We start from the raw sequence: 55,615 nt of genomic DNA, 5'->3' as shown, positions 1-55,615 counted from the left end.
CGCCTGCCGGTCGTCTCGTGGCGGGTGGTCCGGTTGCCGGCGCTGCGCGCGAAGGTGCCGATGTGGTTCAAGGGCCGGCGCCGCCCGATCATGGTCAGCGACGAGCCGCGGGTGGCGGTCGCCGCGGTGATCGAGGGCCCCGGCGGGCAGCTCACGGTGACCAACACGCACCTGTCGTTCATGCCGGGCTGGAACGCGCTGCAGCTGCGCCGGCTGGTCCGGTCGCTCACCGGCACCGTCGAACCGCTCGTCCTCATGGGCGACCTGAACATGGAGCAGCGCCAGGCCGCCTCGGTCAGCGGGCTGCGGCTGGTCGCCACCGCCGACACCTTCCCCGTCGACTCGCCACGCCGGCAGCTGGACCACGTGCTGGTCCGCGGCCCGCTGCGCGCGACAGGGCCGGCGACCGCGCTGCGGCTGCCGCTGTCGGACCACCGCGCGCTGGTGGTGAGCGTCGACGTCGGGTAACAGGCACCGCGTGCGAGCGTCGGGGACCCGGGGCATCATTCCGGCATGGCCCGATGGTTCAGCCTGGCAGCCGCGGCGGTCCGCCTCATCGGCGGCGTGATCGGGGCGGTGATCCTGATCCACGCAGCCTTCGTGCTCTTCGGCGCGAACCCGGCCAACACGCTGGTCCAGTTCACCACCAGCTGGCGGGACAACTTCGGCTGGTTCACCAAGGACCTGTTCTCGACCACGAACCCGAAGTTCGGCGAGGCGATCAACGACGCCCTGGCCGCGGTGATCTACATCGTGGTGGCCAGCCTGATCTCCAAGCTGATCGTCCGCCTCGCCCCCGCCGAGAAGGCCAAGGCCAAGTCCTGAGCGTGCTTTCGCGCGCTTAACCGCGCGCGGTTAAGCGCGCGAAACCGCGGGGCTCAGGCGTTCGGCCGCGGTTTTGCGGTGTTGTGGCAGCTTTCGCGGTCCTGCAGGACCGCAAGAGCTTGCAGAACACCGCAAGAGCCGGGCGATGAGCCGTCTGCGGCGCCGAAGCGGGTCAGGCGTTCTTGACGGCGGCGGCGGACTGGAGGCCGAGCTCCTCGACGGAGACCTCGCGCATCTCGACCTTGCGGATCTTGCCGGTGACCGTCATCGGGAACTCCTCGACGACCTTGACGTAGCGCGGCACCTTGTAGTGCGCCAGCCGGCCGCTGCAGAACTCGCGCAGCGCCTCGGCGGTCAGCGGCTCGGCCTCCGGGCGCAGCCGCACCCACGCCATGAGCTCCTCGCCGTAGCGCTCGTCGGGCACGCCGATCACCTGCGCGTCGACGACGTCGGGGTGGGTGTAGAGGAACTCCTCGATCTCCCGCGGGTACACGTTCTCCCCGCCGCGGATGACCATGTCCTTGATCCGGCCGACGATGTTCAGATAGCCCTCGGCGTCCATCGTCGCGAGGTCGCCGGTGTGCATCCAGCGGGCGCGGTCGATGACCTCGGCGGTCTTCTCCGGCTCGTTCCAGTAGCCGAGCATCACCGAGTAGCCGCGGGTGCAGAACTCGCCGGTCTCCCCGCGCGGGACGGTCAGCCCGGTCTCCGGGTCGACGATCTTCACCTCGAGGTGCGGGTGCACCCGGCCCACGGTGGAGGTGCGCCGGTCGAGGTCGTCGTCGGCACCGGTCTGGGTGGAGACCGGTGAGGTCTCGGTCATCCCGTAGCAGATGGTCACCTCGGTCATGCCCATCTCGTCGACGACCCGCTTCATCACCTCGACCGGGCACGGCGAGCCGGCCATGATCCCGGTCCGCAGCGAGGAGAGGTCGTAGTCGGCGAAGTCGGGCAGGCCCAGTTCGGCGATGAACATGGTGGGGACGCCGTACAGCGAGGTGCAGCGCTCGTCCTGCACGGCCTGCAGGGTGGCCGCCGGGTCGAAGCCGGGCGCCGGGATGACCATCGTCGAGCCGTGCGAGGTGCTGCCCAGGTTGCCCATGCCCATGCCGAAGCAGTGGTAGTAGGGCACCGGGATGCACACCCGGTCGGCCTCGGTGTAGCCGCAGCCCTCGCCCACGAAGAACCCGTTGTTGAGCAGGTTGTGGTGGGTGAGCGTGGCGCCCTTCGGGAAGCCCGTCGTCCCCGAGGTGTACTGGATGTTGATCGGGTCGTCGGCCGACAGCTCGGCCTCCCGGCGCTCCAGCAGCGAGCGGTCGCCGGCGCGGCCGGTCTCCATCAGCCGCTCCCACTCCGGGTCGCCGATGAACAGCACCTCGCGCAGCTCGGGGCAGTCGCCGCGGACCTCGGCCACCATCGCGCGGTAGTCGCTGGTCTTGAACGACGGCGCGGCGACCAGCACCGAGATGCCTGCCTGCTTGAGCACGTACGCCAGCTCGTGGGTGCGGTAGGCCGGGTTGATGTTGACCAGGATCGTGCCGAGCTTCGCCGTCCCGAACTGGACGAACACCCACTCGGCGCAGTTGGGCGCCCAGATGCCGACCCGGTCGCCCTTGGCCACGCCGAGCGCGTCCAGGCCGAGCGCGCAGGCGTCGACGTCGGCCACCAGCTGCGGATAGCTCCAGCGGCGGCCGGTCGCGCACTCGACGAGCGCCTCGTGCTCGCCGACCCGCGCCGCCGTCCGATCGAGGTTGGCCCCGATCGTGTCCCCGAGCAGCGGCACCGTGGAGGTTCCGCTCGAGTAGGACGGCAACGCGGGCGCGGTCATGTCGGTTACTCCCCTGCCATCAGTCCGGCGCGGTTCGGCTTGTCGGTCGGGTGGGCGTAGCGGAGGGCGCTGACCGGCAGCGGGAAGCTGTGGTCCTCACCGAACGGCGACAGCGGGCCGGCAGGCTCCGCGGTGAACTCGCTGACCGGCGGGCCCCCCTCGGTGTTGCGCCCCCAGGTGGGCTCGACCAGGTGCTGGTTCTTGGCCTTCTTGGCCATGTCGCCTCCGTGTGTCCGGCGCGCCGGGCGGCACGCACTCCGGGCACATCATCCCGCGCAGCGCACCACAGACGCAGGAGGACCGGTAGACCCCTGCAACCTTCGTGTTGCGTTTCAGTGGGGGACGGTGCGCGCGCCGACCAGCGTGCCGAGCCCCTCGGCGGTCAGCACCCACTGCCGATCCCCCACCGGAGCGGCGAGGATCTCGGCGCCGTCGAGCTTCTGCACGGCCCGCGTCCGCCAGATCGCCGTGCTCAGCAGCCGCAGGTGCACGCGGGTGTCGTCGGGGTCGAGCTCGTCGTAGCCCTCCGGCTCGAACGCGACGATCGCCGGCCCGGCGATCCGCAGCCGCCCGGTCCGCCAGACGGTCGCGGCCAGGGCGTGCCGCCAGCGGGTGGTGCGCACGAGCGCCCCGATGCCGGCGATCGCGCCCGAGATGCCGAACAGCACCAGGGCCAGGACGGCGAAGCCCAGCAGCGAGTAGTGCCGGCCGGTGTCGCCGACGAGGGCGACGGTGGCCGCGCCCAGCAGGATGCCGAGGACGACGGCCATGACGCCGCCGCCGAGCCAGCGCAGGGCACCGGCCTGGTGGGCGGCCAGCGCCGTCGCCGTCTGGGGGTCCTCCGCGGCCGGTCGCACCCCTCCATGGTCCCGCACGTGCGCGGAGCCGCCGTCGTAACGTGGACCGGATGTCCGCCGACGGCCCCCTCACGCTCGCTGCCTGGCTGCGCACCCGCAGCGACGAGCAGCTCATGGCGCTGCTGGCGGCCCGGCCCGACGTCGCCCGCCCCGCGCCGAGCGACGTCGTGGCGCTGGCCAGCCGGCTCGCCGTCCCGGTGTCGGTGGACCGCGCGCTCGACGAGCTGGACGCCGCCACCCTCCAGGTGCTCGACGTCGTCCTGCTCGCGCCGACCGACGGCGTGCCCGCCGACGAGCTCCCCGCGCGCCTGCCGGAGCTGCCCGACGAGGTGCTCGACGCGGCGCTCACCACGCTCACCGACCGCGCCCTGCTCTGGGGGGACGACGTCCTGCGCGCCCCCGAACCGGTGCGCCGCGCCGTCCGCTACCCGGCGGGGCTGGGCCGGCCGGCCACCGAGATCCGGCTGGTGCTGCCCGCCGACCTGCCGAAGGCGCTCGGCGAGCTGCCCGCCGACGAGCGCGCGGTCCTCGATCGGCTGGCCGGCGACCGGCCGGTGGGTCACCTGCCCGACACGTCCGGAACCGGCCCCGCGACGCCGGCCCGCCGGCTGCTGACCACGGGCCTGCTCGCGCGGATCGACGCGCTCAACGTCGAGCTGCCCCGGGAGATCGGCCTGGCGCTGCGCGGGTCGCAGCCGTTCGGCGCGCCCCGGCTGCGGCCGGAGCCGGCCGTGGTGCACCGGGACCAGGCGATCGTCGACCGGCAGGCGGCAGGAGCGGCGCTGGAGTCGATCGGCCGGATCGGCGAGCTGCTCACGGCACTCGAGGAGGAGCCGGCCGGGCTGCTGCGCAGCGGCGGCGTGGGAGTGCGCGACCAGAAGCGGCTGGCCCGGGTGCTCAAGGTGAACGAGCCGGACGCCGGCTGGTACCTGGAGCTGGCGCACGCCGCCGGCCTGCTCGACGTCGGCGGGCCGCACCGCGACGAGTGGCTGCCCACCCGTGCCTACGACCTGTGGCGCGACCTCGACCTGCCCTCGCGCTGGGCGGCGCTGGCCTCCGGGTGGTTGACCAGCACCCGGCTGCACTCGCTGGTCGGGCAGCGCGACGTCGCCGGCAAGGCCGTCAACGCCCTCTCCCCCGATCTCGTCCGGCACACCGCGCCGACGATCCGGCGGCCGACGCTGGAGACGCTCGCCGAGTACCCGACCGGCACCGGGCTCGCCGACGACGACCTCGTGGCCCTGCTGCGCTGGCGGACACCCCGGCGCGGCGACCGGCTCGCGCCGGTACCGGACATGCTCGCCGAGGCGGCCCGGCTGGGGGTGGTGGTCGGCGGGGTGCTGTCCACGGCCGGCCGGGGGTTGCTCGCCGGCGGTGAGGACGGCGCGGCCGACGGCATGCGCGGGCTGCTGCCCGACCCGGTCGACCACGTGCTCGCCCAGCCGGACCTCTCGCTCGTGGCGCCGGGACCGCTCGTGGCCGACCTGGCCGACACCCTCGCCGTCGTCGCCGACGTGGAGTCCTCCGGCGGCGCGACCGTCTACCGGGTCTCGGAGTCCAGCGTGCGGCGGGCGCTGGACGCCGGCTGGGCCGCGAACGACCTGCACGAGTTCTTCGCCCGGGCCTCGCGCACCCCGGTGCCGCAGGCGCTGGACTACCTCGTGGACGACGTCGCCCGGCAGCACGGGCGGCTGCGGGTGGGCTCGATCGAGTCCTACGTCCGCTCCGACGACACCGGGCTGCTCTCGCAGGTGCTCAACGACCGGCGCACGGCCGGGGCGGAGCTGCGCCGGCTGGCCCCGGGGGTGCTGGTCAGCGCGCTCGGCGCCGACGAGGTGCTCACCGTGCTGCGCGAGGCCGGCTACGCGCCTGCGGGCGAGTCGCCGGGCGGCGCCGTCCTCACCCGCCCGCCGGGCCGACCCCGCGCGCTGGGCCGGCGGCACGCCTCGGAGGCGGTCGCCGTGGGACGCCCGCTCAACCTCGGCGAGCTGGCGACCACGGTGCGCGAGATCCGGGCCGGCGACGCGGCGCTCTCCGCGCGGCGGACCGAGGCCGTGCGCCAGGTGCCCGGCGTGACCACCGCCGGAACCCTGGAGCTGCTCTCCCGCGCGGTGCGGGAGGGCATCCCGGTCTGGCTCGGCTACGTCGACGCGCAGGGCAGCGGCAGCCAGCGCGTCGTCCGACCGGTGTCCCTGGCCGGGGGGTTCCTGCAGGGCTACGACGAGCGGCGCGGCGAGGCCCGCACGTTCGCCGTCCACCGGATCACGTCGGTCGCGCTGGTCGACGAGGACGACGAGGAGCTGTCGGCCGGCAACCGATGAGAAGCTCGTCCGGCCGTCGTCTGCACCACGACACCGACCGCACCGAGCAACCGAGGAGCACGCGATGGGCGCCATCAAGGTCCACGAGTTCACCACCGTCGACGGCGTGGTCGACGTCCCGATGTGGACGGCCGACTACGGCTTCCCCGACGACCTGTCCGCCACCATCGGTGCGCTGACCGGCTCGGCGAAGGGCATCCTGCTCGGCCGCCGCACCTTCGAGATGTTCGCGCCGGCCTGGTCCACGCGGACCGTCGAGCAGGACCCGGGCGCGCCGTTCTTCAACGACACGACCAAGTACGTCGTCTCCGCAACCCTCGACGACGCCGAGTCCGTGTGGCGGAACTCGACCACGGTGGGCTACGACGTCGACCGGCTGCGCGCCCTCAAGGACGACGTCGGCGACCTCTACGTGAGCGGCAGCGCCACCCTGGTGCGCGCGCTGCTGGCCGACGGGCTGGTCGACGAGCTGCACCTGTTCGTCTACCCCGTCGCGCTCGGGACCGGCATCCGGCTCTTCCCGGACGGCGCACCGCGCACTCCGCTGGCGCTGCTCGGCGCCGACCGGCTGAGCAACGGCGTGGCGCACCTCGTCTACGGTCCGGCGGCGTGAGCGATCCCTTCACCGCCTTCCGGGCAGCCGTCGAGCGCGACGACATCGACACGGCCGTCGCGCTGTTCGCCGAGGACGTCGTCTTCCACTCGCCGGTGGTGCACAAGCCCTACGTGGGGCGCGAGGCGCTGGGCGCGATCCTGCGTGCGGTGACCACCGTCTTCGAGGACTTCCGCTACACCGGGTCGTACGGCGCGGACGACGGGCACGTGCTGCGGTTCGAGGCCCGGGTGGGCGACCGCGAGCTGGAGGGCGTCGACATCCTCCGGGCCGCCGACGGCGTCCTCACCGAGCTCACTGTGATGGTGCGGCCGTACTCCGCCGCAACCGCCCTGCGGGAGCGGATGGCGGCCCTGCTGCAGTAGGCGACCCCGCGGACGGGACGAACCCGTCGGCAGGCGGCGTTACCTTGGGGAGTCCGGCGCGAACGTGCGCCTCCCCCGCCCTGCAGAGAAGGTTTCCGCGTGACCGACGGTCCCCTCATCGTCCAGTCGGACAAGACCCTGCTGCTCGAGGTCGACCACCCGCTGGCCCGCGAGTGCCGCGCGGCGATCGCGCCGTTCGCCGAGCTGGAGCGCTCCCCCGAGCACGTGCACACCTACCGGGTGACGCCGCTCGCGCTGTGGAACGCGCGGGCCGCCGGGCACGACGCCGAGCAGGTCGTCGACGCCCTGGTGCGCTACTCGCGCTACCCGGTGCCGCACGCGCTGCTGGTCGACGTCGCCGACACGATGGACCGCTTCGGGCGGCTGTCGCTGGTCAACAACCCGGTGCACGGGCTGGTCCTCACCACCTCCGACCGCGCGGTGCTCGAGGAGGTCATCCGCTCCAAGCGGGTCGCCCCGATGCTCGGCGTCCGCATCGACGACGACACCGTCGTCGTCCACCCGTCCGAGCGCGGGCGGCTGAAGCAGGCGCTGCTCAAGATCGGCTGGCCGGCCGAGGACCTCGCCGGCTACGTCGACGGGCAGGCGCACCCGATCGAGCTGGACCAGAGCGGCTGGCACCTGCGCGACTACCAGAAAGAGGCCGTGGAGGGCTTCTGGGCCGGCGGGTCGGGGGTCGTCGTCCTGCCCTGCGGTGCGGGCAAGACGCTGGTCGGCGCCGCGGCGATGGCCGAGGCCAAGGCGACCACGCTGATCCTGGTGACCAACACCGTCGCCGGGCGGCAGTGGAAGCGGGAGCTGATCGCGCGGACGTCGCTGACCGAGGAGGAGATCGGCGAGTACTCCGGCGAGCGCAAGGAGATCCGGCCGGTCACCATCGCGACCTACCAGGTGATGACCACCCGCCGGAAGGGCGAGTACCGGCACCTGGACCTGTTCGACGCGCAGGACTGGGGCCTGATCGTCTACGACGAGGTGCACCTGCTGCCGGCCCCGATCTTCCGGCTGACCGCCGACCTGCAGTCGCGCCGCCGGCTGGGCCTGACCGCCACCCTGGTGCGCGAGGACGGCCGGGAGGACGACGTCTTCTCCCTCATCGGGCCGAAGCGGTACGACGCCCCGTGGAAGGACATCGAGTCGCAGGGCTACATCGCCCCGGCCGAGTGCATCGAGGTCCGGGTCGCCCTGGACGACGACGAGCGGATGACCTACGCCGTCGCCGAGCCGGAGGAGCGCTACCGGATCGCGGCGACCGCGACCTCGAAGATGCCGGTGATCCGCCGGATCCTGGAGCGCCACCCGCACGAGCAGAAGCTGGTGATCGGCGCCTACCTCGACCAGCTCGAGGAGCTCGGCACCGCGCTCGACGCCCCGGTGATCCAGGGCTCGACCACCAACCGGGAACGGGAGAAGCTGTTCGACCAGTTCCGCTCCGGTGAGCTGCGCACCCTCGTGGTGTCCAAGGTGGCCAACTTCTCGATCGACCTGCCCGAGGCCGCGGTCGCGGTGCAGGTGTCGGGCACGTTCGGCTCGCGGCAGGAGGAGGCGCAGCGGCTCGGCCGGGTGCTGCGGCCCAAGGCCGACGGCCGGCAGGCGCACTTCTACACCGTGGTCAGCCGCGACACCCTCGACAGCGAGTACGCCGCCCACCGGCAGCGCTTCCTCGCCGAGCAGGGCTACGCGTACACGATCGTGGACGCCGCCGACCTGGCCGGCCTCGGCGAGGTCGGCGGTCCGGACTGGACGGACGAGCCGGCCGACTGAGGCTCACGCACCGAGCTCGTCGGAGTAGAACCGCAGGTAGTCCGGCAGGTGGCCGCGCCAGTAGGCCGGCTCGTGCGCTCCCTCGGCCGGGTTCCAGCGCACGTCGGCGCCTTCCCGGCGCAGTGCGTGGGCGAACGCCTCGTCGCTGTCGAAGAGGCCGTCGCCGCGGCCGACGTCGAGGTAGACCGAGGTGCCGGCGGCGGCCAGCCGCTGCGCCGTCCTGTCGGGCAGGTTCGCGACGGTGGTGCTGTGGCCGCCGACCGCGACGGCGAGATCGGGGTGCGTCGCGGCGATCGCGAGCGCGTGCCGGCCGCCCAGCGAGATCCCCGCGACGGCGCGGCCGGCTCGCTCCGGGCGGGTGAGCCACGTCCGGTCGACGCTGGGGACCAGGTCGGACACGAAGAAGTCGTCGAAGTTCTCCGCCACGCTCCCGTCGCCGGCGAACTTCGGTCCCCCGTCGACCATGACCAGGATCATCGGCCGCACCGACCCGGCGGCGAGGGCGGTCTCCATGGCCTCGGCGACTCCGAGGTCGGGGTAGAAGTCGGCGTCGCCACCCCCGGCGTGCAGCAGGTAGACGACCGGATAGCGCCGCTGCGGGTCCTGCCCGTACCCCGGCGGCAGGTAGACCGCGTAGTCCCCGTAGCCACCGAAACCGTTCCCGACGGGTGGCACGTGCTCGACCCGCCCCTGCGACCCCAGGACGACGTGGGAGGTCGTCGCCGGGGACGGGTCCTGCGGGGTCCCGGCGCCACAGCCCCCGAGGAGGACGGCGACGGCCACTCCCCCGGCCACCGCGCGCCAGCGCTTCACGCAGAGAGCATGCTCGCTCAGCGGCGGAGGGCGCGGCCGAGGCGGGTGATGCCCTCGGTGATCACCTCAGGGGTGTTCGTGGTGAACGACAGCCGCAGCGTGGCGCGGTCCGGGGTGCCCGCGTAGAACGGCGCACCGGGCACGAAGGCGACGTCATGCTCCAGCGCCGTCCGCAGCAGCTCGGCGGTGTCGACCTCGCCGGGCAGCCGCGCCCAGACGAACATGCCGCCGTCCGGGTCGCTCCACGTGGACCCGGCCGGCAGCGCGGCGGGCAGCGCGCCCACCATCGCGTCGCGCCGCTCGCGGTAGGCGGCGCACAGCCGCCGGACGTGCGCGTCGAGGTCGACGGTCGCCAGCCACTCCGCCGCGGCCGCCTGGTCGATCGTCGAGGTGTGCAGATCGGCGGCCTGCTTGGCGACGCCCAGCGGTCCCCTCAGCGGTGCCGGCGCCCGCAGCCAGCCCAGCCGCAGTCCGGGCGAGGCGATCTTGGAGAAGCTGCCGAGGTGCAGCACGCGGTCCTCGGCCCCAGGAAAGCCCGCCAGGGGCGGCTCCGGCGTCCCGCGGTAGCGCAGCTCGCCGTACGGGTCGTCCTCGACCACCCACACGCCGTACCGCGCCGCGAGGGCGACGACGGCCGCGCGCCGCTCGGCGGGCAGCGTCCGGCCGGTCGGGTTGGCGAAGGTGGGGACCAGGTACAGCAACGCCGGCCGCTCGCGGGCGAACACGGCCTCCAGGGCCTCGGGATCCAGTCCGTCGTCGTCCGAGGCGACCGGGACGACGCGGGCCCCGGCCAGCGCGAAGCACTGCAGCGCCGCCAGGTAGGTGGGCTCCTCGACCGCGACGACGGCACCGGGGTCGAGCAGCGCCGTCGTCACCAGCGTGAGCGCCTGCTGCGAACCGGTGGTGACCAGCAGGTCGTCGGCCGCCGTCGGCAGGCCGCGGGCGGTCATCCGCGCCGCCACGAGCGCCCGCAGAGCGGGGTCGCCCTCCGTCGGCGCGTACTGGAGCGCCCGGCGGGCGCCCGGCGAGCCCAGGACCCGGTCGAACGCGGCCCGCAGGCCGTCGACGTCGAACAGCTCGGGAGCCGGCAGCCCGCCGGCGAAGGAGATCACCTCGGGGCGCTCGAGCAGCGCGAGCAGGTCGCGGACGGGCGAGCTGGCCACGCCCTGCAGCCGGCGGGCGAGCGCGGGTGCGGCGGGTTCGGCGAGGGACGTCACGGGAGGCTCCTGGGGTCTCGACGAGGAAGACGGCGCGACGTCTGCGGCGGGGTGTGCCGCGGGAGTCCGTGCCGGTGGGGCGCCTGGTCGAGGAGCCGTCGCAAGGGTACGTCGGGACCGCTGCGACGCCGAGCGAGTTCCCCGGGACGGATGGGACCGACGGGGGTGACGGGACGGTCCGGTCCGAGCGTGGCGCTCCCCACAGCCGCGGCTCGACTCCGGAGAAAAGTCCAGCTCAGCGGCCGGTTCGCGCGCCGCTATACGTCGCGGCGACACGAGAACGCAAGCCGGATCCGGTTGGGCGTGTCTCTCCGCTGCCCCGCAGAATGGCTCCCGAGATGGGGAGCGCAGCACGAGCGGAGGCCTTCGGCCCGCAGACCACGAGCCGACCGCTCCGGGCCTGGCAGCAGGCCGCGCTCGAGCAGTACGAGCAGTCCTCGCCGAAGGACTTCCTCGTCACCGCGACCCCCGGCGCCGGCAAGACGACCTTCGCCCTGACGCTGGCCGCGCGGCTGCTGCAGCGGCGCGAGGTCGCCCGGATCGTGGTGGTCTGCCCGACCGACCACCTGCGGCTGCAGTGGGCCGAGGCGGCCGACCGGGTGGGCATCGTCCTCGACCCCAACCTGACCAACGCGGTCGGCCCGGTCCGTGCCGGCACCCAGGGCTACGTGACCACGTACGCGCAGGTCGCGGGCAAGCCGATGCTGCACGCCGCCCGCGCCACCGCCGTGAAGACCCTCGTGATCCTCGACGAGGTGCACCACGCCGGCGACGGCCTCTCCTGGGGCGAGGCGGTCGAGGAGGCCTTCGGGTTCACCGCCCGGCGGCTGTGCCTGACCGGGACGCCGTTCCGCACCAAGCCCGACGAGCGCATCCCCTTCGTCCGCTACGAGGAGGACACGTTCGAGGGCGACGACGGCGAGGGCGGCGTCGGCCTGGTCAGCCGCGCCGACTACACCTACGGCTACAAGGAGGCCCTGGCCGACAACGTCGTCCGCCCGGTCGTCTTCGCCGCCTACACCGGGACGTCGCGCTGGCGGAACTCCGCCGGCGAGGTCGTGGCCGCGTCGCTGTCGGAGGCCGGCACCCGCTCGGTCGAGATGGCCGCCTGGCGCACCGCGCTGGACCCCAAGGGCCAGTGGGTGGCGCACGTGATCGCGGCGATGGACGACCGGATCACCCACCTGCGCGAGCACGGCGGCATGGCCGACGCCGCCGGGCTGATCCTCGCCAGCGACCAGGACGACGCCCGCGCGTACGCGAAGATCGTCCGCCGGGTGACCGGCAAGGCCCCGGAGCTGATCCTCTCCGACGACCCGAAGGCGTCGAAGAAGATCGAGCGCTTCGCCACCGGCTCGGCGCGCATCGCGGTCTGCGTGCGGATGATCTCCGAGGGCGTCGACGTCCCGCGGGCCGCCGTCCTGGCCTGGATGACCTCCTACCGCACCCCGCTGTTCTTCGCGCAGGCCGTCGGCCGTGTCGTCCGCGCCCGGGCCGCGCACGAGGCGGCCACGGTGTTCCTGCCCGCCGTCCGCCCGCTGCTGTCGCTGGCTGCCTCCATGGAGAAGGAGCGCAACCACGTCATGCCGCCGCCGCGGAGCCAGCCCGACGAGGAGCTGGAGGGGCTCGACCTGCCGCCGCGGGAGCCCACGGAGGGCGGCGCCAAGGAGTGGGAGGCCCTGGAGGCCGACGCCCGGTTCGCGCACGTGCTGCACGGCGGGACGGCGCACACCGGTGAGGGCAGCGGCCCGCTCGGGGCCGAGGAGGAGGAGTTCCTCGGCATCCCCGGCCTGCTCACCCCGGAGCAGACGGCGGAGCTGCTGGCCAAGCGGGACGACGAGCTGCGGTTGCGCGTCGAGGCCGCTCGCCGGATCGCCGACGACGACGAGCACTTCCTGCTCGTCGAGGACCACCCGGACGCCGACGACGCCGGCCGGTCGTGGCGCGACGCCGCCGAGCTGCGCCGCGAGATCAACCAGCTGGTCAGCCGCGTCTCGGCGAGGACGTCGACCCCGCACGCCGTGGTCCACACCCAGCTGCGCAAGTCGGTGCCCGGGCCGCCGTCGGCCTCGGCCTCGGTCGACGTGCTGCGCGCCCGCCGCGAGCGCCTGCGCACCATGCTCTGACCCGTACAGGGAACTCACCGGTTACGTGCGGGCTCGTGGGTTAGAACGGGGTCGTGACCTCCTCGGACCTGCCGCCCACGATCTTCGTGCTGTTCGGCGCCACCGGTGACCTCGCCCGGCGCATGGTGCTGCCGGCGTTCTACGACCTCGCCCGGCGCGATCTGCTGCCCAAGCAGTGGCGGCTCATCGGCAACGGCCGCGGGGACGTCTCGCACGAGGACTTCGCCGGCCGGGTGCACGACGCGCTCGAGGAGTTCGGACCGAAGCCGGACGACGGACCGTGGGACGACGTCCGCGGCAAGCTGCGGTTCGCCGGCGGCGGCTTCGCCGCCGACGACCCGGGCAGCCTGCTCGACGTGATCGCGGAGGCCAAGGGCGACCTCGGGGACGACGTGCAGTTCGTGCACTACCTCGCCGTCCCGCCCGAGGCGTTCGAGGGGCTGACCCGCGGGCTGCACGAGCACGGGCTGACCGACCGGGCGCGGGTGGTCTACGAGAAGCCGTACGGCACCTCGCCGGAGTCGTTCCGGGAGCTCGACGACCTGGTGCTGGGCGTGCTCGACGAGGAGCAGGTCTTCCGGATCGACCACTTCCTGGGCAAGGAGGGCACGCAGGACCTGCACGTGCTGCGGTTCGCCAACGGGCTGTTCGAGCACGTCTGGAACCGCGAGCACGTGCAGCAGGTGCAGATCGACGTCCCGGAGACGCTGGACGTCGCGCAGCGCGCGAGCTTCTACGACGCCACCGGCGCGACCCTGGACATGCTGGTGACCCACCTGTTCCAAGTGGCCGCGGAGGTGGCCATGGAGCCACCGGTCAGCCTCAGGCCGGAGGACCTGCAGGAGGCCCGCGAGGCGGTGCTGGCCGCGTTCCGCCCGCTGGCCAAGGAGGACGTCGTCCTCGGCCAGTTCGAGGGCTACACCGACATCGAGGGCATCGCCGACGACTCGCAGACCGACACCTTCGTCGCCGCCCGGCTCTGGGTGGACACCGATCGCTGGCACGGCGTCCCCTTCCTGCTGCGCACGGGCAAGCGCATGGCGGACTCGGCGCAGCGGGTGAGCCTGCTGCTGCGCAAGCCCGACGGGCCGGTGACGCAGCTGCCCGGCCACGGCAACGTGCTGAGCCTGTCGGTCGAGGGCCCGGGCGCGGTCGACGTGCGCATGGTGACCAAGGAGCCCGGCCCGGACCTCGCGCTGGCCGAGGCGACGTCGTCGCTGTCGCTGGGCGACGTGCCCGGCGGCGACCCGCTGCCGCCCTACGTCTCGCTCATCCACGACGTGGTGGTCGGCGACCGGTCGCTGTTCACCACCAGCGAGGGGCTGGCCGCGGCCTGGCGGGCGGTCGCCCCGCTGCTCGAGGACCGGCCCGCCGTGCAGCCCTACGCCCCTGGCTCGTGGGGTCCGGTCGCGGCCAACGAGCTCGCCGACCCCGGCGGTTGGCTGCTGGGCCAGACGGAGGACTGAACGCGTTCAGGACGTCGGCAGCAGGCCGCGCTGGGCGGCGATCGCCACGGCCTCCGTGCGGCCACCGGCCTCGAGCTTGGCCAGGATGTTGCTGACGTGCACGCTCGCGGTCTTCTCGCTGATGTAGAGCTCCGCGCCGATCTGCTTGTTGGTCCGGCCCTGCGCCAGCAGCGCGAGCACCTCGGCCTCCCGCGGGGTGAACACCGCGGCGGTCTCGACGATCCGGCCGGCGCCCTCGAGCTCGATGCGGCCGCGGCGGGCCAGCGCCTCGACCGCCTCGCGCAGCGGTCGCGCGCCCAGCTGCACCGCGACGGCGTGCGCCGCGCGCAGCTCCTCGGCCGCGGCCGCGCGCTCGTCGGCGGCCAGCAGCGCCTGGGCCAGCCGCCAGCGCGACCGGGCCTCCTCGTACACGTGCCCCAGCTCGGCGAAGGCGGCGGCGTCGGCGCGCCGGTGCTCGACGGTCGGCTCGGCGCGCAGCCGCGCCCACTCGGCGTCGAGCCGTCGCTGCCAGGCCCGGCCCTCGGCGCCGATCAGCCCCCCACCGGCGACGTAGGCCTCGACCGCCTCGGCGGCCAGCCGCACCAGCCGCTCGCCGTCGGCCACCCACCGGTCGGCGGTGGCCGTGTCGCGGAGCAACCGGGCGGCGTCGGCCGCGTCGGCCGCCGCGGACAGGGCCATCGCGACGAGCCGGACGGCGGCCATCCGGTCGACCTTCCAGATCTCGGCGACCTTGTGCACCGACTCCTCGGCGCGCCGGACCGCGGTCGCGGCGTCCCCGGCCCACCCGGCGAGGTCGATGTCGGCCGCCGCCGCGGTGATCATCAGCATGACCTGGGTGCCGAACCGCGAGGACAGCGAGCGCGCCCAGGCGACCCGGTCGGCCGCGGCGGGGTCGCCGCGACCGACCTGCACCAGGAGGCCTGCGGCCCGGACGTGAGCGGCCATCTCGGGCACGCGGGCCAGCTGGTCGGCGGCGGCCAGGCTGACGTCCCAGTCGCCGGTCATGTAGCCCGCGACGACCTGCAGGTGGCGCAGCTCGGCGGCGTAGAACGACCACTCGATGCCGATCGCGCAGGCCCGGTCGACGGCCGCGGTGCTCCGGGCGAGCGTGTCGGCCAGGTCGCCGGCCTCGTAGGCGACGATCGCCTGGTTGAACAGCACCCGCATCTCGACGTCGAGGTCGCCGGAGCGGCGGGCACGGGTCAGCGCCTCGGCGAGGCGCTTCTGCACCGCGTCGTAGTCGGCCTCCTCGTGCATCCGCGCCACCGACACGGCGGTGTCGGCCCACGCGCTGTCCAGGCCGAGCGCGTCGGCGGCCGTGAGCGCCTCCTCGGCGGCGGCGTCGGCGTCCTGCGCGCACTCCACGTAGTAGGCGGCGCGCGCGTGGGTGGCCGCCGCCCAGGTGCGCTCGGGGCTCGGCGGGTCGGCGGGGACGAGAGCCATCGCCGCGCTGGTCTCGCGGTGCGCGCCGACCAGGTCGTCGATCCAGATCAGCGCCTGGGCGAGCGTGTAGTGCACACGGGCGCGCAGCAACGGGTCGCCGTCCTGGCCGAGGGTGTCGCGCGCCGACCGCAGCAGCGCGATGCCGCGGTGCACGTCGCCGCCGGAGCGGGCCGCGCCCGCGGTCTCCACCAGCAGCTCGATCTGGCTGCGGCCGGCGCGCTCGGCGGCGTCGGGCACGGCCGGCCACAGGGCCAGCGCGGCCTCCAGCTGCTGCAGCTGCTCGGCGGGCGCGCCGGCCCGCTTCGCCTCGGCCGCGGCCTCCAGCGAGGCGCCCAGCGCGGCGGGCAGGTCGTTGCTCTCGCGGGCGTGGTGAGCGCGTTCTGCGGCGGTGCCGGCGGAGGGGTTCGCGGTCAGGTAGGCGGCGACGGCGGCGTGCAGCCGCACCCGCTCCCCCGGCAGCAGGTCGGCCAGCACGGCCTCGCGCAGCAGCGCGTGCCGGAAGCGGTAGCGCCCGTCGTCGGAGACCACGAGCAGGTGGTGGTGCACGGCCTCGGCGAGGGCGGCCTCCAGCTCACCGGTGCCCAGGCCGCTGACGGCGGCGACCAGCTCGTGCCGCACGCGCCGGCCGGCGACCGCGGCGACCCGCAGCACCTGCTGCGCGGCCTCCGAGAGCAGCTCCACCCGGGCCAGGAGGACGTCGGTGAGCGCCATCGGCAGGGTCTCGCCCTCCAGGCCGGCGGCGAGCAGCTCCTCGGCGTAGAAGGCGTTCCCCTCGGCGCGGGCGACGACGTCGTCGACGGAGCTGCGGTCGAGGCAGCCGGCCTGCTCGGCCAGCCGGCGCACGAGCTGCTCGACCGCGGCGTCGGGCAGGGGCGCCAGCTCCAGCCGCTCGACCGCCGGCAGCCGGACGAGCTCGGCCAGCAGCGGGCGCAGGGGGTGCCGCCGGTGCAGGTCGTCGGAGCGGTAGGAGGCGACGATGGTGACCCGCTCGTCGACCAGGCGGGCCAGCAGGTAGCGCAGCAGGTCGCGGCTGGACCGGTCGGCCCAGTGCAGGTCCTCGAGCATGATCAGCAGCGGCGCCGCCGCGGTCAGCTCACCGAGCAGCGCGGCCACGGACTCGAACAGCTGCAGCCGCCCGTCGTCGACCGCGGGGCGCAGGCTGCGGTGGGGCACGGCGCGGCCGAAGTCGCCGGCGTCAGGCCCCTCGGCGCCGGTGACCCCGGGACGCCCGGCCAGCAGGTCGGTCAGCGCGGGGAGGCCGGCCGCCGCCGGGGCCAGCTCGGGATCGGCGGCGACCGGCCGCAGCAGGTCGACGAAGGGCAGGTACGGCAGGCCGACGTCGCCGAGGTCGACGCAGTGGCCGACCAGGACGCGCACGCCCTCGGTGGTGGCGCGCTCGGCCAGCTCGTCGAGCAGCCGGGTCTTGCCGACCCCGGCGTCGCCGGCGAGCAGCACCGCCGACGGTCGGCCGTCGGCGGCACGCCGGACGTGCGCCATCAGGTGGTCGAGCTCCTCGGCTCGGCCCACCATCGGTCCGTCGTCCCATCGCGGCACGTCGAAGATCGTGGCACGACCCCCCGACAGGACGGGCGCGGCGACCACCGGAGTGGCGCTCAGAGCGAGTGCCGGCGGCGGGCGAACGACCAGCGGCGGCTGCGGGAGCGCTCGGCCGAGGTGCGCAGCTGCTCGCGACGGTAGGCGAGTTCCGCCTCGAGGGCCGGGTTGGTGTAGGTCGACATCGTCTTCTCCTTCTTCTTCTGCGTCAGTGAGGAGAAGGTTCGTGCTGAGGGGTGGGCCCCGGCATCGGTCGACCACGCAGTCCTGGGCCGATAGGGGCAGCTGAGGGGTCTAAGGGGACCTCAGGACACCCGTAAGGGGGAAACAGGCGTGCTCAGGGGCCGGATCGGGTATCCCAGCGCGCGCCCAACCCGCGGGGGACCCTTCGAGAAGAGGAGCGCAGATGCGTCTCGGAACCGGAATCGTGCTGATCGCTCTCGGGGCGATCCTCGCCTTCGCGGTGAACGTGCAACTCAGCGGCATCGATCTGCGGGTCGTCGGCTGGATCCTGATGGTGGTCGGGGCGATCGGCGTGATCGTGGAGCTCGCCGTCTGGGCGCCGCGTCGCCGGCGCATGGTGCAGACCGACGCGTACGGCAGGACGGCGGACGGCATGCCCGCCCGGCGGACCACCACCGACGAGACCTACTGATCGACGCGCGACGGCCCCCGTCCCGGCGAAGGGACGGGGGCCGTCGCGCGTTCGGGTCCGGACCGAGTGCTGGCCGCCTCGCGGCGAGATGCACAACGCGGCTCCAGGCCCCCGACCGAGGTCGGGGCGGTAGTCCGTGAAGGCGGTAACCAATTGGCACCCGGGGGCACAGATCACCCGGCCCGGACGTCTTCGACCATACCCGCGGAACTCGGAATGCAACGGCGGCCTAGTTGAAGCCGCGGTCGTCCTGCTTGAGCGCGGTGTCCACGGTCAGCGCCGCGGCGAGGACCATGCTGGCCAGCGGCTCGGGCAGCCGGAAGTGGATGTGGACGACGTAGTTGTCGGCCGTGGTGAACAGCGTCTTGGCCAGTCCTTCCCACGTCTTCGTGATCCTCGCGACCTCGGTGCCCGCGGCGTCGCTGATCGCGAAGTTCCAGGCGCGCCAGTTCTCCGCCTGGATGGCCCCGACCAGCTGACCGTTCGCCACCAGGTCGAAGCGGATCTTGCCGAACACGTTGGCCTGCACGATCTCGCCGATCGGGGCGCCGTCGCCACGGGTGACGACCACCCGTGACTTGACCAGCTTGGCCGGCCGGGTGAGCGCCAGCCGCACGCCGTGCGCGTCGCGGACCTCGAGCCGGTGGGTCAGGAACTGGTCGAAGTTCGACACGAACCGCAGCGCCTTCTTCGCCGCGTTCTGCCCGATCTCGACGACCGCGCCGATCTGCTGCCCCTGGCCGTCGTAGACCGCGTACTCGTTGGTCAGCTCGATCAGCTTCGTCCGCTGGCTGACCACGATGACCGACTGGTCGTACAGCGAGGCCCCGGGCGGTGCGGCGACCGCCTGCGGCGCCTGCTGCCCGTCGGACGGCGAGGGCGGGGGCGGCGGGGTGTGCTGCTGCGGCGGAGGAGGCGGCGGTGGGGTGTGCTGCTGCTGGACCGGCGGCGGGGGCGGGGGCGTCGGCGGGGCCTGGACGTGCTCGGTCCAGCCCTGCCCGTTCCACCACCGGGTTCCGCCGCTGCCGGCGGGGTCCGGGTACCAGCCAGGAGGAGGCGGCGGTTGCGTCACGCGCGCCAAGCTAACTCCCCCGGCCCGCTCCGGGACACGGCTCGCCGCACGACGGGTGCCAGACTCGCCTGCGTGGCGGACCTGACGACGGCGGAGCAGCGCGCCCTGGACGCGGTCGACGAGACCTGGCTGGTCGACCGGCTGCGCGGCCTGGTCTCCGTCCCCTCGGTCGGCGGGACCGCCGCCGAGAGCGAGGCGCAGCACCTCGTCGGCGACGAGCTGGCGGCGCTGGGCTGCGACGTCGACCGGTGGGCGATCGATCTCGCCGAGGCCGCGACGGCGCCCGACGCGCCGGGTCAGGAGGTCGAGCGCGCCGAGGCGTGGGGCGTCGTCGGCACGCTGCCCGGGGACGGCGTCCCGGCGCTGGTGTTCTGCGGGCACACCGACGTCGTCCCGGCCGGCGACCGCGCGCTGTGGCCGGCCGACCCCTTCACCCCCCGCGTCGAGGGCGGCGCGCTGCACGGCCGCGGGGCGTGCGACATGAAGGCCGGCCTGGTCGCCGCGCTGGGCGCGCTGGCCGCGCTGCGGACCGCCGGCGTGCGGTTGGCCCGCCCGGTCGCGGTGCACAGCGTGGTCGGCGAGGAGGACGGCGGACTCGGTGCCTGGGCGACGCTGCGGCGCGGGCACCGCGGGGAGGTCTGCGTGATCCCCGAGCCGACGGCGGGCGCCGCCGTCACCGCGAACGCCGGCGCGCTGACCTTCCGGCTGGAGGTCTCCGGGCACGCCGCGCACGCGGCCTACCGCGACGAGGGCGTGAGCGCGCTCGAGCTGTTCGAGGAGCTGCACGCCGACCTCCGGGACCTGGAGGCCGAGCGGCAGAAGGACGCCGACCCCCGCTTCGGGGAGAGCCGCTTCCCCTACGGCCTGTCCGTCGGCCGGCTGAGCACCGGCGACTGGGCCAGCTCCGTGCCCGACCGGCTGGTCGCCGAGGGCCGCTACGGCGTGATCGTGGGCGAGCCGGTCGAGGCCGCCCGGCGGGTGTTCGAGGAGCGGGTCGCCGCCTTCTGCGCGGCGCACCCCTGGCTCGCCGAGCACCCGGTGCGCGTCGCCTGGACCGGCGGGAGCTTCGCCAGCGGCCAGCTGCCGCCGGGGCATCCCCTGCTGGGCGCGACCCGGGTGGCCGTCGCCGACGCCGGCGGCGGTGAGCTCGAGGAGCGCGCCATCGCGGCGGGCAGCGACCTGCGGCAGTACGCGGCGGCCGGCATCCCGACGCTGCACTACGGCCCCGGAGACCTCCGGCTGGCGCACGGCCCGCGGGAGCAGGTGCCGATCGCCGACGTCGTCCTGGCCGCCCGCGCGTTCACCCTGCTCGCGATGCGGACGGCGGGCGTGCGGTGAGCGAGCTCGTGGGCTTCGAGTCGTGGGCCGCGCTGGCCGGCGACTCCCCCACCTCGCGCACCGAGTGGGCAGCCGTCGTCGAGGCGTGGAGCGAGCCGCACCGCCGCTATCACGACCTGGCGCACCTGGCCGCGGTGCTCGGCATCGTCGGCGAGCTGGCGTCGGCGGCGGCCGATCCGGACGCCGTCCGGCTGGCCGCCTGGTACCACGACGTCGTCTACGACCCGCAGCGCGCCGACAACGAGCTGGTCAGCGCCGCGCGGGCCCGGGCGGGGCTGCGCGGGCTGGTCGACGAGGCGCGGCTGGCCGAGGTGGAGCGGCTGGTGCTGCTCACCGCCGGGCACGACCCCGGTCCGGACGACGCCGACGGTGCGGTGCTCTGCGACGCCGACCTCGCCGTCCTGGCCAGCCCACCGGAGGCCTACGCGACGTACGCCTCGGCGATCCGCGAGGAGTACGGCCACCTCCCCGACGCGGTGTTCGCCGCCGGCCGGGCGGCGGTGCTCGAGCAGCTGCTCGCGCTGCCGGCGCTCTACCGGCTGCCCGCCCTCGCCGAGCAGTGGACCGAGCGCGCCCGGGCCAACCTGACCGCCGAGCTCATCCTGCTGAGGGCTCGTGCGGCTTCTTCCGCCGCAGACCGGCCGCCCGCAGGCGGCTGAGCAGCTCGCGCGCGCCGACCGGCTCGGCGCCGGACTCGACCGCCACGTCGTAGAGGTCCTCGGGGATGTCGTAGTGGTCCCCCTGGAAGGCCCGGCGCGGGATGCCCAGCTCCGCGGCCACGAACGCGTGCAGCTCGTCGTAGGACACGTCGCTGACCAGGTGCGACCACCTGCGCCCCCGCCAGTGCCACACGGGGCTGTCGATCAGCACGGCCACGGGTGCAGTCTGCCCTGGTGAGCGATGTGCGCGCCTCGCCGATCCTGCCCGTGTCCGACCTCGACCGGGCGCTGGAGCACTACGCGGCGCTCGGCTTCCTCACCAGCCGCTGGTCGGAGGACTACGGCTTCGCGGCCTGGCGGGGCCTGGAGCTGCACCTGTCGGTGCACGAAGGGCACGACCCCCTGCGCACGGCGTCGGCGGTGTTCCTGCACGTCCCCGACCCCGACGCGGTGCACGCGCAGTGGTCGGCCGCCGGGATCGGGCGCGACCTCGCGCCGGAGGACAAGCCGTGGCACGTGCGCGAGGGCGCGCACATCGACGACGACGGCAACCTGCTGCGTTACGGGGGCCCGATAGCGTCGCCGTCGTGAACGACGAGATCCGCTGGGGCGTGGTGGGACCGGGCCGCATCGCCGAGAACCTGGTCCGCGACTTCGCCGTCGTCGACGGCGCCCGCTGCGTCGCGGTCGCCTCGCGGGCGCAGTCGCGCGCCCAGGACTTCGCGGAACGGCACGGCATCGACCGGGCGTACGGCTCGTACGCGGCGCTGCTCGCCGATCCCGACGTCGACGCGCTCTACATCGCCACGCCGCACCCCCAGCACCACGCGATCGCGCTGGGGGCGATCGAGGCCGGCAAGGCGCTGCTGGTGGAGAAGGCGTTCACCGCCACGCTCGCCGGCGCCCAAGAGGTCGTCGACGCCGCCCGCGCGGCCGGGGTCTTCGTCATGGAGGCGATGTGGACCCGGTTCCAGCCGGCCGTCGTGCGCCTGCGGGAGCTGGTCGCCGACGGCGCGATCGGCGAGGTCCGCTCGGTTCAGGCAGACCTCGGGGTGCTGAAGAGCTACGAGCCGACCGACCGGCTGTTCGACCTGGCGCTCGGCGGCGGCGCGCTGCTCGACCTGGGCGTCTACGTCGTCAGCTTCGCCCAGATGCTCATGGGCAGCCCCGACACGGTCACCGCGGCCGGGTCGCTGTTCGACTCGGGCGCCGACGCCGAGGCCGCGCTGCTGCTCGCCTGGGACGACGGCCGCACCGCCACCCTGACGACGTCGCTGCGCTGCGGGCTGCCCGGCCAGGCCCGGGTGTTCGGGACGGCGGGCTGGATCGACGTCCTCCCCCGCTTCCACCACCCGGACACGATCGTGCTGCACCGCAACGGGTCCGAACCGGAGACGATCGCCCGGCCCCACCTCGGCGGCGGCTACGCGCACGAGCTGATCGAGGTCGACGACTGCCTGCGCGCGGGCGCGACCGAGAGCGGGACGATGCCGCTGTCGGACACCCTCGCCGTCCAGGCCGTGCTGCAGCAGGCGGCCGAGCAGCTGGGCGTGCGGCACGCCGAGGATCCCGACGCGCTGCCCCGTTCCCGCGAGTCCGCCTGAGGAGAAGACTCCGCGCATGGCGGACGAGGCGGCCCTCCGGGACCTGGTGGAGGCGTTCAACGCGCACGATCTCGACCGGATCATGGAGTTCTTCACCGACGACTGCGTGCTCGACACCCCCCGGGGCAGCGACCCCGGTGGCACCCGCTACAGCGGGGCGGCGGCCGTGCGGGAGGGGCTCGCCGCGCGGTTCACGGGGATCCCCGACGTCCACTACGGCGAGGACGAGCACTGGATCTGCGGCGACCACGCGGTGTCGCGCTGGCTGCTGACCGGGACGACGACCGGCGGGGACAAGGTGCGGGTGCGCGGCTGCGACCTGTTCGACCTGGCGGCCGACGGCCGGATCCGCCGCAAGGACTCCTACTGGAAGATCACCGGTTAGAGGGACCGACCGGGACCAAGGTCCATCAAGGTTCAAGTTTTCGTCGGTGTGGCCGATGTCTCAGTCATGCTGCATGCCATCGCCGCCGTCGCCGCCAAGATCGCGTCGGCCTCCACCGTCGCCCAGGTCGCCGCGGGGGTCGGGGTCACCGTCGCCGGGGTCACCGGCGCCGCCGCCGCCGGGGTGCTGCCCGGACCGGTCCAGGACGGCGTCGCGAGCACCATCGAGGCGGTCACGCCGTTCGACGTCCCGCACTCGGCCGACGACCGGGTCACGGGCGTCGACGATCCCGCCAGGTCCACCGTCCCGACCCCCGAGCCGGCGCACGACTCTCCCGGCGCCTCGCCGACCGACATCCCGGTCGTGCCACCGGCGGCCACGCCGTCGACCACCCACGAGGTCGAGGCCGAGCACGAGGCCGGGGACGACGACGGCGTCCACCAGCACCGCGGCGGTCGCACCCCCATGGTGGCCCCGGCACCCGCACCGGCTCCGGTCGTCGTCGACGACGACGGTCCCGAGGTCGAGGACAACCACGGCGGGGACGACGACTCCGGCTCGCACAGCGGGTCTTCGGGCGACGACTCCTCGGGCGGGGACTCCTCCGGCCACGGCGGCGACGACGGTTCGTCCCGCCACGGCGGCGACGACGGCTGACCTGTCTCAGGCCGCCGTCCAGGCCAGGCCGGTCGCCTGCTCGGGCGTGGGGACGCGGGTCGTCGTCCGCCCGGTGTCCCGCACGGCCTGCGCGAAGACGACGGCGTCGATCACCGCCGCGCAGCCGGGGTCGTTGTTGAAGTAGACGTAGGCGTCCTCGTCGTCGGTCCACGTGGCGGCGAGGCGCTCGGCCCACAGGCGCAGGGTCTCGGGGCGGTAGCCCCACCCCTCGGCGCCGTGGTGCAGCCGCAGGTAGGTCCAGTCCGCGGTGCGCCAGAGCGGGGCGATCGGCTGCTCGTCCCGGTCGGCCCAGCACAGCGCCGCGCCGTAGCGCTCGAGCAGGGCGCGGATCTCGTCGGTCCACCACGAGTCGTGCCGCGGCTCGACCGCGACCCGGACGGTGGACGGGAAGCGGGACAGGCACTCGCGCAGCAGGTCGGCGTCGGCCCGCAGCGTCGGCGGCAGCTGCAGCAGGATCACGTCGAGCTTCGGGCCGAGCCCGGCCGCCCGCTCCATCAGCCGGCCCACCGGCTCCTCCGGTTCGCGCAGCCGCTTGATGTGGGTCAGGTAGCGGCTGGCCTTCACCGCCCAGCGGACGTCGGGCGGCGTGCGCTCGCGCCACTTCTCGAAAGTGGCGAGCTCGGGCAGCCGGTAGAAGGCGTTGTTGCTCTCGACGGTGGCGAAGTGCTCGACGTAGTGCTCCAGCCACAGCCGCTGGGCGAGCTTCTGCGGGTAGAAGCGGCCGCGCCAGTCGCGGTACTGCCACCCCGACGTCCCGATGATCACCGTCACGGACGCACCGCCTACCCTCCGCGGACGTGACTGACGCACCGGCCCGCTTCAAGGACCTGTGTCTCGACGCCCGGGACCACCAGGCGCTGGCCGACTGGTGGTGCGCGGCGCTGGGCTACGTGCGCCGGGATGCCGACCGGCCGTCGTCCGACCCGATCGCGATCGTCGACCCGACCGGCGCCGGCCCGGCCATGTGGTTCAACCAGGTGCCCGAACCGAAGACGGTCAAGAACCGGCTGCACTTCGACGTCGACGGCGACCGCGACGCCCTGCTGGCCGCCGGTGCCACCCTGCTGCGCGCCCAGGACGACGAGATCCGCTGGGACGTGCTCGCCGATCCCGAGGGCAACGAGTTCTGCTGCTTCGCGCCGTCCTGACCCCGGAACGCCGACAGGGGCGGCCCGCCGAAGCGGACCGCCCCTGCCGGGCAGTGCTGTGGTGCAGGTGACGTTCTGGACGGCCCCCTCGCAGGGACCCGGGACGCGCGAAGCGTGTTCCGGGGAGCGAGGGGGTCCTTTCTCAGAAGTCCATGCCGCCCATGCCACCGTCGCCACCGGGCATGGCCGGGGCGGCCTTCTCCGGCTTGTCGGCGACGACCGCCTCGGTGGTGAGGAACAGACCCGCGATGGAAGCGGCGTTCTGCAGCGCCGACCGGGTCACCTTGGCCGGGTCGATGATGCCGCTGCTGACCATGTCCACGTACTCACCGTTGGCGGCGTTGAGGCCCCAGCCGGTCTCCGAGTTGCGGACCTTCTCCACCACGACGCCGCCCTCGAGGCCGGCGTTGACGGCGATCTGCTTCAGCGGGGCCTCGAGCGCGACGCGCACGATGTTGGCACCGGTCGCCTCGTCGCCGGCCAGCTCGAGCTTGTCGAACGCGACGGCCGTGGCCTGCGCGAGAGCGACGCCACCACCGGCGACGATGCCCTCCTCGACGGCGGCCTTGGCGTTGCGCACCGCGTCCTCGATGCGGTGCTTGCGCTCCTTGAGCTCGACCTCGGTGGCCGCGCCGGCCTTGATGACGGCGACGCCGCCGGCCAGCTTGGCGAGGCGCTCCTGGAGCTTCTCGCGGTCGTAGTCGGAGTCCGACTTCTCGATCTCGGCGCGGATCTGGTTGACGCGACCCTGGATCTGGTCGGCGTCACCCGCACCCTCGATGATCGTCGTCTCGTCCTTGGTGGTGACGAACTTGCGCGCGCGGCCCAGCAGCGACAGGTCGGCGTTCTCGAGCTTGAGACCGACCTCCTCGCTGACGACCTGGCCACCGGTCAGGATCGCGATGTCCTGCAGCATGGCCTTGCGGCGGTCGCCGAAGCCCGGGGCCTTGACGGCGACGGACTTGAACGTGCCGCGGATCTTGTTCACGACCAGGGTCGCGAGGGCCTCGCCCTCGACGTCCTCGGCGATGATGGCCAGCGGCTTGCCCGACTGCATGACCTTCTCCAGCAGCGGGAGCAGGTCCTTGACCGAGCTGATCTTGCTGTTGACGACCAGGATGTACGGGTCGTCGAGCGTGGTCTCCATGCGCTCGGGGTCGGTGACGAAGTACGCCGACAGGTGCCCCTTGTCGAAGCGCATGCCCTCGGTGAGCTCGAGCTCGAGGCCGAAGGTGTTGCTCTCCTCGACGGTGATGACACCTTCCTTGCCGACCTTGTCCATCGCCTCGGCGATGAGCTCACCGATGGCGGTGTCGGCGGCGGAGATCGACGCGGTGGCGGCGATCTGCTCCTTGGTCTCGACGTCCTTGGCGGTCGAGAGGAGGTACTCGGTGACCGACTCGACGGCCTTCTCGATGCCCTTCTTCAGGGACATCGGGTTGGCGCCGGCGGCGACGTTGCGCAGACCCTCGCGCACGAGCGCCTGGGCGAGCACGGTGGCGGTGGTGGTGCCGTCACCCGCGACGTCGTCGGTCTTCTTGGCGACCTCCTTGACCAGCTCGGCGCCGATCTTCTCCCAGGGATCCTCGAGCTCGATCTCCTTGGCGATGCTCACACCATCGTTGGTGATGGTCGGCGCGCCCCACTTCTTCTCGAGGACGACGTTGCGGCCCTTCGGACCGAGGGTCACCTTGACGGCGTCGGCGAGGGTGTTCATGCCCCGCTCGAGGCCGCGGCGCGCCTCTTCCTCGAAGGCGATCATCTTGGCCATGTGGGTGGTGTCCTCCATGCATGGATCGCTGCACGGTCGGGCGGCGCCCGCGACGGACGACACCAGGCGTCGTGGGCGCTCCGTCGGCCCACGGACCGGTGCCTCACCGTTCCGACCATGATTGGCACTCGGGGACCCCGAGTGCCAGAAACGAGTTTGGCACTCGACCCTGCCGAGTGCAAGGAGAGGGTCCGCGAGACGCCCGTAAGAGGCGCTCCCGCGAGGGTCGGCTCGGCGAGCGGGGCCCGCAGGGTCCCCGAGTCGAGGCGTGGCCGGGCTCAGCGCGACCGGGGGACGGCACGTGGCCGCGGTGTCGGCCGGCAGCCCGACGGAACAGCGAGGCCCGGTTCCCCACGAAGGGGAACCGGGCCTCGGTGCAGAAGGAAGGACTCAGGCGACGCGGACGGCGTCGGCCTGCGGACCCTTCTCGCCCTGGACGACCTCGAAGGTGACCCGCTGGCCCTCGTCGAGGCTCTTGTAGCCGTCCATCTGGATGGCCGAGTAGTGGACGAAGACGTCCTGGCCGCCGTCGACGGCGATGAAGCCGAAGCCCTTCTCGGCGTTGAACCACTTCACGGTGCCCTGTGCCACGTGCGCTCCCACGTTTCGTGCGTGCGGACGGCCCCGCCTCTTGTGGAGGGACCGGGTTACTCGCTCTTCCGCCCGTCAGGACACGTGCGTGGAACTCGAACCGCGCGGAACGGTACAGCACACGAGGCGCCGGAGCAGCAATTCCACGCACGACTGATGCCCGGTTCAGGGGGATTTTCGCTCCCCCGGATGACCGGGCACCGCCAACCCTACGCCTTCAGCCGATGAGCCCCGCAGCCCGTACCGACTTCAGCGACGGCTCGACCCGGTGGGTGAAGCCCACGACGGGCTCGAGCGGGTCGAGGGTCTTGAGGCCCTCGCCGGTGTTGAGGACGACGGTCTCCTGGGTCGGGTCGAGCCGGCCGTCGGCGATCAACTGCCGCAGCACCGCGACCGTGACACCGCCCGCGGTCTCGGCGAACACGCCCGTCGTGCGGGCCAGATCGAGGATGCCCTGCACGATCTCGTCGTCCCCGACCCGGCCCACGGCACCGCCGGTGCGGCGGATCGCGTCGAGCGCGTAGGGCCCGTCGGCCGGGTTGCCGATGTTGAGCGACTTGGCGATCCCGAACGGCTTCACCGGCTTGACGACGTCCCAGCCGTTGTCGAAGGCGGTGGCGATCGGGTCGCACCCGGCCGACTGCGCGCCGAACACCGTCCAGGGGGTGTCGGCGACGATCCCGGCCGCGGTCAGCTCGCGCCAGGCCTTGTCCACCTTGGTCAGCAGCGAGCCCGACGCCATCGGGATCACCACCTGGGCCGGGATGCGCCAGCCGAGCTGCTCGGCGATCTCGTAGCCCATCGTCTTGGAGCCCTCGGCGTAGTAGGGCCGGACGTTCTGGTTGACGAAGGCGGTGTCCTCGAACTCGTCGGTCTCGGCGATCTCGCTGGTCAGCCGGTTGACGTCGTCGTAGGAGCCGTCGACGGCGACCAGGGTCTGCCCGTAGACCGCCGACTGCACGACCTTGCCCGGCTCGAGGTCGCTCGGGATGAACACGAACGACGGCAGGCCGGCGCGGGCGGCGTGCGCGGCCACCGAGTTGGCCAGGTTGCCGGTCGAGGCGCAGGCGATCTTCTGGTAGCCGAGCCCCTTCGCGGCGGTCGCGGCCAGGCTGACCACGCGGTCCTTGAACGAGTGCGTGGGGTTGGCCGAGTCGTCCTTGACCCACAGCCCGCCGGTGAGGCCCAGCTCCTCGGCCAGCCGGTCGGCGCGCACCAGCGGCGTCATCCCGGGGTTCAGCGAGACGCGCGACGCCGGGTCCTGGCCCACCGGCAGCAGCGGGGCGTAGCGCCAGATGTTCTGCGGGCCGGCCTCGATCTGCTCGCGGGTGACCGCCTTGAGCAGGTCGTAGTCGTAGTCGACCTCGAGCGGGCCGAAGCACTCCGCGCAGGCGTGCTCGGCGATGAGGCCGAAGGTGGCGCCGCAGTTGCGACAGACCAGGCCCTTCGCCGGGCTGGGGACGACCGTGGTGTTGGCGGTCAGGGTCATGCGACGACTACCTCCTCATCTTCCCCGCGTCGGGCCGTCGAGCCGCGCGGGACGGAATTGGCACCTCCCCGCTCGCAGGACGAGCGGCGGTTGCCGGGGCTTCGTCGGGCCGTGTCCCTCTGCCCCTCTGGATGAGTGGAACGCCGTCGACTCTACCGGCCACCCCCGACCGGGCTGTTGCCGCCTGGGGCGGGCTCACCCATCATCGGCCCGTGCGCGGTGGCACCGCAGTCCTGGCGGCGGCCGCCGTCGTCCTGGCCGGGTGCTCGGCGGCCCCGTCGACCCCGGCCGCGCCCGCCGCCTCCTCGACCGCCGCGGGCGACCGAAGCGTCACCGGGGCGCTGCTGCAGTACCGGCGCGACGAGCTGGCCCGCCGCCTGCAGGTCCGGCTCACCGCCCACGAGCCGGGCCTCGTCGTCGAGCAGCTGACCTTCGACACCTCCGGCTGGCCGGCCGCCGCGGCGACGCCGAACGAGGCGGCGCTGCCCGACGGGACGGCCCTCGACTTCCCCGTCGTCCTGGGCACCGCCGACTGCGACGGGCCGCCGGGCACCGCCGAGGCGGAGGTCGTCGTCCGCGACCCGACCGGGGGCACCCGGACCCTCGACGTACCCCTCGACGACGACGGGCTGGTGCGGCGGCTGCACGCCGAGGACTGCGCCGACGAGGCCCTGCGCGCCCAGGTCGCGATCGAGGTGGCCGGCGTCGCGCCGGTGGACGAGCACTCGGTGCAGGTCACCGTGCGCCTGCGCCGCCTGTCCGGCGACGACGCCGTCCGGGTGACCGGCACCCGGCCGAACACCGTCTACGACCTCAGCACCGACGGCAGGTTGCCGACGCTGCGGCACGGCGGCGGCGAGGTCTCCTTCGACGTCACGATGGTGGCGGCCCGGTGCGACGTGCACGCGCTCGGCGAGAGCTACCGGACCGGCATCATCGGCCTCGTCCTGGCCCTGGGGGACGGCGATCCGCGGCCGTACGACCTCGTCCCGGCACCGGACGTCCGCGCCCGGTTGGAGACGTTCGCCGTGACGTCCTGCCGGGGCGGCTGAGCGCCCCGGTCAGGACGTGACGTCGCGGCGGGCGAAGTGCCGGAAGCCGAGCACCGTGAAGACGGCGATGTAGACCGCCGACTGGATCACGCCCCGGAACAGGTCGTTCGAGTCCACCGGCGTCTGCAGCAGGTCGGTCCAGGCGAAGTCGAACGCCGTCGGGAAGTAGTCGCGGATCGAGCCGAGCTGGTCGACCTGGTCGAGCACCGCGAACACGATCGTGGTGAAGACCGCACCGCCGACCGCGGCCAGCGGCGCGTCGGTGATCGTCGACAACCAGAAGCCGAGCGCGCCGACGACCAGCAGGTGGACGACGAGGTAGCCGAGCATGCCGGCCAGCCGCAGCAGGCCGTCGCCCTGGGCGATGGTCACCCCGACCGGCGTCCGGATGTCGTCGAAGCCGAAGAAGATCCCGCCGGCGACCAGCGCGACGACGACCAGGGTGAGCAGCGAGCCCACCGCCAGCACCAGCGCCGCGTACCACTTCTGCCGGAGCAGCCGCATCCGCGGCACGGGCGTCGCGAGCGTGTAGCGCAGCGATCCCCACTGCGCCTCGCTGGCCACGGTGTCGCCGAAGAACAGCGCGAACACCACGACCAGGAAGAAGCCGGTGGTCGCGAACAGCACGAACAGCGTGAAGTTCAGCGCGCTGTCGGTGGCGACGTCGACCAGGTTGATCCGGCTGTTGGCCTGCGCGTTGTCGCTGCCGCCGAGCTGCAGCGCGCCGATGAGGATCAGCGGCAGGGCCACCATCCCGATCAGCACGCCCAGCGTGCGGCGCCGCTTGAACTGCCGGCGCAGCTCGACCGACAGCCGCAGCGTGCGCTCCGGCCGGTAGCCGGCGACGGCGCCGGTGGGCTGGACGTGCTCGACAGCGGTCACTGGACCGGCCCCTCTCCCACCAGCGCGAGGAACGCGTCCTCGAGCCGCCGCCGCGGCGTGAACTGCTCGACCGCGATCCCGGCCTCGACCAGCGCGTGCAGGGCGACCGCCCGGCCGGTGCCGCCGAGCTCGGCGACCAGGCCGTCGTCGGTCCGCTCGGCGGTCACGTCCGGCAGCCCGGTGAGGACGGCGATCGCCCGCTCGGACTCGGCGTCGTCCGCCAGCCCGACGAGGACCGCTCCCCCGGTGCCGACGATCTCCTCGACCGTGCCCTGGGCGATCTTCTGCCCCCGGGCCATGACCACCACGTGCGTGCAGGTCTGCTCGATCTCGGCCAGCAGGTGGCTGGAGACGATGACCGTTCGGCCGGTCTGCGCGTAGGAGCGCAGCACCTCGCGCATGGCGTGGATCTGCGGCGGGTCGAGGCCGTTGGTCGGCTCGTCGAGCACCAGCAGGTCGGGCAGGCCGAGCATCGCCTGGGCGATGGCGACCCGCTGGCGCATGCCCTGGCTGTAGCGGCGCACGGGCCGGTCGATGGCCTTGCCCAGCCCGGCGACCTCGATCGCCTCGTCCATGTGCGCGTCCTCGGCGGGACGGCCGGTCGCGGCCCAGTACAGCCGCAGGTTGTCGCGGCCGGACAGGTGCGGCTGCAGCCCGGTGCCCTCCACGAACGACCCGAGCCGGGAGAGCACGGGCGCGCCCGCGCCGGCCTCGTGGCCGAACACGGTGATCCGCCCGGCGGTCGGCGTGATCAGCCCCATGAGCATGCGCAGCGACGTCGTCTTTCCGGCGCCGTTGGGGCCGAGCAGCCCGAGCACCTGCCCGCGCCGCACCTCGAACGACAGGTCGCGGACGGCGACGAACTTGTCCTTGTAGGCCTTGGTGACGCCCTCGAAGCGCAGCGGCACGTCCTCGCCGTCCGGGTCGACGGCGGAGATCCGCCGCCGGCGGCGCCGTCCCCACAGCAGCGCGGCCCCGTACCCGAGCAGACCGAGGGCGACAGCGGCGGCGAGCAGCACCCACCAGCGACCCGAGCCGGCGGTGTCCTGGGTGGTGCCGGCGACGGTCGGCACGGACAGGTCGGCGCGCGCCAGGCCGACGCCGTAGATGGTCGCCTCGGCCGGCAGCGCGAACGCCTGGTCGGTGGTGGAGACGACGACCCGCATCGTGTGCCCGGCCTCGAAGCGGTGGTCGATGGCCGGCAGGGTCACCCGCACGGTCGTCGGCGCGGACGGGTCGTCGGAGACGTCGGTCAGCGCGAGCGGTGCGACCAGACCAGAGGGCAGGGTCGTCGAGCCGTCCGGACCGACGTCGTAGAGCTTGGCGAACAGCGTGGCCCGCCCGGTGGGCGAGGTGACGTCCAGGTCGACGGTGGGGGCGCCGACCACCTCTATCGCGGAGCGCAGCGGCGCGCTGCCGAAGGCGGCGAACTGACCGGGGATCTCCACCGACTGGCCGCTCAGCGCCGACCCGAGCGCGCCCAGGCCCGGCACCGTGGTGATCGCGGCCGGGGTGCCGCCGGCCGGCGTGACCACCGGCTGGGTCGGGCCGCTGACCCGCAGCGTGGTCCGCCGGGCCGGGGCGTCCCCGGTGAGACCGGGGTAGGCAGCGGCGACGACGGTCTGGCTGCCCCCCTGCACGAAGCCGCCTCCGGTGCCGCCGAGACCGGTCGGCGACGGGAACTCGAAGCCCGTGCCGGGGTCGGTGCCGCGGTCGGGGTCGTTCTTCGGGCGGAGGTACCAGTCGAACCAGGCGGCGACCTGGTCGCGCAGGTGCGCCGTGACCCGGTCGGAGGCGGCGGAGTCGTGGCCCCCGGCGTACCAGACGACCTTGACCGGTGTGCCGTTCGCGGCGATCCCGCGGGCGTTGGCGTCGGCCTGGCCGAGCCCGAACAGGGAGTCCTGGGTGCCCTGCACCAGCAGGGTCGGGGCCGCGATCCGGTCGAGCACGCCGGCCGGGCTGCTGCGATCGAGGACGGCGGCGATCTCCGGGGTGAGCGCGCCGCTGGCCGCGGCCTGCTGGTACGCCGCGCAGATGTCGGCACGGAACCGCCCGCACAGCAGCGCCTGCTGCGCCTGCGCCGGGTCGGTGCCGGCCGGGTCGAGCTGCGCGGGCGCGGCGCCGTCGCCGGCCAGCGCTCCGAGCAGGCCCGCGGAGCCCTCGCCGAAGAAGATGCCGGCCCACAGCCGCTTGTAGACGCCGGAGTCCTGGGTCTGCGGCGTTGCCGCGACCGTGCGCGCGCCGTCGACGGTGCCGGTCTGCGAGGGGAACAGCGCCGCGGTCAGCGAGTTCCAGGTGATCTGCGGCGCGATGGCGTCGATGCGGTCGTCGTAGGCGGCGCCGAGCAGCGACAGCGCCCCGCCGTAGGAGGCGCCGGCGACGCCGACCCGCGGATCGCCGGGGCCGTCCTGGAGCACGTCGGCCCGCTTCGCCAGCCGGTCGATCAGCGTGGAGAGGTCGGCGACCTCGAACCGCGGGTCGTCCAGCCCGATCTGCCCGGTGCTGCGCCCGAACCCCCTCGCCGAGTAGGTGAGGACGACGAAGCCCCGGTCGGCGAGGTCGCGGGCGTCGTCGGCCAACGACTCCTTGCTGCCGCCGAAGCCGTGCGCGAGGACGACGGCCGGGGCCGGGTGCTGCGCGGTCGCGCTCCCCGGGACGTAGAGCGTGGTGTCGAGCTGCACCGCGTCGGCGCCGGAACCGGAGGGGACGCCGGCGTCCTCGGTGCGGACGTCGGCCGCCGCAGCCGGAGCGGCGGGCAGCAGGACCAGCAGCGCGCCCGAGAGGACGACGGCGAGCAGGGCGCCCAGCGCCGACCGTGGGCGCACGGGCCCGCGGAGGGGACGCACGCTGCGGCCAACGGACGGCGGGCCGGAGGTGTTCCGGCCGACGCCGTCCGCCGGACGGGTCAGGGCTTCCAGTCGCCCGCGGCGACGACCACGAGGCCGGGGTCGGGCTGACCGGGCACGTCGAAGAAGCGCACCGCCGGCCCGTGGATCTGCGGGAACGCGTTCACCAGAGCCTGCGCGGCCTGCTGCTGGGTGGCGTCGCCGTCGGTGTAGTAGACGGTGGTCACCGCGATGTCGCTGCCGGGGTAGCCGGCGGTCGCCGGCGTCTCCCAGCCCGCTGCCTGCAGCTGACCGGCGATGCTGCCGGCCAGGCCGGTCACCTTGGTCTCGTTGAGCACGGTGACCGGGGCCTTGACGTCGGCCGGCGGCGCGGCGGCGACCGGCGGCGACGAGATCGACAGCTCCGGCAGGGTGGCGTCGGCGATCCCGCTGGCCGGCGCGGAGGCGCTGCTGCTGGTCGCCGGCTTGCCCGACGACGCCTGCTGGGTGTCGGGGCTGACGAACGAGTACACGCCCAGCACGCCGAGCGCGACGATCGCCACCGCCACGAGGGCGACGATCTTGCGGCGCGGGGAGCCCTTCTCGTCGAGGTCCTCGGCGTTCAGGTAGGCCTTGGCGGTCATGGTCTCGCCCTGGGCCTTGAGCTCCTTGCGGCGCTTCTCGTCGGCGATCTGCCGCGCTTCCCGGTCCTTGGCGCGACCCCCGCGGACCATCGTCGACGGCCCGGTGTCCATCGACGGCGCGGCCGATCGGGCCGGAGCGGGCTCGTCGAGGTCGTCGTCGTCGGCGTACCGGTCGTCGTCCTCGTCGTCGTACCGGTCGTCGTCCTCGAACCGGTCGTCGTCGTAGTCGTCGAACTCGTCGTAGTCGTCGTCGAGCTCGGGCGCGCCACGCCGGCCGCGGGTGACCTCCCGCTCCGGGATGGCGGTGGTGGCCGGCGGGACGACGCGGTCCTCGTCGGTCCCGGACCGGCTGGGCTTTGTCCAGTCGCCGTAGATCGGGCCCGACGGGTGCGTGCCGGGCTGGACCGGCGCGCGCAGCCCGGCAGCGAGGGCGGCCGAGGCGGGTCGCGGCCGGTCGGCGCGCAGGCCGGTGGGCGCGGTCGACCACGGCGTGGCGCCGGCGGCAGCGGGCTCGGGCGTGGGGGCGGGCACCGGCGGGCGGCCCTGCGCGGGCGCGGCGGCCGGGGCCGACGAGCGCGCGGGCACCGCCGGGCGGGCCGAGGCGGGCGCGGCCGCGCGAACCGGCGCGGGCGTCGCCGCGGCGGCCGCGGGGCGACCCGGGACCGGGGCGGACGGATGTCCCGGCGGCAGGTCCGGTGCCGGCGTGCGGGCGGCGGCCGGGCGGTCGGTGGCGCGACGGCCCGGCGTCGGTGCGCCGGCCGGGGGCTGGCGGCGCGACGGCGTCTCGGCGAGCCGCTCCGGCGAGTACTTGTCCGGCTGTGCTTCCGGTGCGCGCACTGGGAAGGGAGCGACAGAAGTGTTCGGCGCGACACGCCGAGGGGGCACCGGCGGGACCGGCGGACGGCGCGAACCGGAGGCCGCGGGCTCGCCCCGTCGCGGGTCGGGGCGCGCTCCCCCGGTCAGCCGACCGGGGTCGCCCGCAGCACCCTCGGGACGGTCACCGCCACGCCGTCCCGGCGTGGTGGGGTGATCGCTGAGCTGGGCGTTCGAGGCCGGCGGGCGGCTCGCGCCCGGGCCGTCGGTACGCCGACGGCCACCGGCCACCGAGGGATTCCCCTGGTCCGTTCCGTCACTGCCTGACGCGGCGTGCCTGCCCACGGTCACCAAATCTAGACGCCGGAGCCGCCGCTGCCCAGGATCTCGGAGGGACGTCCGCGTCGCCGGGCGTTGCGCAGCCTCCGGAGCCGTCGGACGAGCAGCGGATCGGCGGCGAGCGCAGCGGGACGGTCGACCAGCGCGTTGAGCACCTGGTAGTAGCGGGTGGGGGTGACGCCGAACGTCTCCCGGATCGCCGTCTCCTTGGCGCCTGCCGAGCGCCACCACTGCCGTTCGAAGGTGAGCATCTCGTGCTCACGGCGGCTCAGCCCTGCGGGAGGCGCCGCGTTCTCCCCTGGACCCTCGACCCGTGGCGGGGAGACCACGGGGGCCGGGTCGGTGTTCATGGGTGGATCTCCTGACCGGCGGTGCGCCGACCCGTGCGGGCCGGTGCGAATGACACGACCGTAGTTCGGAGCACCGACAGAATCGACCGGAGCCGGCGCGCCGGGCTCAGACCGGCTCGGGCAGCGTCTCGGCGACCGGACGGCGCCCTGCCGCGCGCGCCGTCCGCAGGCTGTCGACGGTGAAGACGCCGAGCGCGACCCAGACGATGACGAACCCGGCGAGCCGCGCCGGGGGCATCGGCTCGTGCCGGACGAAGACGCCGATCGCCAGCTGCATGAGCGGTGTCAGGTACTGCAGCAGACCGACCGTGGACAGCGGGATGCGCCGGGTGGCCGCGGCGAACAGCAGCAGCGGGATCGCCGTCGCCACGCCGGAGCTCATCAGCAGCAGGAAGTGGCCGACGCCCTCGCTGGTCGCCGTCCCGTCGCCGCTTCCTTGCAGGACGCCGATGGCGACGGCGGCGGGCAGCGCGACGATCGCGGTCTCGACGAAGAGACCGGGCGCCGCCTCGACCCGCACCAGCTTCTTCATGACGCCGTACAGGCCGAAGGTCGCGGCGAGCGTGAGGGCGATCCACGGCGGGCGGCCGTAGTCGACGGTGAGCACGCCGACGGCGACCGCGGCGATGCCGACCGCCGTCCACTGCAGGGGCCGCAGCCGCTCGGCGAACACGACGACGCCGAGCAGCACGCTGACCAGCGGGTTGATGAAGTAGCCGAGCGAGGTCTCCACGACGTGCCCGGAGTTGACGCCGTAGACGAAGACCAGCCAGTTGACGGCGATGAGCGCGGCCGCGCCGGCCAGCACGAGCAGCGCGCGGCGGTCGGCGAGGGTGGCCCGCACCAGCCGCCAGCGACGGACCGCGGTGAGCAGCAGCGCGATGAAGACCAGCGACCAGAGGACGCGGTGCGCGACGATCTCCACCCCGCCCGCGGGCTCCAGCAGCGGAAAGTAGAGGGGGAAGACCCCCCAGAGCGCGTAGGCCGAGATGCCGGAGATGACCCCGATCCGGCGCTCGTCCACGGACAGCACCGTACGCCGCAGCGCACGGCGAGATGGTGAGCCTCGCTAAGCGGTCTGGATGTAGTCCACCAGCGAGGCGCGCTCGGCCTCGAGCTCGTCGAGACGCGCCTTGACGACGTCACCGATCGAGACGATGCCGACGAGCCTTCCCTCCTCGACCACCGGCACGTGCCGGACGCGGCGGTCGGTCATGGTCTGGGCCAGCTCGTGCACGCTCGCGGACGGCGAGCAGGTGTGCACCTCGGCGGTCATGACGCTCGAGATGGGCTCGGCGAGCAGGCCCGCGCCGTGCTCGTGCAGCCCGCGTGCGATGTCGCGCTCGGACAGGATCCCGTCGATGCGCTCGCCGTCGGCGGAGACGACGAGCGCGCCGATGCGGCGTTCGGCGAGCAGCGCGAGCGCGGTGCGCACGCTCTCCGCCGCGTCGATGGTGGCCACCTCGTGGCCCTTGCGGCGGAGCACCTGGCTGATCTGCACGGGAGCCTCCACTCGTAGACCGCGTGGTCCGAAGTGTGACGCCCACCACTCGCCCGGGCAATGCGTGCGTTCGACCGGACGGCGTACCCATCGCGGACACAGCGGCCGCACAGGCCTACCGTCGAGACGTGCGCACGCAGCAACAGCGGCGGCGGCCCAACCCGTGGCAATGGGTCTGGTACGCGTTCGGCGGCCGGCTGCCGCGCGAGCTCTGGCCCTGGGTGCTCGCGGACACGACGGCGCGGACCTGGTGGCTGCGGCACCTGGCGCGAGCGGTCGTGCAGATGCTCCCGCTCGTGGCGGTCTGCCTGTTCGCCGTCCCCGTGCCGTTCGCCTACCGGATCAGCGCGGCCGCCGGCGGGCTGGTGATCGGCCTGCTCTTCTCCGCGGCCTTCATGACCGAGGCGACCGAGCACCGCGTCGCGAAGGCCGGCTATCCGGCGGGTACCGCGGCGGAGCTGCGCGAGGAGCGGTCCGAGCGGGAGCGCACCGAGCGCCGGTCGCCCTACCGGCGGGGCGGTGCCGGCAGCTTCGACTAGAAGGACCCCCCTGCCCCCACCGCTCGCAGGCTCGCGGCGGGTCCCTGCAGGGGAGCCGTTCCATCACTCCACCCGGAAACCGACCTTGAGCCGGACCTGGAAGTAGGCGATGCCGCCCTCGACCACCTGGCCGCGGATCTCCTTGGTCTCGAACCACTCGATGTTCCGGACCGTCTGGGCGGCCTTGCTGATCGCGTTCCGGATGGCGTCGTCGACGCTGGTCTGGCTGCTGCCCACGATCTCGCTGAGCCGGTACACGTGGTCGCTCACGGTGGCCTCCAGGTCCTCCGCCGCCGTCGGTGGCAGCGGTAGAACCGGAGCCTGGCACGGACGACGCCGGTCGGGAGAGGGAGCCGACGCGGGGACTCGAACCCCGAACCGCTCGATTACAAGTCGAGTGCGCTACCAATTGCGCCACGCCGGCGGACGTGCGGGACATGTCCCGCTCCCAGGATAGGGACAGCCGCTTACGAACGGTCCGGCCCGTCGGCTAGCCTCCCCGATCACACAGGCGGGGTGAGGACGCCCGGCGACCAGGCCGACGCGGATAATCCCCCTCGGTGCGACCGACGCACCGGGCAAGCAGACGGACGCTCGCGTGTCCCGCCTGTGTGCTCTCCGGCGGGATCGCTGCCATCCCGGTCCGGAGGACCCATGCCATCCCCCTCAGCCGCTGCCGGCTGCCCGTTCACCGATCCGCAGCACCTGTTCGACGACCTCGCCGCGACCCGCGCGGCCGACGGGCTGCCGTACTCCGAGGCCTTCGACGCGCGGGTGGTGAGCCGCTACGACGAGATCGTCGCCGCGCTGCACGACCCCGGCACGTTCTCCTCGATCCCGACGGTGCCCGAGATGCCCTCGCCGTGGCGGGAACGGTTCGCCGGCCGGGTGCCCTCGCGCGGCACCCTGATCGGCCTGGACGACCCCGACCACGACCGGCTGCGGTCGGCGGTCAACACCTTCTTCGTGCCACGCCGGCTGGCGCGGTACGAGCCGTGGATCCGCGAGCAGGCCCACCTGCTGGTCGACACGTTCGTCGAGGACGGCGCCGCCGACCTGAAGACGGCGTTCGCCCTCCCCCTGCCGCTGAAGGTGATCGCCCACGTCGTCGGCCTGGACGCCGGCCGGTGGGAGTGGATCGGCGCGGCGCTCGGCTTCTTCCTCGGCCCCCGGGACATCCACCACCGAGGGACACCCGAGGAGAAGGCGCAGCGGCTGCTCGACCTGCACGAGCACGTCCTCGAGGTCATGGCCGAACGCCGTCGCGACCGGCGGGACGACCTGATCAGCCACGTCTGGGACGAGCGCGACTCCGGCGCGGTCCAGATGACCGACTTCGAGATGCTGTCGCTGTTCCCCGGCCTCATGCTGGCCGGCCACGAGACGTCGTCCAACCTGATCTGCACGGGCCTGTCGCACCTGCTGGCCGACCCCGCCCGGTACGCGGCCGCGCAGCGCGACGACGACACCCGCGCCGCGGCGCTCGAGGAGCTCTTCCGCTTCGAGTCGGCGATCACCGGGATGAAGCGGCTGGTCACCCGTGACACCGCGCTCGGCGGGGTGCCGCTGCGGGCCGGCGAGCACGTCTTCCTCGCCTACGCGTCCGGCTCCCGAGACGCCCGGCACTTCGCCGCCCCCGACGACATCGACCTCGACCGGCCCTGGGCGGTGCCGCACCTCGGCTTCGGTCAGGGCGTGCACGCCTGCCTCGGCGCCCCGCTCGCCCGCCTCCTGCTGCGGGTCGAGCTCGGTGTCCTGCACGAACGGCTGCCCGACCTGCGGCTGGCCGTCCCCTCCGACGAACTGGAGCGCACGGTCGTCTCCGAGGGGCGCGGCATGGTGTCGCTGCCCCTGGCCTGGACGCCGGTACCCGTGACCGCCCGCGCCACCCCGGCGGTCGTGGGCACTGCCGAGTCCCCCGCGATCCCGGTGAGGGTCACCGGACGCCGGGAGCTGACGGCCGACGTCGTCGAGCTGACCCTCGCCGTGGATCGTCCGGACGACGTCCCCGCGTGGGAGCCCGGCGCGCACATCGACCTCGAGCTGCCGGACGGCGCGCTGCGGCAGTACTCGCTGTGCGGCCGGCCCGGCGCCGCCGAGCTGCGGATCGCCGTCCTGCGCGAGGACGGCGGCCACGGCGGCTCGATCGCCGTCCACGACGACGTCGCCGTCGGGGACCGGCTGCGCGTGCGCGGGCCGCGCAACCACTTCCGGTTGCGGCCGGCGTCGTCCCTGCTGTTCGTCGCCGGCGGCATCGGCATCACGCCGCTGCTGCCGATGCTCGAGGAGGCCGAGCACCGCGGCGCGGACTGGCGGCTGCTCTACCTGGCGCGCTCGACCGAGCGGATGCCCTACCTCGACGAGCTCCGGACGAGTCACGGGACGCGGGTCGAGGCCTGGTCGAGCAGGGACCGCGGCCGGCTCGACCTCGACGTCGTCTGGGCCGACCTGCCCGACCGTGACGCGTACGTGTACGCCTGCGGCCCGGAGGGGCTGCTCGCCGGGCTCGAGGACTCCGCCCGGCGGGCCGGCCGCGAGGGGCAGGTGGTCGTCGAGCGGTTCGCCGCCAGGCCGACCACCCACGGCCCGAACCGCCCCTTCGAGGTCGTGCTCGCCCGCACCGAGGAGGTCGTGACGGTCGCCGAGGACGACACCGTCCTGGACGCCGTCAACCGCGCCGGCCGGGCCGTCCTGTCCACCTGCCGGGAAGGGACCTGCGGCACCTGCGAGGCGGTCGTCCTGGACGGCGTCCCCGAGCACCGGGACTCCGTCCTCAGCCTGGAGGAACGCCTGGCCGGACGGACGATGATGACCTGCGTGTCCCGCTGCCGCGGCTCCCGTATCGTGCTCGACCTGTGACGGGGACCGACCGGCTGTCGAAGCCCCTGGCCGCCGCCTACCTGGCCGTGGTCGCGCTCGTCTGGGCGGCCACCGTGACCGGGGTGGTCCTCGCCCTGGCCACCGGACGCTCGTCCTGGACCACCCGGAACCCGTGGATCGTCACGCCGATGGCCGCGGTCATCGTCGGCGCCGTCGGTCTCATCTGGACCGTCGAGCGACGGCTCTACGCGGACGGACCCAGTCCTGCTGCAGGCTTCCGCATGGTCGGGCTCGCCCTCGGCTGGGCGGTCCCGGTCGCCTGGCGCCGGCTGCGGGCCTGACGCTCGAAGAAGTGGCGGATCGGGGGATTTTCATCGCCACGAGCGCCGTCGCGGGGCCATCCTTCGGAGGGGCGCCGGTCAACGGCGACCGGTGCCGTTGGGAGCGAGGACGGCCATGGTGGAGACCCGAGCAGCGACGTCCGGTCTGCGGATGCGGAGAGCCGTGGTGGCCTGCGTCTGCGCAGTGTTCCTGACCACGGGAACCGCCTGCGGATCGGGCCCCGACTCGAACGGCGCCACGGGTTCGTCTGCCGGCGCGGCAGCGGCCACCATCACGATCAAGGACTTCAAGTACACGACGCCGACCTCGGTGGCCCCGGGCGTGACGATCAACGTGAACAACGAGGACTCGATCGCGCACACGGTCACCGCGGACAGCGGCAACGCCTTCGACGACCAGGCGAACAGCGGGGCCAGCAGCTTCACCGCACCGTCGAAGGCCGGGTCCTATCCGTTCCACTGCACCTTCCACCCGGAGATGCACGGGACCCTGGTCGTGAAGTAGCCCCCTCAGGCGTCCCGGCCGCTCGCCGGCTCGCCGTGCACGAAGTCGGCGGGGTCGCTGCCCGGCGCCGGCCCCGCGGCCAGCCAGCGCGCGAACCCGTCGGCGTCGCGGCGCTCGAGCTCGTCGAGGGCCTCCTGCCGCCGCCGCACGATCGACTCGCGCGCCGAGGGTTCCAGCCGCCCGGCCAGCGCGGCGGTCGTCAGCAGCCACTCACGGCCCAGAGCGGCGGTCGGCAGCTCGGTCAGCGGCGCGCTCAGGCGGGCCGACCCCGCCGGGTCGAAGCGGCCGACCGTGGCGGCGTGCCACGGCGCGGCCGGCATGGGCGCGGCGGCCGGCGCCCCGGCCACCTCGGCGGTCAGCGTGTGCGGGGACATGTCGCGGCTGGGGTGCGGGGAGCGGATCAGCCAGACGGCCAGCCCCACGATCGCCCCGGCGGCACCGGTCAGGACGGCGGCCAGCCCTCCGCCGAGGGCCGCCGTGCCCGAGAGCACCAGGAGCGAGCCCACTGTCCAGCCCGCCGCCAGCGCGGCGGCCTCCGGCGCGGGCAGGTGCGCGGCACCGGTCGTCTCGCGTGCGACGCCGGCGGCCAGGCAGGCGGCGACCGCACCGGCCAGCAGGACGGCGACGACACCGGACGCGCGCAGGGCCACCCCACCGACCAGCGCGAGCGCCGCGGCGAGGACGACGGCGACTCCCAGGAGAACCTGGACGAACGGACCGCGGGTGGGCACGGGCAGCCTCCAGCAGGCGGGACCGGACAACGGTGATCCGCGGTCGCCCAGGCCGCCGTGAGACCCGTCACTCCCGCTCGTCGGAAACGGCACTACCCAGGCCACGTCGCCGGGAACCGCGCTCCGTGCACGTACAGAGGACTCACAGCGACCCTCCAGCAGCGGGTCAGGGCGGCGGCCGATGGTCGATGCAGAACGCCGGCCACGACGGCCGCGCGGAGGGAGGACTTCAGCAGTGACCGAGCACGGACACCCCGACGCCGCGGGGAACGACCCGCGGACGCCTTCGGCCGGGGAGGGCGCGACGCAGCCCCCCGCCGCGGACGTCCCGCCCCAGCAGCCGGCGATGCCCCACCAGGCCCCGTGGCTGCCGCCGCAGCCGTACGAGCAGGTTCCGCACCAGGAGGTCCCGCAGCAGCCGTTCGCGCAGCAGCAGTTCGCGCCCCCGGCCGGCGCCCCGGTCTTCGGCGTCCCCTCGTACGCCGGTGGCCTGCCGCCCGCGGCGCCGGCGACGCAGCCCCGGCGCTCGGGCAAGGTGCGAATCGGCATCGCCGGTCTGGTCGCCGGCGCGGTGATCGGCGGCGGCGCGGGCGCCGGCGTGGTGGCCCTCGTCGGCACCTCGCACGACACGACGTCCTCGCCCGTGGCGGCGCAGAACGTGACGATCAAGGACCCGAACAACGCCACCACCGCCACCGCCGCCGCGGCGAAGGCCGCACCGAGCGTGGTGACCATCTACGTGACCAGCGCGAACAGCGCGGGCAGCGGGTCGGGCGTCGTCCTCACCGACGACGGCTACGTGCTGACCAACAACCACGTGGTGACCCTCGAGGGCCAGGCCAGCAACGCCGACATCCAGGTGCGCGCCGCGGACGGCACGCTGTACGACGCCGAGGTCGTGGGCACCGACCCGTCGAGCGACCTCGCCGTGGTGAAGCTGGACGGCGCGAGCAACCTGACCCCCGCCACGTTCGCCAACTCGGACAAGGTCCAGGTCGGGGACGTCGCGGTGGCCATCGGCGCGCCGCTGGGCCTGGAGAACACCGTCACCGACGGCATCATCAGCGCCACCAACCGGGCCGTGCAGACCGGCTCGTCGCAGAGCGACGCGACCGTCATCGACGCGATCCAGACCGACGCCGCGATCAACCCGGGCAACTCCGGCGGCGCGCTGGTCAACGCCGCCGGTGAGGTGATCGGGATCAACACGGCGATCGCCTCGGTCGCCTCCGAGGCGCCCGGCAACCAGTCCCAGAGCGGCAACATCGGCGTCGGTTTCGCCATCCCCAGCGACACCGCGCAGCGGATCGCCAAGGAGATCATCGAGAACGGCTCGGCCACCCACGCCGTCCTCGGGGTCAGCGCCCAGACCGCGTCCGACGGCACGAACTCCCAGGTGGGCATCGGCGCCGAGGTGGTGCAGGTGCAGCAGGGCAGCGCGGCCGCCGACGCCGGTCTGCAGGCCGGTGACGTGATCACCGCGCTCGACGACCGCGCGGTCGCGAGCTCGACCGACCTCACCGCAGCGGTGCGCAGCGAGGCGCCGAACACGAAGGTCACGCTGACGGTCCACCGCGGCAACGACACCCAGAAGATCGACGTGACCCTGGGGACCTCCACCAGCTGACGGCACGAGCCGTCCCCCGACCGACGACCCCGGCGCTGTCCCCCCTGACGTGCCGGGGTCGTCGTCGTCCCACCGTCCTGGTCGTAGGCTGGTGGAGGTGCCGGCCCTCCGCCCTTCCGCGCCGCTCGCGGGGTCCCTCGACGATCCCCAGCGGGCCCGCGATCTCGCGCGCATGAAGCGGCTGGCGACGGGCCTGTTCCTGCTAGCGGCGGCGGTCTTCCTGGCCTGCGTGCTGATCGGCTCCGACGCCGGCGCGTGGGTCGGCTACGTCCGGGCGACGGCGGAGGCCTCGATGGTCGGCGCGCTCGCCGACTGGTTCGCCGTCACCGCGCTGTTCCGGCACCCGATGGGGCTGCCGATCCCCCACACCGCGGTCATCCCGCGCAAGAAGGACCAGATCGGCGCGAGCCTGGGCACCTTCGTCCAGGAGAACTTCCTCACCCGGGCCGTGGTCGAGGACAAGCTGACCACGATCGACGTCCCGGGCCGGCTCGGCGCCTTCCTGGCCGCACCCGGCCGGGCGGAGCGGCTCGCCGGGGACGCCTCGGCCGGGCTCACGGCCCTGACCGACCTGCTCCGCGACGAGGACCTGCAGCCGGCCGTCGCCGGGCTGGTCGACCGCAAGCTGCACGGCACCCCGGCCGCGCCGATCCTCGCCCGCGTGCTCGAGCTCGTGGTCGAGGGCGACCGGCACCAGGAGGTGCTGTCGGTCGCGCTGCGCGGTCTGGCCCGCTTCCTCGAGGAGAACCGCGTCGTCTTCCGCGCGCAGCTGGGCGACGCCTCCCCCGTGTGGGTGCCGGACTGGGTGGACGACCGCGTCTTCACCCGCGCCTTCAACGGCGTGCAGCAGTTCCTGGAGGAGGTCGGTTCCGACCCGCAGCACGAACTGCGCCGCGCCTACGAGGCCCGCCTGCAGGCCTACATCCACGCACTGCGCACCGACCCGTCGACCGCCGCGCGGGTCGAGGAGTTCAAGAAGGACCTCCTGGAGCACCCCGCCGTGCGGCAGTGGTCGGGGTCGCTGTGGACCAATGCGAAGAACGCCGTCCTGACCGCGGCGGCCGACCCGGAGTCGGAGCTGCGCGCCCGCGTGACCGGGATGATCCGCGACCTGGCCCGGCTGCTGCAGACCGACCCGAAGGTCCGCGAGCTCGTGCAGCGCCACGCGCACACGGTCGCCGGCTACCTGGTGGAGCGCTTCTCCGGCGACGTCGCCGACCTGGTGGGCAGCACCGTCCAGCGCTGGGACACCGACGAGACCAGCCGCCGCATCGAGCTGCAGGTCGGCCGCGACCTGCAGTGGATCCGGGTCAACGGCACGGTGGTGGGCGGTCTCGCGGGCCTGGTGATCTACACCGTCGCCCAGCTGATCTCCTAGCCGCGGGCGCGGGCTGCCGCGTAGAGGGCGATGCCCGCGGCGACGCTCACGTTGAGCGACTCGGTCTCGCGGGAGATCGGGATCCGGACGACGACGTCGCAGTGCTCGCGCACCAGCCGCGACAGACCGGTGCCCTCCGCGCCGACGACCAGCGCGACCGGATCGGCGAAGCCGTCGTACTCGTGCAGGTCGACGTCGCCGTCGCCGGCCAGACCGACCGTCATCAGGCCGGCCTTCTGGTAGTCCGCCAGCGTGCGGGACAGGTTGACCGCCCGGGCGACCCGCAGCCGGGCCGCGGCGCCGGCGCTGGTCCGCCAGGCCGAGGCGGTCATGCCGACCGCCCGCCGCTGGGGCACGACGACGCCGTGCGCCCCGAACGCGGCGGCCGAGCGGACGACGGCGCCGAGGTTGCGCGGGTCGGTGACGCCGTCCATGGCGACGATCAGCGGCGGCCGGCCGGAGTCGTGCGCGAGGGCGAGCAGGTCGTCGGGGTGCGCGTAGCCGTACGGCGGTACCTGCAGACCGACGCCCTGGTGCAGCGCGCCGCCGGACATCCGGTCGAACTCGGCCTTGCCGACCTCCAGCAGCGGCAGCCCCCGGTCGGCGGCGAGCTGCACCGACTCGGTGACGCGCTCGTCGGTGCGGACGACGTCGGGGACGACGTACAGCGCGGTGGCCGGGATCTCCGCGCGCAGCGCCTCGAGCACCGGGTTGCGACCGAGCAGCAGCTCCGGCGCCTCCTCGGCCCGCTGCCGCTGACGGGCACGGTCGGCGCGCTGCCGCGCCTCGGCGGCGGCCCGCCGCTGCGCCGGGTGACCCGTGCGCTCCTCGGCCCGCGGGGTCGCGCCCCGCCCGGCGAGCGCCCGGCGACCCTTGCCGCCCGTACCGGCGCTGGCGCCCTTCTTGCTGGTCGACTGGCGCGCTCCGCGGCGCTGACTGTTGCCCGCCATCAGCGCGCCAACTCCCATCGGGGTCCCTGGGGGGTGTCCTCGACGACGACCCCGAGCGCCGCGAGCTGGTCGCGGACCGCGTCGGCGGCCGCGAAGTCCTTGCGGGCCCGGGCCGCCTGCCGCTGCTCGAGCGCCAGCTGCACGAGCCCGTCGGTGACGTCGGCGAGCTTCTCGTCGCCGCCCGCGGCCCAGGCCGGGTCGAGCGGGTCGAGGCCGAGCACGTCGAGCATCGCCCGGACCGAGCCGAGCGCCTTCTCCGCCTCCGCGTCGTCCCCCCGGTCGAGCGCCGTGTTCCCGCTGCGCACCGCGGCGTGCACCACCGCGATGGCGGCCGGCGTGCCGAGGTCGTCGTCCATGGCCTCGTCGAAGGCGGCCTCGCGCGTGCCCAGGTCGCCGTCGGCCCCGAAGCGCTCGGTCGCCCGCTGCACGAACGACTCGATGCGCCGGTAGCCGGCGGCCGCTTCCTGCAGCGCCTCGTCGGTGAACTCGATCGTCGAGCGGTAGTGCGGCGAGGCCAGGTAGTAGCGCAGTTCCACGGGGCGGACCCGCTTGACCACCTCGTCGACCAGCGCGGTGTTGCCCAGCGACTTGCTCATCTTCTCGCCGCCGAGGGTCACCCAGCTGTTGTGCACCCAGTACTGCGCGAAGGCGTCGCCGACCGCCCGCGACTGCGCCTGCTCGTTCTCGTGGTGCGGGAAGCGCAGGTCCAGCCCGCCGCCGTGGATGTCGAACTCCGGCCCGAGGTAGCGCTCGGCCATCGCCGAGCACTCGAGGTGCCAACCCGGGCGGCCACGGCCCCACGGCGTCGGCCACGAGGCGGTCTCCGGCTCGCCGTCCTTGTGCGCCTTCCACAGCGCGAAGTCGCGCGGATCGCGCTTGCGCGCGGCGTCGACCACGTCGTCGGCCGGCTGCAGGTCCGCCAGCTTCTGCCCGGTCAGCGCGCCGTACTCGGGGAAGGAGCGGACGTCGAAGTAGACGTCGCCGTCGACGGCGTAGGCGTGCCCCCCGTCGAGCAGCCGCTGCATCAGCTCCACCATGTCGGTCACGTGGCCGGTCGCGCGCGGCTCGTAGGTGGGCGGCCGGATGCCGAGGACGTCGTAGGCCCGGGTGCAGGCGCGCTCGTTCTCGTACGCCCACCCCCACCACGGCACGCCGTGCTCGGCCGCCTTGGCGAGGATCTTGTCGTCGATGTCGGTGACGTTGCGGACCAGCGTCACGTCGAGGCCGTGCCCGCGCTCCAGCCACCGGCGCAGCACGTCGAAGACGAGCGCGGCGCGGACGTGGCCGATGTGCGGCGGACCCTGGACGGTGAGCCCGCAGACGTACATGGAGGCCTGTCCCGCACGCAGGGGCGTGAAGTCACGCACGGCGCGGGCGGCCGTGTCGTACAGGCGGAGGCTCACTGCGCGAAGTCTACGGACGCAGCTCAGCAGGTGTAGGCGACCGGTGGCGCGCTCACCCGCCGGGCGTCCGGCGCGGTGACCACCAGCACCGGCGCGCCCGACACGGCGGCGCTCCCGGTCAGCTCGAAGGACAGCGACAGCTCGACCTGCCGCTGCCCCTCCTCCACCGCGACCGAGTCCGCCCCGGCGGTGCGGCCGCCGGGCAGCTCCCAGGAGAACGCGAGCGTCCCCGGGCCGCCGTTGGTGGTCACCGACGCAGCCACCCGGTAGGACGCCGACGGGCACCCGCCGCCGCCGTTCGCGGGGTCCAGGGTCGTCGTCACCGACTCCACGGCGAGCGCGTCCGGTGCGGACGACGGCCACAGCCGCCACACGGCCACCCCGACGGCCGCCGCGGCGACGAGCGCCGCCACGACGATCCAGGACGTCCGCCGTCGCCGACGCCGGGTCGGGACCACGGGCAGCTGCGGAACCGAGCGGGGCGCCTGGAGCACCGTCGGAGGGGCGGCCTCCCGCGCGGACGGGCGGCCGACGGTGGTCGGCGAGGCCGGGGCGCGCCCGGCGCCGGTGAGCGAGGCCGGCCACTCGGCTGCCGGCACCGCCTGGAGCCGGTCGACCAGTTCCCGCGGCAGGGGGCGCCGCGCGGGGTCCTTCGACAGGCCGTCGGCCAGCGCGGCCGCCGCGGCCGCCGGGAAGCCGGGCACCACGGCGTCCGCCGACGGGGGGACCACCGAGTAGTGCGCGACCAGGGCCTGGGCCATGTCCAGACCGGGGAACGGCAGCTGCCCGGTGAGGGTCTCGAAGGCGAGGACGGCGAAGGCGTACGCGTCGGTGCGGGCGTCGACGGCGCCCTCGCCGAGTCCGGCCTCCGGTGCCATGTAGCCCGGGGTGCCGCGCACCGACCCGTCGGTCGTCCGGAAGACCGCCGGGTCACCCAGCATCCGCGCGATCCCGAAGTCGCCGAGCTTGGCCGAGCCGTCCGGCTGCACGAAGACGTTGGCCGACTTGATGTCGCGGTGCACGATGCCGCGGGCCGCGCCCGCCGTGAGGGCGTCGGCGACGTCGCCGAGCACGCGCAGGGCCGCCGCCGGGGCCAGCGGCCCGTCCTGCAGCAGCGCGTCCAGCGAGCTGCCGGGCACGTACTCCATCACCAGTGCCGCGTCGCCGCGCTCGTCGATCTGGAAGTCGAGCACCCGCACCACCGCCGGGTGGTCGAGGGTGGCGAGGATCTTCGCCTCGCGCTCGAAACGGGCCAGGTCGTCGGCGGACCCGAGCGCGAAGGCGTGCACCCGCTTGATCGCGACCAGTCGCCCGAGGACCACGTGCCGGGCGAGGACGACCTCGCCGAACCCGCCCTCGCCGAGGAGGCGGACCAGCTCGTAGCCGCGCGGGACCGGGCGGGTCGTGCCTGTCACGATCGGTCACCGGGGTGCACGCGGGCAGGATCCAGACCCGAGGGCACGCACGTCAACGGGTTCGACGTCCCACTCACCCGGACACGCGCCGGTCACGAACAGTTGCGCGCAGGCACGACATGCCGGATCCGGCGGGCGGGCGTGCACGGAGCGTGACGACACTCGCGGTCGGTGCGGTCTCGATTCCGCCAAAAGGGGGGTGCCTCGCCGTCGGCCGGTACAGCGACGTACCCGCTGGGACTAACCTCCGCCAACCCCACAGACGACAGGCACCCGCTGTGGGGCCTCCAACGGGGAGGCCCGCGATGACCAGCTTCGGCCCCTATGCAGTTCTCGACCGGCTCGGCCAGGGCGCGACCGGAACGGTCTACCGGGCGCAGTCGCCCGGCACCGGCCGGCTCGTGGCGGTCAAGGAGCTCTCCGGACCGCTGCGCACCGATCCGGTCGCGCTCGAGCGGCTGCGCCGGGAGGCGCACCTGCTCGCCGGGCTCTCGCACCCCAACATCGTCGGCGTCCACGAGTTCGTCGAGGAGCCCGACCGCGCGTGGCTGGTGTGCGACTACGTCGACGGCGCGGAGCTGTCCCGCGTGCTGGCCACGCACGGCCGCCTCGGCCCCGAGGACGCGCTGGCCGTGCTGCACGGCGCGCTCACCGGGCTGGCGTTCGCGCACCGGCACGGGATCGTGCACGGCGACATCAGCCTGGACAACCTGATGCTCTCGTCCGACGGCACCTCCAAGCTGCTCGACTTCGGTCTGGCCATCCCCGCCGGGACCGCGGGAACCGGGGGGACGCCGGCGTTCGCCAGCCCCGAGGCGATCACCGGGTGGCAGCGGACGCCGGCCTCCGACGTCTACTCGTCGGCCGCCGTCCTGTGGACCCTGCTCGCCGGGCGCCCGCCGTTCCCCGGCGTCGACCCCGCCGTCGTCGCCCGCGCGCACGTGGAGCAGCCCCCGCCGCTGCTGGAGGGCCACGGACCGGAGCTGGCCGGCCTGCTCGACCGCGCATTGTCGAAGAACCCCGCGCTGCGCCCCCCGGACGCCGGGGCGTTCCTGGCCGAGCTCGAACCGGCCGCCGCCCGCCAGTACGGCGCGGACTGGTTCACCCGGACGTCGCTGTCCGGCCTCGCCGCGACCGCCGCCGGTGGCGTGGCCGCGGCGGTGGCCGGTGGCGGGAGCGCTGCGGCGGCACCGGTCGTCGTCGCCTCCTCCGTCGCCGGCACGGCCGCCCCCGCCGCTCCCGCGACCGTGGCGGTCGAGGGCGTCCTGGGCCAGGCGAAGCTCGCCTCCGCCGCCGTCGCGCCGCCGGCAGCGCCGCCCCCGGTCGCTGCCCCGCCGGTCGCTGCCCCGCCGACCGCGTTCCCGACCGTCGCCGTCCAGAACCCGGTGCCGGCCCCGGCGGCCGCGCCGCCGATCGCCGCCGCGCCTCCCCCGCCGCCGGTGTACGCCCCGCCCCCTGCCGGACCGTTCCTCCCCGTGCCACCGCCGGTGCAGACCGGCGCGCGGCAGTCGCGCCGGCTGCTGTGGCTGGCCGGAGGCGGGGTCGCCGCGGCCGTCGCGGTCATCGTGGTGGTGATCATCCTGGTGACCACGGGGAACGACCGGCCCCCCGGCGGGACCACCGCGGCCGGCGGATCGACGCCCTCCGGTGCCGGTTCCGAATCGGCCAGCCCGGCGGCCGAGGAGCCGGCGCTGCCGGCCGGCTCGTACGCCGCGAGCGCGACCGTCGTCAGCGGCCACCCGAGCTGGGAGAACGAGGGCACGACCGAATCGGCGACCTGGACGATCAGCCTGGACTGCGCCGAGGCGCCCTGCTCGGGCTCGTTCACGCTGCCCGACGGGTCCGGGACCCTCACCTACGACGGGACGACGCTGCAGGCCACCGGCACGCGGACCATCGACTACAACTGCATCAACCAGGACACCGGCGAGCTCGTGCCGGGATCGACGTTCACCGCCGGTGTGCAGTTCACCGGCACGTTCACCGCCGGGGAGACCTCCGGTGGGGAACGCCCGTCGTTCACCGGCACCGAGACCCTGAACTGGACGACGCAGGCGACGACCGGCGGCTGCCAGACCGAGCCCGACGGCACGACCAGCCGGCAGGTCACGCTGACGCCGGCCTGACCTCCGCCCGGACCACCAGCGCGGTCGCGATCGCCGCGCGCCCCTCGCCGCGCCCGGTGAGGCCGAGCCCGTCGGTGGTCGTCGCGCTCACGCTCACCGGTGCCCCCAGGGCCGCCGAGAGCCCGGCCTCCGCCTCGGCCCGCCGCGGCCCGATCTTCGGGGAGGGCGCGATCAGCTGCACCGTCGCGTTGCCGACCTGCCACCCGGCGGCGGCAAGGGTCTCGCGGACGTGCTCCAGGACGGCGACGCCGCTCGCGCCCGCCCAGCGCGGGTCGTCGGTGCCGAGCAGCCCGCCGATGTCACCGAGCCCGGCGGCGGACAGGACGGCGTCGGTCAGCGCATGTGCGACGACGTCGCCGTCGGAGTGACCCGCGCAGCCGTCCACGCCGGGCCAGTCGAGCCCGGCCAGCCGGCACGGGCGGCCGGGCTCGATCGGGTGCACGTCGGTGCCGAGGCCGACCCGGGGCAGCTCGGTCACCGGGCCACCTGCAGCTCGGCCAGGGCGAGGTCGTGCGCGACGGTGATCTTCGTGGCCCGCTCGTCGCCGGCCACGGTGCGCACCGGGACGCCCAGCGCGCGGACCACGGCGGCGTCGTCGGTCAGCTCCACACCCTCGGGCAGGTCGTCGTAGGCCTCGGCGAGCACGACGCGGGAGAACCCCTGCGGGGTCTGCACGCGGCGCAGCGGGGCCCGGGGGACGGCGTCGGTGACCACGCCGTCGTCGTCCACCACCACGGTGGTGTCGACCACCGGCAGCACCGGGACGACGGCGGGCGCACCGGCGGCCAGGGCGGCGAGCACACGGCCGACGACGTCGGGCGGGGTCAGCGGCCGGGCGGCGTCGTGCACCAGGACTGCTCCCGCATCGCCGGGAACGGCGCCCAGCGCGGCCCTGACCGAGTCTGTGCGGGTCGCGCCGCCGACCACCAGCCGGATGCCGGCCGGCAGGGCCCGCGCGAACTCCTCGTGATCGGCGGCGGGAGCGGCCACGACCACCTCGTCGACGCCACCGTCGAGCAGCGTGGCCACGGCCCAGGCCACGAGCGGGCGACCACCGAGCGGGACGAGTGCCTTCGGGCGACCGCTCCCGAGACGCAGACCGCTCCCGGCCGCTGCGACGATGCCGACAGCGTGCACGGGAGCGGTCTGGGAACTACTGGGTGAGCTCGACGCGCGAGCTCAGCTGGCGAGGACCTCGTCGAGGAGGACCTCGGCCTTGTCCTCGTTGGTGCCCTCGGCGAGCGCGAGCTCGCTGACCAGGATCTGGCGGGCCTTGGAGAGCATGCGCTTCTCGCCGGCGGACAGGCCGCGGTCCTTGTCCCGGCGCCACAGGTCACGCACGACCTCGGCGACCTTGTTCACGTCGCCGGAGGCGAGCTTCTCCAGGTTGGCCTTGTACCGGCGCGACCAGTTGGTCGGCTCCTCGGTGTGCGGGGCACGCAGCACCTCGAACACCCGGTTCAGGCCCTCCTGACCGACGACGTCACGCACGCCGACGATCTCCGCGTTGTCGGCCGGCACACGCACCGTCAGGTCGCCCTGAGCGACCTTGAGCACGAGGTAGGCCTTCTCTTCACCCTTGATGACACGCTTCTCGATCGCCTCGATGAGCGCCGCACCGTGGTGCGGGTAGACGACGGTCTCGCCGACAGTGAAGCCCATGTGTGTGTGACCCCTTTCGCTGCATCCACTTTACCACGGAAGATTCACGAGCGGACCGGAGTCGAGCCGTAAATTCGCAGGTCAGAAGGCAGATGAACTAGGGCGGAGGGGTTGACACAGCGTGGCCGATGTGCCTGTCGGGCGACCGCGGGCCGGGGGCCTGGTCCGCGGCCTGGTGCTGGCCACGCACCTCGGCCCGACCGTCGCGGTCACCCTCGTGGCCACCCTGCTGGGGGTCGCGGCGGGGGTCGGAGGGGCCCGCACGACCCTCCTCTGCGTCGCCGTCCTCGCTGGTCAGGCCTCGATCGGCTGGAGCAACGACTGGCTCGACGCCGACCGCGACCGGGTGGTCGCGCGGGCCGACAAACCGGTCGTCCAGGGCGCGGTGAGCCCCACGCTGCTGCGCGCTCTGGCGCTCGCCGCGGTCGCGCTGGCCGTCGTCCTGTCGCTGCTCCTCGGGCTCGTGCCCGGACTCCTGCTGCTCCTCCTCGTCGCCAGCGGGTGGGCCTACAACGCCGGACTGAAACGGACGGTGCTGTCGGGTCTGCCCTACCTGGTGGGGTTCGGGGCCCTGCCGGCCGGCGTGGTGGCGGCCGCGCCCGGCACCCCCATCGCGCCGTGGTGGCTGATCGGCGCGGGCGCCGCGCTGGGCGGGGCGGCCCACCTGGCCAACGTCGCCCCCGACCTCGAGGACGACCTGGCGACGGGCGTCCGGGGGCTGCCGCACCGGCTGGGCCCGGTCGTCTCCGCGGTGATCGGCGCGGCGCTGCTCGGGGCGGCGTCCCTGCTGCTGGTGTTCGGTCCGCCCGGACCACCGACGGTTGCGGCCTGGGTCGGCCTGCTGGTGGCGGTGCCCGCCGTCGCCGTGGCCGCCCTCGCCGGCACGCCGCGCTGGCGAGGGCTGGCCTTCCCGGCCGTGATGCTGCTGACCGTGCTGGACGTGGTCCTGCTGCTCGCCGGGGGCGCGGCGGTCGCGTAGGGGTCAGTCGTCCCCGTGGCCGGGACCGTGGCCGCCGGAGCGGCCGCTGCCCGAGCCACCGGAGCCGTGGGCGCTCCCGCTGTTCCCGTGGCCGCTCCGCTGGTTGCCGGCCGTCGGTGCGGAGGTCTGCTCGGCGTCGTCACCGGAGCCCTCGGTGGTCGCGGCCGTGTCGTCCGGCAGCACGATGCCCTTCTCGTGGGCCTCGCGGCTGATGACGGCGCCGTCGGCGTAGCCGTGACGAGCGCCCTCGCTCACCCAGTCGCCGAACGGCTGCCCCTCGGCCGGGCCCTTCTCCCAGTCCTCGAGCGTGTACCCGTCGTCGGTCGCGGGCGCCGCGGTGTCGTCACCGGCGTCCGTCGTCGTCCCCGACCCGTCCACCTCGGTGCCGGTCGGGGCGGACGTCGCCGGGGGAACCGGCGCCACGTCGTCGGTCTGCTGCGGGTCCTCGACCTGGATGCCCACCGTGGAGGCGACGGTCGCGAAGCCGTGCTGCAGGGAGTCCGGCAGCGCGCCGGCCACCCCGGCGCCGGTGAAGGCCACGAACACGATGCCGGCGCCGGTGGCCGCCTGGGCGACGGCGCCCGCGGACACGATCTTGGCCAGCAGGGCGGGGAAGAACATGGCGGCGCGTCTCCGTCTGCGAGGAGCCGTCCGGGCGGACCGGATCGGCTGGTCGGTGAGCAGACCGTTCGCCAGCAGGTCGGCGAGCGCCGCGTTCGGCCGCCCGGGAGCGGACGCGGACGAGCGGACCGCCTCGGCGAAGGCGGCCACGGAGGCCCCCTGCCCGGGGACGGGTCGGCGCGCGAGGAAGGCCTCGAAGGCCTCCTCGACCGTCGCGTCGTCGGCTGCTGTGGTCATCTCGCCCTCGTCATCGCCGGATCGGTCCGGAAGGGTGCGCGTGGCGCACCCACTCGTTCGGTGGAGTTCTCGCGCTCCAGCCGGTCCCGCAGCGCGCGCAGGCCGCGGCGCTGCAGGGCCTTGACCGACGGGACGCTCTTGTCCAGCACGTCGGCCACCTGCTCCACCGTGAGGTCGGCGAGGATGCGCAGCAGCAGCACGGAGCGCTGGTCGGTGGGCAGCTCGCCGCACAGCCGGTGCACGGTCTCGGCGCCGAGGCGGGTCAGGACGTCGTCCTCGACGTCGCCACCGAGGTGCGCCGTCAGGTCCCCCGGTTCGTCGGCGAGCTGCGGACGCCGGCTGCGCCGCCGCCAGTCGTCCATCAACCGGCGGTGGGCGATGGTGAACACCCAGGCACGCAGGCCGGCCTCGTCGCCGCTGAACGTCGCCAGCCCGGTGAAGACGCCGAGGAAGGTCTCGCTGGCCAGGTCGTCGGGCTCGACGGCGCCGTGCAGGCGCAGGTAGCCGGTCACCGCGGGCGCCAGCTCGCGGTAGAGCCGCTCGAACGCCCACGCCGCGCCCGCCTGGGCCGCCGCGAGCACGTCGTCGAAGGGCAGTCCCGTCCGCACGCCGTCCACCTCCTCCCGGTCTCCCCGCTCTGCTATCCATCGGCGGGAAACCGGCCGGACCGGAGATCGCACGGCGCGGCACCCTTCCCTCCGGATGAAGCGCCCGGGCCGACCGTTAGGCTCGCCCCGTCTTGGGGAAGCCATCCCGTCGAGCCACCGGGCGTCCGGTGGCCGGCACGTGCCTGGGAGGTCGACGGCTGTGAACCGCGCACTGCGCGCCGCCACGGTGGGTGTCCTGCTGTTCTCGCCGCTGGTGATCACGGCGTGCAGCGCCGGGCAGGTCAACCAGACGTCCTCCCAGCAGCGCGACAAGGTGGGGCCGTCGGTCGAGGTCGGCGACCTGACGCTGCGCGGGGTGCAGCTGGCCTACCCCACCGACGGCAGCTACGCCCCGGGTGAGGACGCCGAGCTGCAGATGTCGATCGTCAACTCGGGGACCGAGGACGACGCGCTGGTCGGCATCAAGGGCACCGGCTTCTCCGAGGTGCGGGTGACCGGCTCGGCGTCCGGCACCGTCTCCGCCTCGCCGTCCGGGTCCGCGGCCGCCACCACCACGTCCGCCCCGGCGCAGGCGACCACCAGCGGCGGCGCCCGGGCCCTGGACATCACGATCCCGGCCGGCTCGGGGGTCTACCTCGGCGAGAACGCCCCGACGGTGACCCTG

Annotated in this window: 55 protein-coding genes, 1 tRNA gene and 1 riboswitch (2 of these 57 running past the window's edge); of the genes, 26 read left to right on the top strand and 30 right to left on the bottom strand. The window is 74.2% G+C overall.

The features are described 5' to 3' along the window. Window positions 1–468, top strand: partial view of an endonuclease/exonuclease/phosphatase family protein gene (locus tag GGQ55_RS12245; protein WP_179717053.1) — the 3' portion only. Its footprint begins 300 nt before the window's first position; only the last 468 of its 768 coding nucleotides appear in the window; its start codon lies beyond the left edge, outside the window; it ends in the stop codon at window positions 466–468. A 45-nt stretch (window positions 469–513) separates the two neighbouring features. Then, entirely contained in the window at window positions 514–825 is a 312-nt protein-coding gene (locus GGQ55_RS12240; RefSeq protein WP_179717051.1) for a hypothetical protein, read from the top strand. A 172-nt stretch (window positions 826–997) separates the two neighbouring features. On the opposite strand, the gene GGQ55_RS12235 is transcribed toward GGQ55_RS12240, so the two are convergent. From GGQ55_RS12235 to GGQ55_RS12225, 3 genes are all read right to left on the bottom strand, one after another. Further along, complete coding sequence (locus GGQ55_RS12235) at window positions 998–2,653, bottom strand: AMP-binding protein (RefSeq protein WP_179717049.1); 1,656 nt, start codon at window positions 2,651–2,653, stop codon at window positions 998–1,000. Window positions 2,654–2,658: 5 nt separating this feature from the next. After that, window positions 2,659–2,871 carry a hypothetical protein gene (locus GGQ55_RS12230; RefSeq protein WP_179717046.1) on the bottom strand — a complete coding sequence of 71 codons (213 nt, stop codon included), beginning with the start codon at window positions 2,869–2,871 and terminating at the stop codon, window positions 2,659–2,661. 114 nt (window positions 2,872–2,985) lie between these two features. Next, window positions 2,986–3,510, bottom strand: coding sequence for a hypothetical protein (locus tag GGQ55_RS12225; protein ID WP_179717044.1), 525 nt, complete (start codon window positions 3,508–3,510; stop codon window positions 2,986–2,988). 50 nt (window positions 3,511–3,560) lie between these two features. On the opposite strand from GGQ55_RS12225, the gene GGQ55_RS12220 reads away from it, so the two are divergent. From GGQ55_RS12220 to GGQ55_RS12205, 4 genes are all read left to right on the top strand, one after another. After that, window positions 3,561–5,831, top strand: coding sequence for a helicase C-terminal domain-containing protein (locus tag GGQ55_RS12220; protein ID WP_179717042.1), 2,271 nt, complete (start codon window positions 3,561–3,563; stop codon window positions 5,829–5,831). A gap of 64 nt (window positions 5,832–5,895) precedes the next feature. After that, window positions 5,896–6,444 (top strand): dihydrofolate reductase family protein, encoded by a 549-nt coding sequence (locus GGQ55_RS12215; RefSeq protein WP_179717040.1) that lies wholly within the window; start codon window positions 5,896–5,898, stop codon window positions 6,442–6,444. Continuing rightward, entirely contained in the window at window positions 6,441–6,809 is a 369-nt protein-coding gene (locus GGQ55_RS12210; protein ID WP_179717038.1) for a nuclear transport factor 2 family protein, read from the top strand. Before GGQ55_RS12215 ends, GGQ55_RS12210 begins: the two co-directional genes overlap by 4 nt. 99 nt (window positions 6,810–6,908) lie before the next feature. Beyond that, window positions 6,909–8,594 (top strand): DNA repair helicase XPB, encoded by a 1,686-nt coding sequence (locus GGQ55_RS12205; RefSeq protein WP_179717037.1) that lies wholly within the window; start codon window positions 6,909–6,911, stop codon window positions 8,592–8,594. 3 nt (window positions 8,595–8,597) lie between these two features. On the opposite strand, the gene GGQ55_RS12200 is transcribed toward GGQ55_RS12205, so the two are convergent. Together GGQ55_RS12200 and GGQ55_RS12195 are read right to left on the bottom strand one after the other, a co-directional pair. Then, on the bottom strand, window positions 8,598–9,407 hold the full coding sequence (locus GGQ55_RS12200; protein ID WP_179717035.1) for an alpha/beta hydrolase: 810 nt from the start codon (window positions 9,405–9,407) through the stop codon (window positions 8,598–8,600). Window positions 9,408–9,424: 17 nt separating this feature from the next. After that, window positions 9,425–10,624, bottom strand: coding sequence for an aminotransferase-like domain-containing protein (locus tag GGQ55_RS12195; protein ID WP_218859259.1), 1,200 nt, complete (start codon window positions 10,622–10,624; stop codon window positions 9,425–9,427). 338 nt (window positions 10,625–10,962) lie between these two features. Between GGQ55_RS12195 and GGQ55_RS12190 the strand changes: the two genes are divergently transcribed. Together GGQ55_RS12190 and GGQ55_RS12185 are read left to right on the top strand one after the other, a co-directional pair. Next, a complete protein-coding gene (locus GGQ55_RS12190; protein ID WP_179717033.1) occupies window positions 10,963–12,750 on the top strand; it encodes a DEAD/DEAH box helicase in 1,788 nt (595 codons plus the stop codon). A 53-nt stretch (window positions 12,751–12,803) separates the two neighbouring features. Next, on the top strand, window positions 12,804–14,216 hold the full coding sequence (locus GGQ55_RS12185) for a glucose-6-phosphate dehydrogenase (RefSeq protein WP_366489159.1): 1,413 nt from the start codon (window positions 12,804–12,806) through the stop codon (window positions 14,214–14,216). Window positions 14,217–14,222: 6 nt separating this feature from the next. On the opposite strand, the gene GGQ55_RS12180 is transcribed toward GGQ55_RS12185, so the two are convergent. Together GGQ55_RS12180 and GGQ55_RS27765 are read right to left on the bottom strand one after the other, a co-directional pair. Then, entirely contained in the window at window positions 14,223–17,213 is a 2,991-nt protein-coding gene (locus tag GGQ55_RS12180) for a helix-turn-helix transcriptional regulator (protein ID WP_366489157.1), read from the bottom strand. A 59-nt stretch (window positions 17,214–17,272) separates the two neighbouring features. Next, window positions 17,273–17,398: a hypothetical protein gene (locus tag GGQ55_RS27765; RefSeq protein WP_281371301.1), complete on the bottom strand. Its 126-nt coding sequence runs from the start codon at window positions 17,396–17,398 to the stop codon at window positions 17,273–17,275. 221 nt (window positions 17,399–17,619) lie between these two features. Between GGQ55_RS27765 and GGQ55_RS12175 the strand changes: the two genes are divergently transcribed. Further along, on the top strand, window positions 17,620–17,868 hold the full coding sequence (locus GGQ55_RS12175) for a DUF6458 family protein (protein ID WP_179717031.1): 249 nt from the start codon (window positions 17,620–17,622) through the stop codon (window positions 17,866–17,868). A 229-nt stretch (window positions 17,869–18,097) separates the two neighbouring features. Here the strand turns inward: GGQ55_RS12175 and GGQ55_RS12170 are convergent, their stop codons facing one another. Continuing rightward, window positions 18,098–18,940, bottom strand: coding sequence for an LURP-one-related family protein (locus GGQ55_RS12170; protein WP_179717030.1), 843 nt, complete (start codon window positions 18,938–18,940; stop codon window positions 18,098–18,100). A 72-nt stretch (window positions 18,941–19,012) separates the two neighbouring features. Between GGQ55_RS12170 and GGQ55_RS12165 the strand changes: the two genes are divergently transcribed. Continuing rightward, window positions 19,013–20,278 carry an ArgE/DapE family deacylase gene (locus tag GGQ55_RS12165; RefSeq protein WP_179717028.1) on the top strand — a complete coding sequence of 422 codons (1,266 nt, stop codon included), beginning with the start codon at window positions 19,013–19,015 and terminating at the stop codon, window positions 20,276–20,278. Further along, entirely contained in the window at window positions 20,275–20,937 is a 663-nt protein-coding gene (locus GGQ55_RS12160) for an HD domain-containing protein (protein ID WP_179717027.1), read from the top strand. The genes GGQ55_RS12165 and GGQ55_RS12160 overlap by 4 nt, the downstream gene beginning before the upstream one ends. Here GGQ55_RS12160 and GGQ55_RS12155 read toward each other — a convergent pair. Then, window positions 20,876–21,154 carry a DUF4031 domain-containing protein gene (locus GGQ55_RS12155; RefSeq protein ID WP_179717025.1) on the bottom strand — a complete coding sequence of 93 codons (279 nt, stop codon included), beginning with the start codon at window positions 21,152–21,154 and terminating at the stop codon, window positions 20,876–20,878. The two genes, GGQ55_RS12160 and GGQ55_RS12155, sit on opposite strands and share 62 nt — an antisense overlap. A 17-nt stretch (window positions 21,155–21,171) precedes the next feature. Between GGQ55_RS12155 and GGQ55_RS28380 the strand changes: the two genes are divergently transcribed. The 4 genes from GGQ55_RS28380 (at window position 21,172) to GGQ55_RS12135 (ending at window position 23,583) form a co-directional block, all read left to right on the top strand. After that, a complete protein-coding gene (locus GGQ55_RS28380) occupies window positions 21,172–21,528 on the top strand; it encodes a bleomycin resistance protein (protein WP_246323803.1) in 357 nt (118 codons plus the stop codon). Further along, window positions 21,525–22,541 carry a Gfo/Idh/MocA family protein gene (locus GGQ55_RS12145; protein ID WP_179717021.1) on the top strand — a complete coding sequence of 339 codons (1,017 nt, stop codon included), beginning with the start codon at window positions 21,525–21,527 and terminating at the stop codon, window positions 22,539–22,541. The genes GGQ55_RS28380 and GGQ55_RS12145 overlap by 4 nt, the downstream gene beginning before the upstream one ends. Before the next feature lie 16 nt (window positions 22,542–22,557). Then, window positions 22,558–22,926, top strand: coding sequence for a nuclear transport factor 2 family protein (locus GGQ55_RS12140; protein ID WP_179717020.1), 369 nt, complete (start codon window positions 22,558–22,560; stop codon window positions 22,924–22,926). A 66-nt stretch (window positions 22,927–22,992) separates the two neighbouring features. Further along, window positions 22,993–23,583 (top strand): hypothetical protein, encoded by a 591-nt coding sequence (locus tag GGQ55_RS12135; protein ID WP_179717018.1) that lies wholly within the window; start codon window positions 22,993–22,995, stop codon window positions 23,581–23,583. Window positions 23,584–23,589: 6 nt separating this feature from the next. Here GGQ55_RS12135 and GGQ55_RS12130 read toward each other — a convergent pair whose 3' ends face one another. Beyond that, window positions 23,590–24,375, bottom strand: coding sequence for a DUF72 domain-containing protein (locus GGQ55_RS12130; protein ID WP_179717016.1), 786 nt, complete (start codon window positions 24,373–24,375; stop codon window positions 23,590–23,592). 26 nt (window positions 24,376–24,401) lie between these two features. Here GGQ55_RS12130 and GGQ55_RS12125 point away from each other — a divergent pair, with 26 nt between their 5' ends. Beyond that, window positions 24,402–24,752: a VOC family protein gene (locus GGQ55_RS12125; RefSeq protein WP_179717014.1), complete on the top strand. Its 351-nt coding sequence runs from the start codon at window positions 24,402–24,404 to the stop codon at window positions 24,750–24,752. Window positions 24,753–24,894: 142 nt separating this feature from the next. On the opposite strand, the gene groL is transcribed toward GGQ55_RS12125, so the two are convergent. The 3 genes from groL to thrC all read right to left on the bottom strand — a co-directional run bounded on the left by groL (window position 24,895) and on the right by thrC (window position 28,603). Further along, window positions 24,895–26,523 (bottom strand): chaperonin GroEL, encoded by a 1,629-nt coding sequence (gene groL / locus GGQ55_RS12120; RefSeq protein ID WP_179722645.1) that lies wholly within the window; start codon window positions 26,521–26,523, stop codon window positions 24,895–24,897. A 390-nt stretch (window positions 26,524–26,913) separates the two neighbouring features. Continuing rightward, the gene (locus GGQ55_RS12115; RefSeq protein ID WP_091218572.1) at window positions 26,914–27,114 is read right to left on the bottom strand and encodes a cold-shock protein; all 201 of its coding nucleotides are present in this window, start codon (window positions 27,112–27,114) and stop codon (window positions 26,914–26,916) included. 217 nt (window positions 27,115–27,331) lie between these two features. Next, a complete protein-coding gene (gene thrC / locus GGQ55_RS12110) occupies window positions 27,332–28,603 on the bottom strand; it encodes a threonine synthase (protein WP_179717012.1) in 1,272 nt (423 codons plus the stop codon). 12 nt (window positions 28,604–28,615) lie between these two features. Next, window positions 28,616–28,741, bottom strand: a riboswitch (SAM riboswitch). 74 nt (window positions 28,742–28,815) lie between these two features. On the opposite strand from thrC, the gene GGQ55_RS12105 reads away from it, so the two are divergent. Continuing rightward, window positions 28,816–29,655: a hypothetical protein gene (locus GGQ55_RS12105; RefSeq protein ID WP_179717010.1), complete on the top strand. Its 840-nt coding sequence runs from the start codon at window positions 28,816–28,818 to the stop codon at window positions 29,653–29,655. A gap of 9 nt (window positions 29,656–29,664) precedes the next feature. Here GGQ55_RS12105 and GGQ55_RS12100 read toward each other — a convergent pair whose 3' ends face one another. From GGQ55_RS12100 to GGQ55_RS12075, 6 genes are all read right to left on the bottom strand, one after another. Further along, complete coding sequence (locus tag GGQ55_RS12100) at window positions 29,665–30,537, bottom strand: ABC transporter permease (RefSeq protein ID WP_179717008.1); 873 nt, start codon at window positions 30,535–30,537, stop codon at window positions 29,665–29,667. Then, window positions 30,534–33,362 carry an alpha/beta fold hydrolase gene (locus GGQ55_RS12095; protein WP_366489150.1) on the bottom strand — a complete coding sequence of 943 codons (2,829 nt, stop codon included), beginning with the start codon at window positions 33,360–33,362 and terminating at the stop codon, window positions 30,534–30,536. The genes GGQ55_RS12100 and GGQ55_RS12095 overlap by 4 nt, the downstream gene beginning before the upstream one ends. 80 nt (window positions 33,363–33,442) lie before the next feature. Further along, window positions 33,443–34,843: a LytR C-terminal domain-containing protein gene (locus GGQ55_RS28375; RefSeq protein WP_179717004.1), complete on the bottom strand. Its 1,401-nt coding sequence runs from the start codon at window positions 34,841–34,843 to the stop codon at window positions 33,443–33,445. Window positions 34,844–35,175: 332 nt separating this feature from the next. Beyond that, window positions 35,176–35,508 carry a DUF3263 domain-containing protein gene (locus GGQ55_RS12085; protein WP_179717002.1) on the bottom strand — a complete coding sequence of 111 codons (333 nt, stop codon included), beginning with the start codon at window positions 35,506–35,508 and terminating at the stop codon, window positions 35,176–35,178. A 106-nt stretch (window positions 35,509–35,614) separates the two neighbouring features. Further along, window positions 35,615–36,532 (bottom strand): EamA family transporter RarD, encoded by a 918-nt coding sequence (gene rarD, locus GGQ55_RS12080; protein WP_179717000.1) that lies wholly within the window; start codon window positions 36,530–36,532, stop codon window positions 35,615–35,617. Window positions 36,533–36,577: 45 nt separating this feature from the next. Beyond that, window positions 36,578–37,009 (bottom strand): CBS domain-containing protein, encoded by a 432-nt coding sequence (locus GGQ55_RS12075; RefSeq protein WP_179716998.1) that lies wholly within the window; start codon window positions 37,007–37,009, stop codon window positions 36,578–36,580. A 128-nt stretch (window positions 37,010–37,137) separates the two neighbouring features. On the opposite strand from GGQ55_RS12075, the gene GGQ55_RS12070 reads away from it, so the two are divergent. After that, window positions 37,138–37,548 (top strand): DUF5313 family protein, encoded by a 411-nt coding sequence (locus GGQ55_RS12070; protein ID WP_179716996.1) that lies wholly within the window; start codon window positions 37,138–37,140, stop codon window positions 37,546–37,548. 63 nt (window positions 37,549–37,611) lie between these two features. Here GGQ55_RS12070 and GGQ55_RS12065 read toward each other — a convergent pair whose 3' ends face one another. Further along, window positions 37,612–37,818 (bottom strand): dodecin, encoded by a 207-nt coding sequence (locus tag GGQ55_RS12065; protein ID WP_179716994.1) that lies wholly within the window; start codon window positions 37,816–37,818, stop codon window positions 37,612–37,614. Between the two features lie 81 nt (window positions 37,819–37,899). Further along, window positions 37,900–37,972, bottom strand: a tRNA-Thr gene (locus GGQ55_RS12060). Between the two features lie 230 nt (window positions 37,973–38,202). Here GGQ55_RS12060 and GGQ55_RS12055 point away from each other — a divergent pair. The 3 genes from GGQ55_RS12055 to GGQ55_RS12045 all read left to right on the top strand — a co-directional run bounded on the left by GGQ55_RS12055 (window position 38,203) and on the right by GGQ55_RS12045 (window position 41,214). Then, the gene (locus tag GGQ55_RS12055) at window positions 38,203–40,407 is read left to right on the top strand and encodes a cytochrome P450/oxidoreductase (RefSeq protein ID WP_179716992.1); all 2,205 of its coding nucleotides are present in this window, start codon (window positions 38,203–38,205) and stop codon (window positions 40,405–40,407) included. Beyond that, the gene (locus GGQ55_RS12050; protein WP_179716990.1) at window positions 40,404–40,709 is read left to right on the top strand and encodes a hypothetical protein; all 306 of its coding nucleotides are present in this window, start codon (window positions 40,404–40,406) and stop codon (window positions 40,707–40,709) included. The genes GGQ55_RS12055 and GGQ55_RS12050 overlap by 4 nt, the downstream gene beginning before the upstream one ends. Window positions 40,710–40,860: 151 nt before the next feature. Next, on the top strand, window positions 40,861–41,214 hold the full coding sequence (locus GGQ55_RS12045) for a cupredoxin domain-containing protein (RefSeq protein ID WP_179716988.1): 354 nt from the start codon (window positions 40,861–40,863) through the stop codon (window positions 41,212–41,214). A 5-nt stretch (window positions 41,215–41,219) separates the two neighbouring features. On the opposite strand, the gene GGQ55_RS12040 is transcribed toward GGQ55_RS12045, so the two are convergent. Beyond that, entirely contained in the window at window positions 41,220–41,945 is a 726-nt protein-coding gene (locus GGQ55_RS12040; RefSeq protein ID WP_179716986.1) for a hypothetical protein, read from the bottom strand. A 235-nt stretch (window positions 41,946–42,180) separates the two neighbouring features. Here GGQ55_RS12040 and GGQ55_RS12035 point away from each other — a divergent pair, with 235 nt between their 5' ends. Next, window positions 42,181–43,572, top strand: coding sequence for a S1C family serine protease (locus GGQ55_RS12035; RefSeq protein WP_366489146.1), 1,392 nt, complete (start codon window positions 42,181–42,183; stop codon window positions 43,570–43,572). A 97-nt stretch (window positions 43,573–43,669) separates the two neighbouring features. Continuing rightward, complete coding sequence (locus tag GGQ55_RS12030) at window positions 43,670–44,950, top strand: DUF445 domain-containing protein (RefSeq protein ID WP_366489144.1); 1,281 nt, start codon at window positions 43,670–43,672, stop codon at window positions 44,948–44,950. On the opposite strand, the gene rlmB is transcribed toward GGQ55_RS12030, so the two are convergent. From rlmB to GGQ55_RS12015, 3 genes are read right to left on the bottom strand one after another with little or no spacing between them, the layout of a single operon-like run. Then, window positions 44,947–45,900 (bottom strand): 23S rRNA (guanosine(2251)-2'-O)-methyltransferase RlmB, encoded by a 954-nt coding sequence (gene rlmB, locus GGQ55_RS12025; RefSeq protein WP_179716984.1) that lies wholly within the window; start codon window positions 45,898–45,900, stop codon window positions 44,947–44,949. The two genes, GGQ55_RS12030 and rlmB, sit on opposite strands and share 4 nt — an antisense overlap. After that, the gene (gene cysS / locus GGQ55_RS12020; protein ID WP_179716982.1) at window positions 45,900–47,303 is read right to left on the bottom strand and encodes a cysteine--tRNA ligase; all 1,404 of its coding nucleotides are present in this window, start codon (window positions 47,301–47,303) and stop codon (window positions 45,900–45,902) included. Before cysS ends, rlmB begins: the two co-directional genes overlap by 1 nt. A 23-nt stretch (window positions 47,304–47,326) precedes the next feature. Then, window positions 47,327–48,718 (bottom strand): serine/threonine-protein kinase, encoded by a 1,392-nt coding sequence (locus tag GGQ55_RS12015; protein WP_179716980.1) that lies wholly within the window; start codon window positions 48,716–48,718, stop codon window positions 47,327–47,329. 305 nt (window positions 48,719–49,023) lie between these two features. On the opposite strand from GGQ55_RS12015, the gene GGQ55_RS12010 reads away from it, so the two are divergent. After that, the gene (locus GGQ55_RS12010) at window positions 49,024–50,844 is read left to right on the top strand and encodes a serine/threonine-protein kinase (RefSeq protein WP_179716978.1); all 1,821 of its coding nucleotides are present in this window, start codon (window positions 49,024–49,026) and stop codon (window positions 50,842–50,844) included. Here GGQ55_RS12010 and ispF read toward each other — a convergent pair. Genes ispF through GGQ55_RS11995 form a run of 3 tightly spaced genes read right to left on the bottom strand, consistent with a single transcriptional unit; the run spans window position 50,825 to window position 52,506 of the window. Then, window positions 50,825–51,322: a 2-C-methyl-D-erythritol 2,4-cyclodiphosphate synthase gene (gene ispF / locus GGQ55_RS12005; RefSeq protein WP_179716976.1), complete on the bottom strand. Its 498-nt coding sequence runs from the start codon at window positions 51,320–51,322 to the stop codon at window positions 50,825–50,827. The genes GGQ55_RS12010 and ispF overlap by 20 nt on opposite strands. Then, window positions 51,319–51,981 carry a 2-C-methyl-D-erythritol 4-phosphate cytidylyltransferase gene (ispD, locus tag GGQ55_RS12000; RefSeq protein ID WP_179716974.1) on the bottom strand — a complete coding sequence of 221 codons (663 nt, stop codon included), beginning with the start codon at window positions 51,979–51,981 and terminating at the stop codon, window positions 51,319–51,321. Before ispD ends, ispF begins: the two co-directional genes overlap by 4 nt. A 42-nt stretch (window positions 51,982–52,023) precedes the next feature. After that, a complete protein-coding gene (locus tag GGQ55_RS11995; RefSeq protein WP_097206868.1) occupies window positions 52,024–52,506 on the bottom strand; it encodes a CarD family transcriptional regulator in 483 nt (160 codons plus the stop codon). 121 nt (window positions 52,507–52,627) lie between these two features. Here GGQ55_RS11995 and GGQ55_RS11990 point away from each other — a divergent pair, with 121 nt between their 5' ends. Continuing rightward, on the top strand, window positions 52,628–53,485 hold the full coding sequence (locus GGQ55_RS11990) for a UbiA family prenyltransferase (RefSeq protein WP_366489140.1): 858 nt from the start codon (window positions 52,628–52,630) through the stop codon (window positions 53,483–53,485). 3 nt (window positions 53,486–53,488) lie between these two features. On the opposite strand, the gene GGQ55_RS11985 is transcribed toward GGQ55_RS11990, so the two are convergent. Together GGQ55_RS11985 and GGQ55_RS11980 are read right to left on the bottom strand one after the other, a co-directional pair. Further along, window positions 53,489–54,343 carry a hypothetical protein gene (locus tag GGQ55_RS11985; protein ID WP_179716972.1) on the bottom strand — a complete coding sequence of 285 codons (855 nt, stop codon included), beginning with the start codon at window positions 54,341–54,343 and terminating at the stop codon, window positions 53,489–53,491. Beyond that, a complete protein-coding gene (locus tag GGQ55_RS11980) occupies window positions 54,340–54,951 on the bottom strand; it encodes an RNA polymerase sigma factor (protein ID WP_179716970.1) in 612 nt (203 codons plus the stop codon). Before GGQ55_RS11980 ends, GGQ55_RS11985 begins: the two co-directional genes overlap by 4 nt. Window positions 54,952–55,150: 199 nt before the next feature. On the opposite strand from GGQ55_RS11980, the gene GGQ55_RS11975 reads away from it, so the two are divergent. Beyond that, window positions 55,151–55,615 carry the 5' portion of a copper chaperone PCu(A)C domain-containing protein gene (locus GGQ55_RS11975; RefSeq protein WP_179716969.1) on the top strand. It continues 195 nt past the right edge of the window, so the window shows 465 of its 660 coding nt (coding positions 1–465); its start codon is at window positions 55,151–55,153; the stop codon falls past the right edge of the window.

Origin of the sequence: Petropleomorpha daqingensis, from assembly GCF_013408985.1 — a bacterium.
In the GTDB taxonomy this organism is placed as follows: domain Bacteria; phylum Actinomycetota; class Actinomycetes; order Mycobacteriales; family Geodermatophilaceae; genus Petropleomorpha; species Petropleomorpha daqingensis.
The sequence above is the reverse complement of the archived record's forward strand: the minus strand, read 5'-3'. Positions and strand labels throughout refer to the sequence as shown.

What these genes read in the sequence shown, in the direction of transcription:
- GGQ55_RS12240 (WP_179717051.1), top strand. Translation starts at nt 514, where the DNA reads ATGGCCCGATGGTTCAGCCTGGCAGCCGCGGCGGTCCGCCTCATCGGC.
- GGQ55_RS12220 (WP_179717042.1), top strand. Translation starts at nt 3,561, where the DNA reads ATGTCCGCCGACGGCCCCCTCACGCTCGCTGCCTGGCTGCGCACCCGC.
- GGQ55_RS12140 (WP_179717020.1), top strand. Translation starts at nt 22,558, where the DNA reads ATGGCGGACGAGGCGGCCCTCCGGGACCTGGTGGAGGCGTTCAACGCG.
- GGQ55_RS27765 (WP_281371301.1), bottom strand. Translation starts at nt 17,398, where the DNA reads ATGTCGACCTACACCAACCCGGCCCTCGAGGCGGAACTCGCCTACCGT.
- GGQ55_RS12045 (WP_179716988.1), top strand. Translation starts at nt 40,861, where the DNA reads ATGCGGAGAGCCGTGGTGGCCTGCGTCTGCGCAGTGTTCCTGACCACG.
- rlmB (WP_179716984.1), bottom strand. Translation starts at nt 45,900, where the DNA reads ATGGCGGGCAACAGTCAGCGCCGCGGAGCGCGCCAGTCGACCAGCAAG.
- GGQ55_RS12215 (WP_179717040.1), top strand. Translation starts at nt 5,896, where the DNA reads ATGGGCGCCATCAAGGTCCACGAGTTCACCACCGTCGACGGCGTGGTC.
- GGQ55_RS12235 (WP_179717049.1), bottom strand. Translation starts at nt 2,653, where the DNA reads ATGACCGCGCCCGCGTTGCCGTCCTACTCGAGCGGAACCTCCACGGTG.
- GGQ55_RS12010 (WP_179716978.1), top strand. Translation starts at nt 49,024, where the DNA reads ATGACCAGCTTCGGCCCCTATGCAGTTCTCGACCGGCTCGGCCAGGGC.
- GGQ55_RS12190 (WP_179717033.1), top strand. Translation starts at nt 10,963, where the DNA reads ATGGGGAGCGCAGCACGAGCGGAGGCCTTCGGCCCGCAGACCACGAGC.
- GGQ55_RS12135 (WP_179717018.1), top strand. Translation starts at nt 22,993, where the DNA reads ATGCTGCATGCCATCGCCGCCGTCGCCGCCAAGATCGCGTCGGCCTCC.
- GGQ55_RS11995 (WP_097206868.1), bottom strand. Translation starts at nt 52,506, where the DNA reads ATGGGCTTCACTGTCGGCGAGACCGTCGTCTACCCGCACCACGGTGCG.
- GGQ55_RS12055 (WP_179716992.1), top strand. Translation starts at nt 38,203, where the DNA reads ATGCCATCCCCCTCAGCCGCTGCCGGCTGCCCGTTCACCGATCCGCAG.
- GGQ55_RS11985 (WP_179716972.1), bottom strand. Translation starts at nt 54,343, where the DNA reads ATGACCACAGCAGCCGACGACGCGACGGTCGAGGAGGCCTTCGAGGCC.
- GGQ55_RS12085 (WP_179717002.1), bottom strand. Translation starts at nt 35,508, where the DNA reads ATGAACACCGACCCGGCCCCCGTGGTCTCCCCGCCACGGGTCGAGGGT.
- GGQ55_RS12175 (WP_179717031.1), top strand. Translation starts at nt 17,620, where the DNA reads ATGCGTCTCGGAACCGGAATCGTGCTGATCGCTCTCGGGGCGATCCTC.
- thrC (WP_179717012.1), bottom strand. Translation starts at nt 28,603, where the DNA reads ATGACCCTGACCGCCAACACCACGGTCGTCCCCAGCCCGGCGAAGGGC.
- groL (WP_179722645.1), bottom strand. Translation starts at nt 26,523, where the DNA reads ATGGCCAAGATGATCGCCTTCGAGGAAGAGGCGCGCCGCGGCCTCGAG.
- GGQ55_RS12230 (WP_179717046.1), bottom strand. Translation starts at nt 2,871, where the DNA reads ATGGCCAAGAAGGCCAAGAACCAGCACCTGGTCGAGCCCACCTGGGGG.